General features: G+C 50.6%; 46 protein-coding genes, 4 pseudogenes and 1 other annotated feature (1 of these 51 running past the window's edge). Of the genes and pseudogenes, 47 read left to right on the top strand and 3 right to left on the bottom strand.

The features are described from left to right. A pseudogene (locus DWZ16_RS09290) lies at positions 1–272 on the bottom strand (DUF362 domain-containing protein); it reaches 867 nt to the left of the window's first position. A 306-nt stretch (positions 273–578) separates the two neighbouring features. Between DWZ16_RS09290 and DWZ16_RS09285 the strand changes: the two are divergent. From DWZ16_RS09285 to DWZ16_RS09240, 9 genes and pseudogenes are all read left to right on the top strand, one after another. Then, positions 579–1,670 (top strand): glycosyltransferase family 2 protein, encoded by a 1,092-nt coding sequence (locus DWZ16_RS09285; RefSeq protein ID WP_106999988.1) that lies wholly within the window; start codon positions 579–581, stop codon positions 1,668–1,670. A 425-nt stretch (positions 1,671–2,095) separates the two neighbouring features. Next, on the top strand, positions 2,096–3,109 hold the full coding sequence (locus DWZ16_RS09280) for a methionine ABC transporter ATP-binding protein (protein WP_106999987.1): 1,014 nt from the start codon (positions 2,096–2,098) through the stop codon (positions 3,107–3,109). A 1-nt stretch (position 3,110) separates the two neighbouring features. Next, positions 3,111–3,776 (top strand): methionine ABC transporter permease, encoded by a 666-nt coding sequence (locus tag DWZ16_RS09275; protein ID WP_022358729.1) that lies wholly within the window; start codon positions 3,111–3,113, stop codon positions 3,774–3,776. 111 nt (positions 3,777–3,887) lie between these two features. After that, positions 3,888–4,769 carry a MetQ/NlpA family ABC transporter substrate-binding protein gene (locus DWZ16_RS09265; RefSeq protein WP_106999986.1) on the top strand — a complete coding sequence of 294 codons (882 nt, stop codon included), beginning with the start codon at positions 3,888–3,890 and terminating at the stop codon, positions 4,767–4,769. A gap of 189 nt (positions 4,770–4,958) precedes the next feature. Next, the gene (locus DWZ16_RS09260) at positions 4,959–5,891 is read left to right on the top strand and encodes a type IV pilin protein (protein WP_233430154.1); all 933 of its coding nucleotides are present in this window, start codon (positions 4,959–4,961) and stop codon (positions 5,889–5,891) included. Between the two features lie 167 nt (positions 5,892–6,058). Continuing rightward, positions 6,059–6,355, top strand: a binding site (T-box leader). 186 nt (positions 6,356–6,541) lie between these two features. Next, on the top strand, positions 6,542–6,733 hold the full coding sequence (locus DWZ16_RS09255; protein ID WP_107000412.1) for a DUF6472 family protein: 192 nt from the start codon (positions 6,542–6,544) through the stop codon (positions 6,731–6,733). Between the two features lie 110 nt (positions 6,734–6,843). After that, positions 6,844–9,494 (top strand): annotated as a pseudogene (locus tag DWZ16_RS09250) (valine--tRNA ligase). A gap of 387 nt (positions 9,495–9,881) precedes the next feature. Beyond that, on the top strand, positions 9,882–10,364 hold the full coding sequence (locus DWZ16_RS09245; RefSeq protein ID WP_107000411.1) for a GNAT family N-acetyltransferase: 483 nt from the start codon (positions 9,882–9,884) through the stop codon (positions 10,362–10,364). Positions 10,365–10,656: 292 nt separating this feature from the next. Continuing rightward, a pseudogene (locus DWZ16_RS09240) lies at positions 10,657–12,613 on the top strand (fructose-1,6-bisphosphatase). Between the two features lie 91 nt (positions 12,614–12,704). Here the strand turns inward: DWZ16_RS09240 and upp are convergent. Beyond that, complete coding sequence (upp, locus tag DWZ16_RS09235; protein WP_118472689.1) at positions 12,705–13,334, bottom strand: uracil phosphoribosyltransferase; 630 nt, start codon at positions 13,332–13,334, stop codon at positions 12,705–12,707. A gap of 579 nt (positions 13,335–13,913) precedes the next feature. Between upp and DWZ16_RS09230 the strand changes: the two genes are divergently transcribed. Both DWZ16_RS09230 and DWZ16_RS09225 read left to right on the top strand, forming a co-directional pair. Further along, entirely contained in the window at positions 13,914–14,627 is a 714-nt protein-coding gene (locus DWZ16_RS09230) for an IMP cyclohydrolase (protein ID WP_106999983.1), read from the top strand. Positions 14,628–14,832: 205 nt separating this feature from the next. Next, on the top strand, positions 14,833–16,011 hold the full coding sequence (locus DWZ16_RS09225; RefSeq protein WP_106999982.1) for a phosphoribosylaminoimidazolecarboxamide formyltransferase: 1,179 nt from the start codon (positions 14,833–14,835) through the stop codon (positions 16,009–16,011). A gap of 64 nt (positions 16,012–16,075) precedes the next feature. On the opposite strand, the gene DWZ16_RS09220 is transcribed toward DWZ16_RS09225, so the two are convergent. Next, positions 16,076–17,491 carry an alanine/glycine:cation symporter family protein gene (locus DWZ16_RS09220; RefSeq protein ID WP_118472688.1) on the bottom strand — a complete coding sequence of 472 codons (1,416 nt, stop codon included), beginning with the start codon at positions 17,489–17,491 and terminating at the stop codon, positions 16,076–16,078. Between the two features lie 128 nt (positions 17,492–17,619). Between DWZ16_RS09220 and DWZ16_RS09215 the strand changes: the two genes are divergently transcribed. The 36 genes and pseudogenes from DWZ16_RS09215 to DWZ16_RS09050 all read left to right on the top strand — a co-directional run. Continuing rightward, positions 17,620–17,853, top strand: coding sequence for a hypothetical protein (locus DWZ16_RS09215; protein WP_022358715.1), 234 nt, complete (start codon positions 17,620–17,622; stop codon positions 17,851–17,853). 323 nt (positions 17,854–18,176) lie between these two features. Then, on the top strand, positions 18,177–19,409 hold the full coding sequence (gene cbiD / locus DWZ16_RS09210) for a cobalt-precorrin-5B (C(1))-methyltransferase CbiD (protein ID WP_118468679.1): 1,233 nt from the start codon (positions 18,177–18,179) through the stop codon (positions 19,407–19,409). Between the two features lie 23 nt (positions 19,410–19,432). Then, the gene (cobM, locus tag DWZ16_RS09205) at positions 19,433–20,206 is read left to right on the top strand and encodes a precorrin-4 C(11)-methyltransferase (protein ID WP_022358712.1); all 774 of its coding nucleotides are present in this window, start codon (positions 19,433–19,435) and stop codon (positions 20,204–20,206) included. A 19-nt stretch (positions 20,207–20,225) separates the two neighbouring features. Then, entirely contained in the window at positions 20,226–21,368 is a 1,143-nt protein-coding gene (locus DWZ16_RS09200; protein WP_118522658.1) for a cobalamin biosynthesis protein, read from the top strand. Next, positions 21,284–21,568, top strand: coding sequence for a cobalamin biosynthesis protein (locus DWZ16_RS09195; RefSeq protein WP_182427325.1), 285 nt, complete (start codon positions 21,284–21,286; stop codon positions 21,566–21,568). The genes DWZ16_RS09200 and DWZ16_RS09195 overlap by 85 nt, the downstream gene beginning before the upstream one ends. A 29-nt stretch (positions 21,569–21,597) precedes the next feature. After that, positions 21,598–22,281 (top strand): precorrin-3B C(17)-methyltransferase, encoded by a 684-nt coding sequence (gene cobJ, locus DWZ16_RS09190; RefSeq protein WP_117795792.1) that lies wholly within the window; start codon positions 21,598–21,600, stop codon positions 22,279–22,281. Next, positions 22,274–25,456 carry a cobyrinate a,c-diamide synthase gene (locus tag DWZ16_RS09185; protein ID WP_106999978.1) on the top strand — a complete coding sequence of 1,061 codons (3,183 nt, stop codon included), beginning with the start codon at positions 22,274–22,276 and terminating at the stop codon, positions 25,454–25,456. The genes cobJ and DWZ16_RS09185 overlap by 8 nt, the downstream gene beginning before the upstream one ends. Before the next feature lie 39 nt (positions 25,457–25,495). Continuing rightward, positions 25,496–26,062 (top strand): precorrin-6Y C5,15-methyltransferase (decarboxylating) subunit CbiT, encoded by a 567-nt coding sequence (cbiT, locus tag DWZ16_RS09180; RefSeq protein ID WP_106999977.1) that lies wholly within the window; start codon positions 25,496–25,498, stop codon positions 26,060–26,062. Positions 26,063–26,067: 5 nt separating this feature from the next. Next, the gene (locus tag DWZ16_RS09175; RefSeq protein WP_118522663.1) at positions 26,068–27,168 is read left to right on the top strand and encodes a tRNA dihydrouridine synthase; all 1,101 of its coding nucleotides are present in this window, start codon (positions 26,068–26,070) and stop codon (positions 27,166–27,168) included. Between the two features lie 166 nt (positions 27,169–27,334). After that, positions 27,335–29,008, top strand: a complete 1,674-nt coding sequence (locus tag DWZ16_RS09170) for a Na/Pi cotransporter family protein (RefSeq protein ID WP_022358706.1) — start codon at positions 27,335–27,337, stop codon at positions 29,006–29,008. After that, positions 29,008–29,736: a response regulator transcription factor gene (locus DWZ16_RS09165; protein WP_118472683.1), complete on the top strand. Its 729-nt coding sequence runs from the start codon at positions 29,008–29,010 to the stop codon at positions 29,734–29,736. Before DWZ16_RS09170 ends, DWZ16_RS09165 begins: the two co-directional genes overlap by 1 nt. A 7-nt stretch (positions 29,737–29,743) precedes the next feature. Then, positions 29,744–30,208 (top strand): hypothetical protein, encoded by a 465-nt coding sequence (locus DWZ16_RS16820; RefSeq protein WP_347474941.1) that lies wholly within the window; start codon positions 29,744–29,746, stop codon positions 30,206–30,208. After that, entirely contained in the window at positions 30,208–31,143 is a 936-nt protein-coding gene (locus tag DWZ16_RS09160; protein WP_412694319.1) for an ATP-binding protein, read from the top strand. The genes DWZ16_RS16820 and DWZ16_RS09160 overlap by 1 nt, the downstream gene beginning before the upstream one ends. Positions 31,144–31,325: 182 nt before the next feature. Next, positions 31,326–32,348: an ABC transporter substrate-binding protein gene (locus DWZ16_RS09155; protein WP_106999973.1), complete on the top strand. Its 1,023-nt coding sequence runs from the start codon at positions 31,326–31,328 to the stop codon at positions 32,346–32,348. Between the two features lie 130 nt (positions 32,349–32,478). Continuing rightward, positions 32,479–33,396 (top strand): ABC transporter permease, encoded by a 918-nt coding sequence (locus tag DWZ16_RS09150; RefSeq protein WP_022358702.1) that lies wholly within the window; start codon positions 32,479–32,481, stop codon positions 33,394–33,396. Then, a pseudogene (locus DWZ16_RS09145) lies at positions 33,396–34,192 on the top strand (ABC transporter ATP-binding protein). Before DWZ16_RS09150 ends, DWZ16_RS09145 begins: the two are co-directional and overlap by 1 nt. A 355-nt stretch (positions 34,193–34,547) precedes the next feature. Beyond that, positions 34,548–36,233: a C40 family peptidase gene (locus DWZ16_RS09140; protein WP_118522657.1), complete on the top strand. Its 1,686-nt coding sequence runs from the start codon at positions 34,548–34,550 to the stop codon at positions 36,231–36,233. Between the two features lie 15 nt (positions 36,234–36,248). After that, positions 36,249–37,928 carry an SH3 domain-containing protein gene (locus DWZ16_RS09135; protein ID WP_118482179.1) on the top strand — a complete coding sequence of 560 codons (1,680 nt, stop codon included), beginning with the start codon at positions 36,249–36,251 and terminating at the stop codon, positions 37,926–37,928. A 324-nt stretch (positions 37,929–38,252) separates the two neighbouring features. Continuing rightward, complete coding sequence (locus DWZ16_RS09130) at positions 38,253–39,059, top strand: ClpP family protease (protein ID WP_118482196.1); 807 nt, start codon at positions 38,253–38,255, stop codon at positions 39,057–39,059. A 139-nt stretch (positions 39,060–39,198) separates the two neighbouring features. Continuing rightward, complete coding sequence (locus DWZ16_RS15455) at positions 39,199–39,528, top strand: hypothetical protein (protein WP_182427324.1); 330 nt, start codon at positions 39,199–39,201, stop codon at positions 39,526–39,528. Continuing rightward, positions 39,471–39,974, top strand: a complete 504-nt coding sequence (locus tag DWZ16_RS09120; RefSeq protein ID WP_118522655.1) for a DNA translocase FtsK 4TM domain-containing protein — start codon at positions 39,471–39,473, stop codon at positions 39,972–39,974. Before DWZ16_RS15455 ends, DWZ16_RS09120 begins: the two co-directional genes overlap by 58 nt. Then, the gene (locus DWZ16_RS09115) at positions 39,971–42,496 is read left to right on the top strand and encodes a DNA translocase FtsK (RefSeq protein WP_118522654.1); all 2,526 of its coding nucleotides are present in this window, start codon (positions 39,971–39,973) and stop codon (positions 42,494–42,496) included. Before DWZ16_RS09120 ends, DWZ16_RS09115 begins: the two co-directional genes overlap by 4 nt. 42 nt (positions 42,497–42,538) lie before the next feature. Next, the gene (locus DWZ16_RS09110; protein ID WP_118482178.1) at positions 42,539–44,002 is read left to right on the top strand and encodes a UDP-N-acetylmuramoyl-L-alanyl-D-glutamate--2,6-diaminopimelate ligase; all 1,464 of its coding nucleotides are present in this window, start codon (positions 42,539–42,541) and stop codon (positions 44,000–44,002) included. A gap of 18 nt (positions 44,003–44,020) precedes the next feature. Beyond that, entirely contained in the window at positions 44,021–45,430 is a 1,410-nt protein-coding gene (gene murF, locus DWZ16_RS09105) for a UDP-N-acetylmuramoyl-tripeptide--D-alanyl-D-alanine ligase (protein WP_118482177.1), read from the top strand. 161 nt (positions 45,431–45,591) lie between these two features. Beyond that, positions 45,592–47,808, top strand: a complete 2,217-nt coding sequence (gene priA / locus DWZ16_RS09100) for a primosomal protein N' (protein WP_182427323.1) — start codon at positions 45,592–45,594, stop codon at positions 47,806–47,808. Positions 47,809–47,826: 18 nt separating this feature from the next. After that, positions 47,827–48,300, top strand: a complete 474-nt coding sequence (gene def / locus DWZ16_RS09095) for a peptide deformylase (RefSeq protein ID WP_118293195.1) — start codon at positions 47,827–47,829, stop codon at positions 48,298–48,300. 49 nt (positions 48,301–48,349) lie between these two features. After that, positions 48,350–49,294, top strand: coding sequence for a methionyl-tRNA formyltransferase (fmt, locus tag DWZ16_RS09090; RefSeq protein WP_118482175.1), 945 nt, complete (start codon positions 48,350–48,352; stop codon positions 49,292–49,294). A gap of 66 nt (positions 49,295–49,360) precedes the next feature. Next, a complete protein-coding gene (locus DWZ16_RS09085; RefSeq protein WP_118482174.1) occupies positions 49,361–50,077 on the top strand; it encodes a zinc metallopeptidase in 717 nt (238 codons plus the stop codon). Beyond that, positions 50,070–51,401 carry a 16S rRNA (cytosine(967)-C(5))-methyltransferase RsmB gene (gene rsmB, locus DWZ16_RS09080; RefSeq protein ID WP_118482173.1) on the top strand — a complete coding sequence of 444 codons (1,332 nt, stop codon included), beginning with the start codon at positions 50,070–50,072 and terminating at the stop codon, positions 51,399–51,401. The genes DWZ16_RS09085 and rsmB overlap by 8 nt, the downstream gene beginning before the upstream one ends. Positions 51,402–51,472: 71 nt before the next feature. Continuing rightward, on the top strand, positions 51,473–52,537 hold the full coding sequence (gene rlmN / locus DWZ16_RS09075; RefSeq protein ID WP_022358690.1) for a 23S rRNA (adenine(2503)-C(2))-methyltransferase RlmN: 1,065 nt from the start codon (positions 51,473–51,475) through the stop codon (positions 52,535–52,537). Further along, entirely contained in the window at positions 52,534–53,280 is a 747-nt protein-coding gene (locus tag DWZ16_RS09070; RefSeq protein ID WP_118482172.1) for a Stp1/IreP family PP2C-type Ser/Thr phosphatase, read from the top strand. The genes rlmN and DWZ16_RS09070 overlap by 4 nt, the downstream gene beginning before the upstream one ends. Beyond that, a complete protein-coding gene (locus tag DWZ16_RS16815; RefSeq protein WP_347474943.1) occupies positions 53,277–53,498 on the top strand; it encodes a hypothetical protein in 222 nt (73 codons plus the stop codon). The genes DWZ16_RS09070 and DWZ16_RS16815 overlap by 4 nt, the downstream gene beginning before the upstream one ends. Next, the gene (gene pknB, locus DWZ16_RS09065) at positions 53,453–55,522 is read left to right on the top strand and encodes a Stk1 family PASTA domain-containing Ser/Thr kinase (RefSeq protein ID WP_412694318.1); all 2,070 of its coding nucleotides are present in this window, start codon (positions 53,453–53,455) and stop codon (positions 55,520–55,522) included. The genes DWZ16_RS16815 and pknB overlap by 46 nt, the downstream gene beginning before the upstream one ends. Positions 55,523–55,547: 25 nt before the next feature. Further along, positions 55,548–56,441 carry a ribosome small subunit-dependent GTPase A gene (gene rsgA / locus DWZ16_RS09060; protein WP_106999960.1) on the top strand — a complete coding sequence of 298 codons (894 nt, stop codon included), beginning with the start codon at positions 55,548–55,550 and terminating at the stop codon, positions 56,439–56,441. A 32-nt stretch (positions 56,442–56,473) separates the two neighbouring features. Next, entirely contained in the window at positions 56,474–57,139 is a 666-nt protein-coding gene (gene rpe / locus DWZ16_RS09055) for a ribulose-phosphate 3-epimerase (protein ID WP_022360278.1), read from the top strand. Further along, positions 57,136–57,671, top strand: a 536-nt coding sequence (locus DWZ16_RS09050; RefSeq protein ID WP_243021983.1) for a thiamine diphosphokinase, incomplete at its 3' end; no start/stop codon positions are given. The genes rpe and DWZ16_RS09050, both read left to right, overlap by 4 nt.

Genomic DNA, 57,671 nt, shown 5'->3' with positions numbered 1-57,671 from the left:
GCCTGGATACATCGTATTGCAGTCTGTTAAAAATGGTTTGCCGCCCAGCTCTTTGATGACATCAACAACGGCTTTGGCATAATTCGGACGCAGATAACTGATATTTCCAAGTTCACCAAAGTGCATCTTGATAGCGACAAATTTACCATCCATATCGATGGAACCGATCCCGCTTTACGGATCAGTTTTTTTAATTTGGTAGGGAGACCGTCGCCAAATGCAATGGTGTGGAAATCTGTAAAATATACCTTTGCTTTTTCGTTTTTTGACATATGAATACCTCCTGATAGATGGCTTTTTTTGATTTTTTCTCAGTCGAGAAGACGCCCACCTCTTTAGGTGGCGAGTAATAGTAAAGTGATAAAAATATCAATTCTATTATACCGGAATCGGGTGGATGTGTCAAAAATTTACTTTTCTTTTTAATGTAGTTCCTATATAATAGGAAAATACGGAAAAAGCAGATTTCAGCTGCAGGGGGATTCTGGCAAGATACCTGTATCTGGAAACCTGCTTTTGAAAATACGAGGGGACTTGTCTGCATAGAAGGGACAGTGACCCGGGCAGGAGATGACAGTATGAGAAATGCACCGGTTATCTATATCGTGGTGCCTTGCTACAACGAAGAGGAAGTTCTGCCATTGACGGCAGAATTTTTAGGTAAAAAATTAGATGATTTAACCCGCAGCCGCCGGATTCATCCGGGAAGCCGGGTGCTGATGGTAGACGACGGTTCGAAGGATAGAACATGGAAGCTGATCGAGGAACTCCATGAGAAGGACGAGCGGTTTGCAGGTGTGAAGCTGAGCCGCAACCGCGGTCATCAGAACGCGCTTTTAGCCGGGCTTTTTGAGGCGGCGAGACGGCGGTGTGACGCGGCGATCTCGATGGATGCCGATCTGCAGGATGATGTGGACGCATGCGACGCGATGATCGAGCGGTATATGGCTGGCTGTGACATCGTGTACGGTGTGCGCCGTCACAGGGCGACGGATACATTTTTTAAGCGTACAACTGCGCTGGGATTTTATAAGATTATGAATGCGCTGGGAGCGAACACCGTGTATAATCATGCGGATTACCGCCTGATGAGCCGGAGGGCACTGGAAGGGCTGGCGGAATTTTCGGAGGTCAATCTGTTTCTGCGCGGGATTGTCCCGATGATCGGTTATCCGTCCGATGTGGTATATTATGACCGTAAAGAGCGGGCAGCAGGGGAGAGCAAATATCCGCTGAAAAAGATGCTGGCTTTTGCGATCGAGGGCATCACTTCGCTGAGCACAAAGCCGATCCGGATGATTACGTTCATGGGAATTGCGGCATTTTTTGTCAGTATTGGATTCCTTATCTGGGCGGTGGTTGATTTCTTCCGGGGCAATACGATCACCGGCTGGGCGAGCATGATGGTATCGCTCTGGTTTATCGGCGGACTGCTTCTTCTCTCGGTCGGAATCGTCGGAGAGTATGTCGGAAAGATTTATCTGGAGTCGAAGCACCGCCCGCGCTATATCATTGAGAGCCGCACGCCGGATCGCATCCGCGAGCGTGAGAAAGGGCGCAGCCGGAAACAGGAGATGCCAGGAGAAAATTTGCGCCGCAGCCGTGCAGAAGCACGGGAACTCCAGACATCAAAAAGAAGAGAAGCTGTGCAAAAACCGGAGCAGGAGTGAAATAGCTCTAAAAAATAGCTCTTAAAAATTCAGGAAACACTTGACAAACCCGGAAAATGGGTGTATCTTCATAAACAAATAATTCCTATCAGGAATAAGGGAATATAAGCTGAAAGGGGACAGGTCCGATGCGTCAGAGTAAAGCCATGCAGATGAATATGATGATGAACGGCATGTGTATGATGTGCTGCCATATTTGTGTGCATGAAAGACGGAACGGGCTGGTCGGATAGACCTGTAAGTATAGCATAGGAAGCCGCGATCCGTACTGGATTCGCGGCTTTTTTGTGTCATAGGAAATTCCTTGGAATTCCTTATGACACAAAAAGGCACTAACTGCTTCCTGTGACAGAAAAACAGTAGTGGCATCTTTTATGCGACAGGGTATCAATGCTGTATATTCGAAAAAGAGAGGGGAAAAGACAATGGAGCAGAGAAAGAAAGCGATCATCTGCCTGGAAGGACTGGGAAAGCAATTCCAGACAACGAACGGAACGGTGACCGCGTTAGATGATATTAACCTGGAAATCCTGCAAGGTGAGATTTTTGGAATTATCGGTCTGTCGGGTGCGGGAAAGAGTACGCTGGTCCGGTGTATCAATTATCTGGAGACACCGACGGCGGGACGGGTTATTTTTGAGGGACAGAACCTGTCGATGATGAAGGAGTCGGAGATTCGGAAAGCCAGACAGTCGATGGGGATGATTTTCCAGCAGTTCAATCTTCTGGCACAGAGAAATGTACTCCAGAATGTGTGCTTTCCGATGGAGATTGCCGGTGTCCCGAAAGCAGAGGCGAAGAAACGGGCGGCTGAGCTTTTAAAATTAGTCGGTCTGGAAGAACGGATGAAGGCATATCCGGCACAGCTCTCCGGCGGACAGAAGCAGCGTGTGGCGATTGCACGTGCGATGTCCACGAACCCGAAGGTGCTGCTTTGCGATGAGGCGACGAGTGCGCTCGACCCGAATACGACAAAATCGATTTTGGAGCTTCTCAAGAAGATTAACCGCGAACTCGGCATTACTGTGATCGTGATTACCCATGAGATGGCGGTGATTGAGTCTATCTGTGACCGTGTGGCGATCATCGACCACAGCCACATTGCAGAGTCTGGCAAGGTATCAGAGATTTTCTCCGGTCCGAAGTCGGAGATTGGGCGGCAGCTGATTCTAGGAGAGACGGCAGGGCAGAAGACAAGCTTTGCCAGAGCGCGCCAGATCCGCGTTATTTTCAATGGACAGGAATCTTCGGAGCCAATTATTTCTAATATGGTATTAGCCTGCAAGGTTCCGGTCAATATCCTTCTCGCGGATACCCACGATATTGGGGGCAAGGCGATGGGACAGATGCTTCTGCAGCTCCCGGAGGACGAGGTAGATGCAGGGCGTATCTGCAATTATTTAAAAACGGTCGGTGTGACCTATGAGGAGGTGCGCTAAGATGGTATTTGATGCGAAGACAGTCAGTATGCTGGTAAAAGAGACCTGGAGAACCTTATATATGGTAGGTCTTTCTTCCCTGATTTCTTATTTGATCGGCATCCCGCTCGGCGTGGCGCTGGTTGTAACCGATAAAGACGGCATTCGTCCGGTGCCGCTGTTCAACAAAGTGGCGGGCGTGATTGTCAACCTGCTCCGTTCGGTGCCGTTTATCATCCTGTTAGCGATGGTAATGCCGCTGACCCGCGCGATCGTGGGAAAGACGATCGGAGCAAATGCGGCAGTTGTACCGCTGGTAATCGCGGCGTTCCCGTATATCAGCCGTATGGTAGAGGCATCGTTAAAGGAAATTGATGCAGGCGTGATAGAAGCAGCAAAATCAATGGGCGCTTCGACCTGGCAGATTATTTTCAAGGTGCTGCTTCCGGAGTCCAAGCCGTCCCTGTTAGTTGGCGCGGCGATTTCGATCACGACGATCCTCGGATATTCCGCGATGGCAGGCTGCGTCGGTGCCGGTGGTCTGGGCGATGTGGCGATCCGATATGGATACCACCGTTATCAGGCAGATATGATGCTGGTTACCGTTGTGATTCTGGTTATTATCGCACAGCTGATTCAGGAGATCTTTACGCGGAGTTCGAGAAGAAGTGATAAGAGAATCCGTTAATAAGATATTTACAGAAATGAAATGCAGCCTATCGTCTGTGGCAGATGCAGGACATTTCTGAAATATAAATTTAAAGGAACTGTTTAAACACACAAAGAGGAGGAAATCACTATGAAAAAATCATTCTTAGGAACCACATTCCTGGCACTGCTGGCAGCTGCATCCTTAGCAGGCTGCTCTTCCAGCTCGAATGAGACAACTGCTGAGACCGCTGCAGAGGCAGCAGAGGAGACTACCGCAGAGGCTAAAGAGGCAGACGGCGATCTGGAGAAGCTGGTAGTAGGCGCAAGCCCGGCACCGCATGCTGAGATCCTGGAAGCTGCAAGAGACCTTCTGGCAGACAAGGGCTACGATCTGAAGATCGTAGAGTATACTGATTATGTACAGCCGAACAACGCACTGGAGTCCGGCGATCTGGATGCAAACTACTTCCAGCACAAACCATATCTGGATACCTTCAATGAGGAGAATGGCACTCACCTGGTAAGTGCAGGTGCAATCCATTATGAGCCATTCGGCATCTACGCAGGCAAGAGCGATTCTTTAGATGAGCTGGCTGACGGCGCAGAGGTTCTGGTGCCAAACGATGTAACCAACGAGGCAAGAGCACTTCTGCTTCTTCAGGATCAGGGTCTTCTGACACTGAAAGAGGATGCAGGTCTGACCGCAACTATCAATGATATTACGGAGAACCCGAAGAACCTGGATATCGTAGAACTTGAGGCAGCACAGCTTCCGCGTTCCTTACAGGATGCTGATATTGCAGTTATCAACGGCAACTACGCAATCGAGGCTGGTTTAAAGGTAACCGATGCTCTGGCAGTAGAGGCTTCTGACTCTCTGGCAGCCCAGACATACGGAAATGTTGTAGCAGTCCGTGAGGGTGACGAGGAGAGCAACAAGACAAAAGCTCTGATGGAAGTCCTGACAAGCGATGATATCAAAGAATTTATCGAGACGAAGTACGATGGAGCGGTTGTTCCGCTGTTTTAATTGACGGCAGGGACCTGATTACAGCAACGAAATTGGGAAGAGGCGGATGCTTTGCGGTGAAAACCGCAGGCGGAGGTCTCTTCTTTCAATTTATGGGAATGTGCGTCAGATGAAAAATGTTTTGCGTGAATTTTTTTAAATCATGTGATAGAATAAGAAAAAGATAAAGGTGACAGGCGGGTGATAAGAATGGAAATTCATATACAGAACAGGAAAAAGGGCTTTACGCTGGCGGAGCTTTTGGTAGTCGTTGCGATAGTTTCCATTTTAACTGCAATTTCTATTCCTATTTTTACCAGGCAGCTGGAGACCAGCCGGGAGGCCACGGATCTTGCCAATGTCCGTTCTGCATATGCAGAGGTTATGGCAGCGGTCATGATTGAGGATACAGAGAATGAAGTGAAGGTTGTAAAGCTGAAGCAGAAAAAAGAAAAATGGCAGTCGCATGACCCGGTGACGATAGGTGGAGTGATGCATTATAATGATCAGGGTGATACGGCCAACTGGATTGGTTATCCGGTTCCGGGTGGGGAGTGTGAAGTTTCCTATCGGCCGGATTCGGGAGTGCTTTTTAACTGGAAAAGCGGAAAGGGTACAGGCGGTTCGGAACAGAAATACGCGTTTAATATCAATTGCGATGTACATGCGCCCTTGAATGACAGCGGCATATTGGAAATGCTGGGTGATAACAACAATTTTGAAATTGATTCCAACTGTACAAAATCCAATATGCTTCCCAAGATACAGGCGAAGATTGAGGAGGACAGCCTGTTAAAAAAGGGAACCTGGGCCTATCTGGGAGATGCAAAGGATAAGTCGAAGCGATATTTATTTTGGACATCTGTAGATATATCCTCAGATTCGGTTGGTGCAGGAAAGAAGATACCGGTTATTATCAGTACAGCAGATGGAAGGTTTTATATTTCAGAAACAACTACCGCTATGCGAGTGAATAAAGCTGGTAATTATATAGCAATCGCCGGTCATCTGACTCCAACACAGTATAAGGAATATCTTTCGAAGGATAAAAAGTATGAGAATCTGCAGGAGGCATATGATGCATACGCAAAGCTGGTGACAGATGGGACGTATCCACAGTATAAGGATACGCTGCCGAAGTAGGGGCTGTGCGGCTGTTACAGCGGGGCGTCTTTAAAGTGGGAGAAGCCAGGGCATATGTTACTGTTCACGCATACGTGCCCAGTAACGGGCATATATCATTTACCAACCTGTGCCGAAAACCTTGACATTTTCCTAAAAAACCTCTATGATAACAAGGAACTGAAAAATGAAAGGCAGTGAAGAAGAGGAGTACACATAGAAGCCCTGACAGAGAGAACCGCGCAGGTTGAGAGACGGTTCCGGGAAACGGATGTGGAAGGTAGCTTCGGAGCCGGATTTCTGAAAAACTGCGTTCTGCTATGACTTAGGAATGGTGTGAAAGAGAGTGGTGGATAAGAGATCCCGGGAGTTCCCGTTATAGAATCAAGAGGATTGGGATAAAATCTGGATGTGTGCAAAGAAAACACCGGCAGATGGAAATCCTGATTGAATTAAGGTGGTACCGCGTATATGACGCCCTTTGCAGATGATATGTCTGCAAGGGGCTTTTTCATTTCATAGGAAATTACGTCCTATGAAATGAAAAACGCTCCGCGAGGATGCGCGCTCGCGCGAAGCAGAAACATGTCGCAAGCGACCGCGCTCGGCGCGAGAATGTGCCAAGGCACATTCTTTTTCATAGGAAACGCGCTCCGGAAAGGACAAAACAGATGAAAAAACAAGGTCCGCTGACAAGCTGTGACACGTGCGGCAATTATGTCTATGACGATGATTATGGGTATTATCTGTGCGAGGCAGATCTGGATGAGGACGAGATGGCGGCATTTTTAAGCAGCCAGCGTTTTGTCTGCCCGTACTACCAGACGGATGATGAGTATAAGATTGTCCGGAAACAGATGTAAGAAACTGCATCGGAAATTACACGAAATGAAGGTAAACAAGATGCGGTTCATGATAGAATGCAGGGATAAACAGCATTTGATGAGTTAAAACGCAAAAGGAGAATCGATCAATGAAAGAACTGGAAAAGACATATAATCCGGCGGATATTGAAGATCGCCTGTATCAGAAATGGCTGGACAGCAAATATTTCCACGCCGATGCAGAGCGCGGACGCAGAAACGGTAAGAAGCCGTTCACGATTGTGATGCCGCCGCCAAACATTACCGGACAGCTTCATATGGGACATGCGCTGGATAACACCATGCAGGATATCCTGATCCGTTACAAGAGAATGCAGGGCTATGAGGCACTGTGGCAGCCGGGTACCGACCATGCGCGATCGCAACGGAGGTTAAGGTTATCAACAAGCTGAAAGAGCAGGGCATTGACAAGCATGATCTGGGTCGTGAGGGCTTCCTGGAGAAAGCATGGGAGTGGAAAGAAGAGTACGGCAGCCGCATCGTAAAACAGCTTCACAAGCTGGGTTCCTCCGCTGACTGGGACCGCGAGCGTTTCACGATGGACGAGGGCTGTTCCGAGGCGGTTCTGGAAGTATTTACCAGACTGTATGAAAAAGGTTATATTTACAAGGGATCCCGTATCATCAACTGGTGCCCGGTCTGCCAGACTTCCATTTCGGATGCCGAGGTAGAGCATGAGGAGCAGGACGGCTTTTTCTGGCACATCAATTACCCGATCGTCGGCGAAGAGGGACGTTTCGTCGAGATCGCAACCACCCGTCCGGAGACGCTGTTAGGCGATACTGCGGTAGCTGTCAACCCGGAGGATGAGCGCTACAAGGATATCGTAGGCAAGATGTTAAAACTGCCGCTGACCGACCGAGAGATTCCGGTCATCGCGGATGAGTATGTAGATAAAGAGTTCGGTACCGGCTGCGTAAAGATCACACCGGCACATGACCCGAACGACTTTGAGGTAGGAAAACGCCACAACCTGGAAGAGATCTGCATCATGAATGACGATGCAACCATCAGCGTACCGGGCAAATATCAGGGCATGGACCGCTACGAGGCGAGAAAAGCCATGGTAGAGGATCTGAAGGAAATGGGACTTTTAGTCAAAGTCGTTCCGCATTCCCACAACGTAGGTACCCACGACCGCTGCGGCACAACCGTAGAACCGATGGTAAAACCGCAGTGGTTTGTCAAGATGGAAGAGATGGCGAAACCGGCGGTAGAGGCACTTAAATCCGGCAGACTTAAATTCGTTCCGGAGAGCTTTGGAAAGACCTATCTGCACTGGCTTGAGGGCATCCGTGACTGGTGTATTTCCCGTCAGCTCTGGTGGGGACACCGGATTCCGGCATATTATTGTGATGACTGCGGCGAGATGACCGTTGCCAAGTGTGCACCGGCGGTATGCCCGAAATGCGGCGGCACCCATCTGCATCAGGATGAGGACACGCTGGATACCTGGTTCTCTTCCGCCCTGTGGCCGTTCTCCACGCTCGGCTGGCCGAAGGACACACCGGAATATGAATATTTCTATCCGACCGACGTGCTGGTAACCGGATACGATATCATTTTCTTCTGGGTTATCCGTATGGTATTCTCCGGTCTGGAGCAGACTGGCAAAGAGCCGTTCCACACCGTCCTGATCCACGGTCTGGTACGTGATTCTCAGGGACGTAAGATGAGTAAATCCCTTGGAAATGGTATCGATCCGCTGGAGGTTATCGACAAGTACGGCGCCGATGCACTCCGTATGACCCTGATGACCGGTAACGCACCGGGCAACGATATGCGTTTCTACTGGGAGCGTGTAGAAGCAAGTCGCAACTTTGCAAACAAGGTGTGGAATGCATCCCGTTTCATCATGATGAACATTGAGAAAGCGCCGGTAACGGATGTAAAACTTTCTGACCTGCAGATGGCTGACCGCTGGATCCTCTCCAAGGTCAACACGCTGGCAAAAGATGTCACCGAGAACATGGATAAGTACGAGCTGGGAATCGCCCTCCAGAAGGTTTATGATTTCATCTGGGAGGAATTCTGTGACTGGTACATTGAGATGGTAAAACCGAGACTCTGGTCCGAGGAGGATACCACCAAGGCAGCTGCACTCTGGACCCTGAAAACGGTTCTGATCCAGTCCTTGAAACTGCTGCATCCATATATGCCGTTTATTACCGAGGAAATCTTCTGCAACCTGCAGGATGAGGAACCGTCCATCATGATTTCTTCCTGGCCGGTCTACAAGGATGAGTGGAACTTTGCAGAGGAAGAGAAGGCAGTTGAGACGATCAAGGATGCAGTCCGCGCGATCCGCGGTGTCCGCACATCCATGAACGTACCGCCGAGCAAGAAGGCAAAAGTATACGTTGTATCTGAAGATCCGGAAGTTCTGTCCATCTTCGAGCACAGCCGCGTCTTCTTTGCAACTCTTGGCTATGCGAGCGATGTTATTCTTCAGAAGGACAAGAGCGGAATCGCAGACGATGCTGTATCGGCTGTGACTGCAAAGGCAACCATCTATATGCCGTTTGCAGAGTTAGTTGATCTGGACAAAGAGATCGAACGCCTCAGCAAGGAAGAAGAGAAGCTGAAAAAAGAGCTTGCCCGTTCCGAGGGTATGTTAAGCAATGAAAAGTTCGTCAGCCGCGCACCGGAGGCAAAGATTGCCGAAGAGCGCGAGAAGCTGGAGAAATACCGCCAGATGATGGCACAGGTACAGGAGCGCCTGGCACAGCTGCGGAAATAGTTGAATATGAAGTAAAAGGCAGGATCGAGAGATCCGCCTGATGCGTGAAATAAGCCGATGTGTATGGGGAAAACTATATGCATTGGCTTATTTGCAAAGAAAGAACCGAAATTATTCTGTTTTTTATCTCAGTCGAGAAGACTCCCACCTCTTCAGGTGGTGAGTAATAGCAAATTTATCTCAGTGGGAGTCCATTCTCCGACTGAGATAAACGCTCCGCGAGGATGCGCAGTGATTCTGTAAAGAATATGTCAGCTTCGCTGACCAGAATCACGCGCCAAGTCTCACGGACGTTCGACTTGAATTATATGGGCGAATGCCTTTGAAGAGAGAAAGGAGATTATTTTTTTATCCTCGAACGAGGATAATTGGATTATACGAGATATTATGGAGATAAGAACAGCGACAATAGCAGATCTGGCTCAGATTGCAGCCGTGGAAGCAGAATGCTTTCCGGCAGCGGAAGCCGCAACGAAAGAGGAGTTTGAGGAGAGAATTAAGTATTATGGAAATCATTTCTGGCTCATGTTTGAAGGCGAAAAGCTGATTGCGTTTGTGGACGGCTTCGTCACAGACAAGCCGGATCTGACGGATGAGATGTACGAACGGGCAGAAATGCACGATGAAAACGGCGCATGGCAGATGATTTTTGGTGTCAATACGATCCCGGCATACCGGAAACATGGCTATGCGGGACAGTTGCTCCAGTGCGCCATCGAGGATGCCAGAAAACAGGGGAGGAAGGGACTTGTGTTGACGTGCAAGGAAAAATTGATAGCCTATTATGCCAAGTTTGGATTTGTGAATGAGGGGATCTCGGAATCGGTGCATGGAAACGTGATCTGGTATCAGATGCGGTATAAGTTTTAAATTTAAGAAGAAATACGTGATTGCCCGCAAATACTAATAATACTTATTATAGGAATCGAAATGGCGTTTTTAATAGAAGTGTGATAAGATACAAGTATCAGAATTAAAAATGAGACGCCATTTCGATTTTTTGTAATTGTTTGCAACAAGCATTACAAATTCTTTTCCATCTTTCTGCGTGTATCTTTTGCGTGTGTTTTATATGCATAACGGGCATCGGAAGCAGGCTGCACGGGATTGGGTGAAAAAGGGTCAAAAGGGGCGTCCGCAAACAGGAGGGGTTAGAGAAAACATGAAATCATTGCAGGCGCGTTATCTGGATCGACTGGCAGAGCTTTACCCGACGATTGCAGCGGCATCGACGGAGATCATCAATCTGGAATCGATCTTAAATCTGCCGAAAGGAACGGAACATTTCCTGACCGATATCCATGGGGAATACGAGGCATTTTCTCATGTATTGAAAAATGGTTCCGGTTCCGTCAAGCGAAAGATTGACGATGTATTTGGAAATACCCTGAGCCGTCAGGATAAGCAGTCACTGGCAACCCTTATTTACTATCCGGCGGAGAAAATGAGCCGGATTCTGCAGACGGAGAAGAACCCGGATGACTGGTATAAGATCACACTCTATCGTCTGATTGCGGTCTGCCGCCGGGCAGCGAGCAAGTACACGCGTTCGAAGATCCGCAAGGCGCTTCCGAAGGAATTTGCCTATGTGCTGGAAGAACTTCTGACTGAGCGCGGTGATCTGCAGGACAAGGAATCCTACTACGATGCCATCGTCCAGACGATTGTCCGTGTGGGACGGGCGAAAGCTTTATTATAGCGCTAAGCGAGCTGATTCAGCGCCTGACGGTCGATCATCTTCATATCGTAGGCGATATCTATGACAGGGGTCCGGGACCGCATATCATCATGGACAAGATGATGACCTATCACTCGATTGATGTCCAGTGGGGCAATCACGATGTGCTCTGGATGGGCGCGGCAGCGGGACAGATGGGGTGTATTGCAAACGCAATCCGTATCTGCGCGAGATATGGAAACCTGGATATTTTGGAGGATGGTTACGGCATCAACCTTCTTCCATTGGCAACCTTTGCGATCAATACATATGGGGATGACCCGTGCACCTGCTTCCAGTTAAAGGGCAGTGACTCTTACAGTGCGTCTGAGCGCGAGATGAACCAGAAGATGCACAAGGCGATCTCGATCATCCAGTTCAAGGCGGAAGGCAGATCATCAAGCGCCATCCGGAATTTGGTCTGGAGAAACGAAATCTTCTGCATCATATTGATTTTGAACGCGGCGTTCTGGAAATGGATGGCAGAGAGTACAAGATGCTTGATATGAATTTCCCGACGGTGGATCCGAAGGATCCATATGCATTTACACCGGAAGAAGCGGATATCATGGAACGTCTGGAACGTGCGTTCATGAACTGCGAGAAGCTGCAGCAGCATATGAAGTTTCTGCTGGCGAAGGGAAGTCTCTATAAAGTATACAACAATAACCTTCTCTACCATGGCTGCGTTCCGTTAAATAAGGACGGTACCTTCAAGGAGGTAGAGATCTACGGCAAGCAATATAAGGGAAAGGCGCTGTACGATATTTTGGACAATTATGTCCGCAAGGGGTTTGTCGCGGTCGATAAGGCAGAGCGGGAAAAAGGCAGGGATATGATGTGGTATATCTGGCTGAATGAAAATTCCCCGCTGTTCGGCAAGGACAAGATGGCAACGTTTGAGCGCTATTTTCTGGCAGAAAAAGAGACACATAAAGAAGTAAAAAATCCGTATTACGATATGCTGGAAAATGAGGAAGTGCTTGACCGCATTCTCCGTGAATTCGGTCTGGAGCCGGAGGGCGCGCACATCATCAACGGTCACGTCCCGGTCAAATCCAAAGACGGCGAGAGCCCGCTCAAATGCGGCGGTAAGCTTCTCGTCATCGACGGTGGTTTCTCAAGGGCATATCAGAAAGAAACCGGTATCGCGGGGTATACGCTGATTTACAACTCCTACGGTCTGATTCTGGCCGCGCACGATCCGTTTGAGTCCACCGAGGCGGCGATCGAAAAGGAGAGTGACATCCACTCCGAGAGCCGTATGGTCAAATGGGTGCCGGAGCGCAAGTGTGTCGGAGATACCGATATCGGACGGGAACTGAAAGAGAAGATCAAGGATCTGGAAAAATTGCTGAACGCGTACTATAGCGGTGCTATAGCAGAAAAATTTACGCGATAGCGATTTGAGAACGAAATTTTAAATAAAGATAAAATGGAAAATCGCTCAACCCGGAAGAGGGAAGAGCGATTTTTTGTGAATGCTATAGTATTTATTTCGTACCAAAAATCCGATCCCCTGCATCTCCCAGACCTGGGCAGATGTAAGCGTTTTCATTCAGGCAGCGATCGACATGACCGACATAGATCTGGACATCCGGATGTGCCTCATGCAGTCTCTTTAATCCTTCCGGAGCAGCGATGATTGCCATGAATTTGATGTTCTTTCCGCCGCGTGCTTTGATAAAGTCGATTGCCTCCACTGCGGAACCGCCGGTTGCCAGCATCGGGTCGGTGACAACGATGGTACGCAGTTCGATCGGGGTTGGCAGCTTGCAGTAGTATTCGTGCGGCTCATGGGTTATCTCGTCGCGGTAGAGTCCGATGTGACCAACCTTTGCGGACGGAACGAGCGCCAGAATACCATTTACCATACCGAGACCGGCACGTAAGATCGGGACAACGGCAAGTTTTTTACCAGCCAGCATCGGAGTGCTGCAGGTTTCGATCGGAGTTTCTACTTCCTGATCTTCCAGCGGAAGATCGCGAAGCGCTTCATAGCCCATCAGCATCGCAATCTCATCGGTCAGGGAACGGAATTCGTTGGTTCCGGTGTTCTTGTTGCGGAGGAGCGAGATCTTGTGCTGAATCAACGGGTGATCGAGAATTGTTACATTTTTCATATTCATAACCTGCCTTTTCTTGAATTTTGATGATGAACGTTTTTTCGTAACGGTGCATAGCGCAGACCGCTTTCGAATTTTGTGCTATCTTCATGCCGTCATTTCCCAAAATCTGTATACATATGTGAAATGTATCGCCCTGATGGCATATTTTCTTTAATTATACACCGAATTATACAGATTGAACAGTCTGTTTTATGATGTATTTTGTTAAAAAGCATCGGTAAAGTTACTGTTCCTGGGTAGGCACTTTTGGAACTGAAAGTGCCGTAAGAAAACGTGGTGGCAGCAGGAATTTGCCGTATTTAAATGCGAAGCCACGGCAAATTCCGTTACTGGGCACGTATGCGTGAACAGTAACTCGGTAAAAGAGCGGTTTGTCATGAAGTAGTGCAGAGCATTTGTAAAAGAATGCAGGTGCTTTTATATGTTTATTAGAATAAAAAATAATACCAGTATTATATATAAGCAATACTTCTGAAAACAAATCAATAAATCTAACTGGAAATGAGAATAGAATGTGGTAAAATATAAAGTAGTGAATTATTGCACAACAATGAAGGAGGAAGCTTTGCCATTATGAAGACTGTATCGATAGCAGAGGAACTGAAAAACAATTCTTATCCGGGACGCGGAATTATCATTGGACGGACGCCGGACGGAAAGAAGGCGGTTACGGCATACTTTATTATGGGAAGAAGCGAGAACAGCCGCAACCGTGTGTTTGTAGAAGAAGGTGAGGGCATCCGCACACAGGCATTTGATCCGGCGAAGCTGGAAGATCCGAGTCTGATTATCTATGCACCGGTCCGTGTGCTGGGAAATAAAACGATCGTGACCAACGGCGATCAGACTGATACGATTTATGAGGGAATGGATCGCCAGATGACCTTTGAGCAGTCCCTCAGAAGCCGCGAGTTTGAGCCGGATGCGCCGAACTACACACCTCGTATTTCCGGTATCCTGCATATCGAGGATGGCGGTTACAACTATGCGCTGTCGATTCTGAAATCCAACGACGGCAATCCGGATTCCTGCCATCGTTATACATATGCGTATGAGAAGCCGGTTGCAGGCGAGGGACATTTCATCCACACCTATATGCACGACGGCAATCCGCTTCCGAGCTTCGAGGGTGAGCCGAAAAAGATCGAGATTCCGGACAGCCTGGATGAGTTTGTAGCGACACTCTGGGAGAATCTGAACCCGGATAATAAGGTATCTCTGTTTGTGCGCTATATTGATATTGCGACCAGAGAGACACAGACGAAGATCATTAACAAAAATAAGTAGGAACAGACTGGAAAATAGTTAAAAAAAGTCAAAAACCGTCTGAAAATGAAAACAGGTCAGAGATAAACGCTCCGCGAGGATGCGCAGTGATTCTGTAAAGAATATGTCAGCTCGCTGACCAGAATCACGCGCCAAGTCTCACGGACGTTCGACTTGAAACAGCATTTGAATCATGCGTTTAAATGGGTATACAGGAGGAATGAAGATGAACGAACTTGAGTTAAAATATGGATGCAACCCGAACCAGAAACCGTCCCGCATTTTTATGGCGGACGGCAGTGAGCTTCCGATCAAGGTACTTTGCGGCAAACCGGGATATATCAATTTCCTGGATGCGTTCAATGGCTGGCAGCTGGTAAGAGAACTGAAAGAGGCAACTGGGCTTCCGGCGGCAACTTCTTTTAAACATGTTTCGCCGGCAGGTGCAGCGGTAGGACTTCCGTTAGACGAGACGATGCGTAAGATTTACTGGGTCGATGATATGGGAGACTTATCTCCGCTTGCGTGTGCATATGCCAGAGCACGAGGTGCAGACCGCATGTCTTCCTTCGGCGATTTTATTTCTCTGTCGGATGTCTGCGATGCAGATACGGCGCGCATCATCAAGAGAGAAGTATCGGATGGCGTGATTGCTCCGGGATATACCAAGGAGGCTCTGGAGATTCTGGAATCAAAGAAAAATGGCAAGTACAATGTCATTGAAATCGATCCGGATTATGTACCAGCTCCGGTGGAGCGCAAACAGGTATTTGGCGTGACCTTTGAGCAGGGTAGAAATAATCTGGCAATCAACCGTGAGCTGCTGGAGAATATCGTGACTGAGAATAAAGAGCTGCCGGATAACGCGAAGATCGACATGATCGTATCTTTGATTACCCTGAAATATACACAGTCCAACTCTGTCTGCTACGTGAAGGATGGACAGGCGATCGGTATCGGCGCAGGTCAGCAGTCCCGTGTACATTGTACCCGTCTGGCAGGTCAGAAAGCCGACAACTGGTATCTGCGCCAATCTCCGCAGGTGTTAAATCTTCAGTTTGTGGATGGAATCAAGCGTGCAGACCGCGACAATGCGATCGATGTTTATATCGGAGAAGAATATATGGATGTGCTGGAAGAGGGCGCATGGCAGAAAATTTTCAAGGTAAAACCGCCGGTATTTACCCGTGAGGAAAAACGCGCATGGCTGGACGGCATGAAGGGTGTAACCATTGGTTCTGATGCATTCTTCCCATTTGGCGACAACATTGAGCGCGCGCACAAGAGCGGCGTTCAGTACATCGCACAGCCGGGCGGATCGGTTCGTGATGACAATGTAATCGAGGTTTGCAATAAATATGGCATTGTAATGGCATTTACGGGAATCCGTCTGTTCCATCATTAATGAAAAAGGGCGTGTGAAAAAACTCTCGTTTTTCACACGCCCTTTTTATTTCGAAATAAAGTGGCTATGATTTCTTATATTTTGCCTCATAATCCCGTAGGCTTACAAGCGCTTCTTTCGACATCGGAATCAGCGCGATCAGGTTGAAGACGGTCATCAGACCGACACCGACATCACCGAGATCCCAGACAAAGGTGTAGGCGGTCAGTCCGCCGACAAACATCATGATCAGGGCGAGAATCTTGTACGCCGTCTGGGCGGCCCAGGTGTCTCCGAAGAGGTAGCTCACATTGGAGCGGGCGTAGAAGAGGATGCCGATGAAGGTAGTGAAACTGAACAGCCACAGGATTACGGCTATGAAAATGACGCCTAATTCCCCGAAATGCCAGCTCATTGCCGCCTGCAGCAGATCCATGCCCTCCAGACCGGAGATTTTATCAGCCGGGACCAGCAGCATGATCATGGCTGTACAGGTGCAGAGAAGCGTGTCGATGAAAACGCCCATCGCCTGCATCAGTCCGACTTTGGCAGGATGGGAGGTTTCTGCCGTCGCTGCCGCACACGGGGCGGAACCGCTTCCTGCTTCATTGGAGAAAAGTCCCCGTTTGACACCGTTCATCAATACGGCGCCGAAGCCGCCTGCGATTGCCTGGCGCAGACCGAGTGCTTCCTCAAAAACGCGGGCAAAAACGCCTGGAAGCTGGCGGAAGTTCACGATAATTAAAAACAGGGTCAGGATAATGTAAATGCCTGCCATGATCGGAACCAGCAGATCCAGAACCCTGACGGAGGCATTTTTCCGAAGAACGATGACTGCCGCAAGGAGAACTAAAAACAAGCATGAGTAGATCGGCGGGATGCCGAATGCATTCTTAAAAGAAGAGGTCACGGAATTACTGATGACCTGGCTGATACCGCACCAGCAGATCAGACCGGAGAGCGCAAACAGTACGGAGAGAAGATTTTTCTTCGAAACCGGCGTGCCCTGTTTCTGGCGTTTGCTGTTGATCCAGTCGTGAATGTAGTAAGCAGGACCGCCGCGGTAACCGCCGTAGAGCGGATCCGGCTGTTTGTGAAGCTGGGCTAAGGTCGCCTCGATGAAAGCGGTTGCCGAACCGAGCAGCGCGGTTACCCACATCCAGAACAACGCACCGGCGCCTCCGGCGGAGAGAGCGGCAACGATACCGACAAGATTTCCCATACCGACGCGGGTCGCAGTTGACACGATCAGTGCCTGGAGTGCGGAGAGAGAGCCACCTTTGTGTCCGGTTTCGGCCTTTTCCAGCAGCGCGCGCAGCATATCCGGAAGCATTCGGATCTGCAGGAACCGCGTCCGGATAGTACAGAAGATACCGGTCGGGACGAGCAGAAGAACCAGAAGCGGCAGGTTGATGGTTGTTCCGCCAGGAAGCGGCAGATGAATCCAGTCACCCCAGAGGAAATAGTAGGTTTTTTCGATTAAATTGATAATTGTATTCATGTTTTCACCCCAAAATTTTATATAGTAAAGGTGCGCCCGCAGGTGCTTGACGATTGATTGAAAGATAGTTATAATGAGTGGCAGGGAGTTTTCAGACTCTCAGTATCATAAGGAAAAGGAGAATTCATATGCAGTACGCAATTGCACATTTAGATCCGAATGAGGACAATCCTTCCATGGAAGAGAATCCATGCATTAATGTTGATTTTGAAAACGAAGAGGAATCATGTCTGGAAGCTGCAACCATGATGATGGATGAAGGCTACAAGATGGTAACTCCATTTTTCATTGAGGACGGCGGCAAAGCAGGCACATACTCCTGGGAGTATGTCAATGCCCATCTGGTTGTCCGTACCAAATAATGTTTCACGTTGTTGTTTAAAACTGTATTGTTTTAAAGTGTGTGAGACTTAAAATGCCGGAAAGAGAAGATCTTTCCGGTTTTTTATATTTACATGTTAGCTGTCCTTGCACATTTATAATAACTATTTCTTGAATATGTAATTAAATCTACTTATTTATATTCCGTATTGTACCGCACAGTTGAGGAAAGTGCAAGGGGAAAATGAGGGATTGTTACTGGAATTTTAAATAAAGATAAATAGTAATAAGTTGAAAGTCGGGTGTAAATCTCCTATAATGGACAGAAGAATCCTCAGGCAGAAAATGGCATACAGGGAGGCAGATGGAGACGGAAAAGAAACAGACAGATGAAAAAAAGGAACTTCGAACCGGATTTACGACCGGAACCTGCGCGGCGGCGTGTACGCGAGCGGCGGTGTTGTTTCTCTGCACAGGGGAAGCACCTGCGGCGGCAGAGACAGTGACACCTTCCGGCGTCCGGGCGATTCTGCCGATTGTCCGGGCAGAGCGGGAGGAAGATAGCGCAGTATGCGGTGTACAGAAGGACTCTGGTGACGATCCGGATGTGACGAATGGAACATTGGTTTGTGCACGGGCCGTCCTGGCTTGTCATGATAGCATAACTGAAAGCGGTTACACAGACCCGGCGTATCCGGGAATTGAGGTAACTGGCGGCGAGGGCATCGGCATGGTGACGCGGGACGGTCTTTCGTGTCCGGTGGGGCATTACGCGATCAACCCGGTACCGCGGACGGCTATTTTCCGGGAGGCAGCTCTGGCACGCCGGGAGGCGGGCATGCCGGAGATACCTTTGCGGATTGAGATTTCTATCCCTTCCGGGCGGGAGCTGGCGGAGAAAACGTTTAACCCGCATCTGGGGATCATCGGTGGTATCTCGGTGCTTGGAACAACTGGGATTGTGAACCCGATGAGTGAGGCGGCATTGGTTGAGACGATCCGGCTGGATATCCGGGTGCACGCCCAGGAGGATGTTTCGCTGCTGGCAGTGGCGCCAGGCAATTATGGAGAACGATTTTTAAAAGAAGAAACCGGGCTTTCGATGGAAAATTTTATCAAGTGCAGTAATTTTATCGGGACCAGCTTTAAAATGCTTTCACAGGAAGGAATTCACCAGGCGCTTTTGGCAGGGCATGTTGGAAAACTGGTCAAAGTGGCAGGTGGTGTGATGAATACACATTCCCGGTATGGTGACAGACGGATGGAGATTTTGTCTGCATGCGCGCGGACCGTTGGATTTCCGGAGGCAGATGCCCTGCTGCCGATGAATACGACTGAGGAAGCGGCAGATTTCCTATATGAACATGGATATCTGAAACAGGTCATGGAGCAGGTGGCGAATCAGGTCAAAGCGGTATTGGAAGAAGAGAGCGGCGTTCAGACGGAGGTAATGCTATTTTCGAGCAATTATGGACTGATGGCGCGGACAGCTGGGGCGGATGCGTATGTGCGAGAGCTGCTGGAGATGGAGAGAGGCATGGAAGTAATGATAGATAGAAGAATCATAAATTACGAAAAGTTGAGATTCGAATATTAAATAAAAAAGGAGAAATCACATATATGGTATATTTCGTCGGAGCAGGTTCGGGAGCGCCAGATTTAATCACAGTGCGGGGAGCACGCCTTTTGAATCAGGCAGACCAGATTATTTATGCAGGTTCTCTGGTCAATCCAGAGCTTTTGGATTATAAAAAAGAATCAGCCGTTGTCTATGACAGTGCGAAAATGACGCTGGAAGAAGTGGTCGAAAAGATCCAAGAAGCGGAATCGACGGGTAAGATGACGGTGCGGCTTCACACGGGCGACCCCTGCGTGTATGGTGCGATCCGGGAACAGATGGACGAGCTGGACAAGTTAAATATCTCTTATAAGGTATGCCCGGGCGTCAGCTCTTTCTGCGGCGCGGCATCTGCATTGAATCTGGAATATACCTTGCCGGGCGTTTCGCAGAGCGTGATTATCACCCGGATGGCGGGGCGGACGCCGGTGCCGGAGAGGGAGAGCATCGCGTCGTTTGCAGCGCATCATGCGACTATGGTTATATTTTTAAGCACGGGAATGCTGAAGAAGCTTTCGGAAGAGCTGATAAAGGGCGGATATGAGGCGGACACGCCGGCGGCGATCGTGTACAAAGCGACCTGGCCGGATGAAAAGCGGGTTGTCTGCACGGTTGCCACGCTTGCAGAGGCGGCAGAGCGGGAAAATATCAAAAAAACAGCTCTGATTATCGTCGGGGATGTGACTGCCCAGGCGGGATACGAGCGTTCACGTTTATATGCGCCAGAATTCACAACTGAATTCCGTCAGGGGACGGATGGTTTTGTATATGAGTAATAGAAAGGGATTGTTATAAATGGAGCAGTTGAAACTTCGGGTCAGGAACGGTATCTGCATTTGCTTTACTGCACAGGGAAAAGAGACGGCGACGCGCCTGCTGGAGAAATTAAGCCAGCAGATGGAAGAGGCGTTTGACTTTTTAGATTATACAGGATCCGAACATTCGAAACCGCTGAAACAGGTGGTCAAGGAAGCATTTCAGGAGAAGGAAGCAATTTTGTTTGTCGGGGCGGCGGGGATTGCAGTCCGTTTGATTGCGCCGTGGGTGCAGGATAAGCTGAAAGATCCGGCGGTGCTGGTGATCGATGAGCAGGGACGTTATGCGATCCCGATTTTGTCTGGACATGTGGGCGGATGCAATGAACTGGCAGAGGCAGCGGCGCAGATTCTGGGGGCAGAACCGGTAATTACGACGGCAACGGATCTGCGGCAGGCATTTGCAGTTGATGTATTTGCAGCGGAAAATGAGCTGGTGATTAGTGATCGGGAACTGGCGAAACAAATCTCCGCGGCGGAGCTGCGCGGTGAAAAAATTGGCTTTTTCAGTGATTATCCAGTAGATGGAATCGTTCCGGCAGAGATTACTCCGGGCGTATGGCAGAAGGAAAACATCTATGTGACGCTGAAACAGGGCGGATGCCCGAAAAATGCCCCAGCGTCTCTGGTGCGCCGGGATATGGTGATTGGGCTGCAGGAGAAGAAGGAACAGCGGGATGCAGTCAAAGCAGCGGCGGTAGTGGCAGTGGAAACCGGCGATTCGGCGAAGGCGGCTGAGATAGATATGTCTGTCGGAAAATCCGATATAGGATCGCCTGGGCAGAAAAGTGAGCAGAAGAAAGAGCAAAGTTATGAGTCGGAAAATGAATCAGGTACGCCGGAACTTCTGCGCCTGTATCCGCGAACGGTTGTTCTTGGAATGGGATGCCGCCGGGATTCCTCCCTGAATGCTGTCCGGGAGATGGCAAGAGTGGCACTTTCTCGGGCGATGATTGATAAAAGTGCGGTGCGGGCGATTGCAACGGTAGATCGGAAGAAAAATGAGATGGCATTCTGGCGCTTGCGAAGGAGTGGGATGTGGAACTGTGGAGTTTTACCCCGGAAGAGCTGGAAAGTGCCGGTACGAAGTTTGCAGAATCGCCGTTTGTGCGGAAGACAGTAGGGGTAGGAAATGTTTGTGAGCGTGCAGCCGTCATGGGGGTGCGCCGGATTTACCGGGAACGGGAGATGGATGAGAAAAATCTGCCTGCGATTGATCTGAGAGTACAGAAAATGGCGTTTAACGGTGTGACGGCAGCAGTAGCGGTTCCGGCATCGGAGCAAGTAAGGAGGCAGCAGTGGAAGAAAAAAAATTATACGTGATCGGAATTGGACCGGGGGCGAGAGAACAGATGACGGTCCGGGCAGACCGCATTTTGCGGGAAAGCCAGGTGATCATCGGTTATACGGTATACGTGGACCTGGTAAAAGAATTTTATCCACAGGCGGAATTTCTGACAACGCCGATGCGCCAGGAAAAGGAACGCTGTGAGATGGCATTAAAAGCGGCGCAGGATGGTCGGAAAACAGCAATGATCTGCAGTGGGGACAGCGGCGTCTATGGCATGGCGGGGCTGGTGTTGCAGATGGCAGAGGCGTACCCGGATGTGAACGTGGAAGTAATTCCAGGAGTGACGGCAGCGCTGGGAGGCGGAGCCATTCTCGGTGCACCGTTGGGACATGATTTTGCGGTGATCAGCCTGAGTGACCTTCTGACGCCGATGGAAGTGATCGAAAAAAGGCTGCGTGCAGCGGCGGAAGCGGATTTTATTATCTGCCTCTACAATCCATCCAGCCGGAAACGCCACGATTATCTGGAGCGTGCCTGCCGGATTCTTTTAGAGTATAAAAGTGGTGAGACTGCCTGCGGATATGTACAGAATATTGGCCGCGAGGGCGAGGCGGTGCACCTTCTGACACTGGCAGAACTGGAAAAGACGCCGGTGGATATGTTTACGACCGTATTTATTGGAAATAAGGAAACGCAGATGTTAAATGGATGTCTGGTGACACCGAGGGGATACCGCGATGTGTAAAATATGGATATTTGGAGGAACGACAGAAGGGCGCCTGCTGGCGGAATATTGTAGCCGGGAAAAGATTGAGGCGTGGGTCAGCGTGGCTTCGGAGTATGGAGAGGAGCTTTTGCAGGAGGAGCTGATGGAATCTGGGAATGCAGGGAATCCAGATTTGAACCACAATACTTGCCTTGCAAAGAAAAACTTGAAAACGGTTCAGGCATCCTCAGTGATAAAAGTCTTACGTGGACGGATGGATCGTTACCAGATGGAAGAATTTATCCGAAACCAGGGGATTCATCTTGTGATCGATGCAACACATCCGCATGCCAGACTTGTTTCAGAAGAAATCCAGGAAGCGTGCGGACGGACCGGTGTCCGCCTGGAACGGTGCCTGCGCGCAGAGGGCGAACAAAACAAAGCACGTGATTGGGTCGAGGTTGATTCCATTCAGGAGGCAGTGTCATTTCTTTCTTCTGTTTCCGGCGTGATTTTTGCCACAACCGGCAGTAAAGAACTGGAAGCCCTGTGCCAGATACCAGATTATCAAAAACGGGTGTATGCGAGAGTGCTTCCAACTTCGAATGTTTTGAAGAAATGTGAAAAATTGGGGATAACTGGCAGCCATCTGATTGCGATGCAGGGACCTTTTTCCACCGAAATGAATACGCTATTTCTCCGACAGACAAAAGCGGAGTGGCTATTGACGAAAGATTCCGGGCGTGCGGGCGGATTTCAGGAAAAGGTGGAAGCGGCGCGTGAAAATGGAACCAGAGTGGTTGTGATCCGCAGACCGGAGGAGGATGGTATTTCGCTGGAAGAGGCAATGGAGGTGCTGAAGAAGGCGGATGAGGGGAATGTTGGAGAGTTAAAAACACATTTGATTCTGGCGGGAATTGGCATGGGACAGCCGTCCCAGATGACAGGGGAAGTCCTTCGGGCAATTCGAGAGAGTGACGCCTTGATTGGCGCGGGGCGTATGCTGGAATCCGCGGAGAGAGCGCTGCAGAATGATTTGCTGATTAGCAAGGAAGGAAAAGCTGAAAACAGACAGGAATCAGCGGCTGCGGTGGAAAAAGAAACGAAGTGCTATAAAGCATATCTTCCTGACGATGTGATACAGATTGTATCGAAGCACCCGGAATGGAAGCAGGCGGTCATCCTGTATTCGGGTGATACCGGCTTTTTCAGCGGGGCATCCAGGATGGCAGAGCGGCTGCGGGAAGCTGGTTATCCATTTACCGTCTATCCGGGTACATCCTGTGTCAGTTATCTGGCGGCACGCCTGGGGACGCACTGGGAAGATGCGGCGATTTATTCCGCACATGGAAGAGAATTGTCTGTCGATCGGGTGATGAAACGTCTGTGTGATCCAGAAGAACCGGCTAAGCGTGCGTTTATCCTCATGGGCGGCAAAAATGGAGCTGGACAGTTTTGTGAACGTCTGACACAGGCGGGATATGGAAATGTACAGGTGACGGTTGGTGAAAACTTATCGTACCCGGAAGAGCAGATCCGGAGCGGAACCGCGGAAGAAATGAAAAAATTGGAATTTGCGGATTTGAGCTTGATGCTGCTGGAAGTCACGGATGAAATAAAGCGTGGGCAGAACGAAGAGGAAAAGATTACAGATGGTAACAATACAGAAACAAAAAATGTAGAGAAGTTGATATATGAACAGAAAATGGTGTCAGAAAAAATGCCATCCGATGTTCGAGTAACAGAATCATATAAAAATGATGCAGATAAACTTTTGCCACATGAGGCTTCTGTCAGAGCATGTCCACGCATCATGCTTGCCGCCCCCAAAAGCGGCAGTGGAAAAACTCTTTTGACCTGCGGACTGCTTGAAATCCTTCGCCGCCGCGGTCTGAATCCGATCGCGTGCAAATGTGGACCGGACTATATCGATCCAATGTTTCACCGCTATGTGCTCGGCATTCCCGGGCGAAATCTCGATAGCTTTTTTCTGCCGGCGGAAGGCGTGCGGAAGGTTTTGGTGGATGCAGTGCGGGAAGAACAGGCGGGAATTGCAGTTTTAGAGGGTGTCATGGGCTATTATGACGGCTTGGGCGGAACAGAAACGTCCGCCAGCAGCTGGGAGATTGCAGAGATCACAGACACGCCGGCGATTCTGGTGCTGGACTGTAAGGGCGCATCGTTGTCGGCGGCAGCAATGGCATCTGGATTTTTGCATTTCCGGAAAAAAAGCCATATTGCCGGAGTGATTTTGAACCGGGTTTCTTCGATGTATTATGAGCGGCTGGCAGCAGCCGTGGAAGAGGCGTCGGGGCTTCCGGTGCTTGGTTATCTGCCGGAATCCGAGGAATACCGCATGGAAAGCCGCCATCTGGGACTTTTTCTGCCGGGCGAGATCGATCGGCTGCGCGAGCGGATCGGGCGATTGGCAGATCAGATGGAGAAGTCGATTGCGGTGGATCGGGTGCTGGAAGTGGCAGGGATGCTGCCATTGAGGATAGAAAACAAAGAGAAAGAAAAAGCAGAAAACGAATCAATGGAGGCGGAAAGTATAGCGAAATTCCCAGCATGTCAAGAGCAAAAAGTCACCTCGCGCGTCCGCATCGGTGTTGCTCGTGACGAGGCATTCTGCTTCTACTATCAGGAAAATTTCCGCCTTCTGGAACAGATGGGTGCGGAGCTGGTTTATTTCAGTCCACTGAGGGATAAAAAAATCCCGGACAGAGTGGATGGGCTTTTATTTGGCGGCGGTTATCCGGAGAATTATGCACGGGAGCTGGCAAAGAACGCGGCGATGCGTGAGAGTATCCGGCGGTCGATTGCGGCGGGAATGCCGTTTCTGGCGGAATGCGGTGGATTTTTATATTTACACCGTACTCTTGAAGGAAGCGATGGAAAACACTGGGAAATGGCTGGCGTTTATCCATTTGACGCTTACCGGACGAACCGCCTGCGCCGGTTTGGCTATGTGCGTCTGCTGACCTCATCCGGTCAGGAAATTCACGGGCATGAGTTCCATTACTGGGAGAGCGAAGATCCGGGCACCGACTGGGAGGCAGTCAAACCGACCGGAAACCGAAGTTGGCGCTGCATCCATGAAAAGGGAGGACAGATTGGCGGATTTCCGCATCTCTATTATGCATCCTGTCCAGATTTTTTGCGAAAATGGCTGGATGAATGTGCCAAAGGGAGTCAGCAAAAATATACCAATTGAGTGAATTTATATGAGAATTTAGAAAATGGGGAGTACCAAATGCGAGATGAATGGTTTATCCGGGGCAAGGTCCCGATGACGAAGAGTGAGGTGCGGACCGTGTCATTGTCCAAGCTGGAATTGTATGAGGACTGTGAGTTCTGGGACATTGGCGCGGGAACGGGTTCTGTCAGTGTGGAAGCGGCGGTAAGCTGTCCGGGGATTCATGTGTGTGCGTTTGAATATAAGGAAGAGGCGGTTGATCTGATCCGGGCAAATTGTGAGAAAGCCAGAACAGAGGCGGTCACGATCGTGCCGGGAAAGGCGCCGGAGACATTTGCACAGGTAAGTGTTCACCGACCGGATCGGGCATTTATCGGGGGAACAACCGGACAGATGCGCGAGATTCTGGATGAATTGTTCCGCTTGAACCCAGATATCCGAATTGTGATCAACCTGATTGCGCTGGAGTCTCTGACAGTGCTTATGAGTTACCTGAAAGAGCGCGGGATAGAGGCGGAGATTCTGTCCATGCAGATTGCAAAAGCGGAGAAGATTGGTTCCAGTCATTTGATGAAAGGGCAGAATCCAATCTATATCATATCACTGGGAGGAAATGAAGCGTGAAGAAAATGATTCAGCCAGAGGCATTAAAAGTGGGCGAGAATCGTATAAGCGCGAACGATGCAAGGAGTGTAAAATTAGATTTTGCACCAATGGAGGGAATCACGGGATACGTATTCCGGCAGGCGCATGCAGTCATTTATGGGGGCGTTGACCGGTATTACAGTCCGTTCATTGCACCAGGTTCCAGCCATAAGCTGACATCCAGGGAAAGGAACGATATTCTTCCAGAGCATAATCAGGGATTATGCCTGATCCCGCAGATTCTGACGCATTCGGCGGAAGATTTTCTGTGGGTTTGCGAGGAACTGGCGGAGTATGGATATAGGACGGTTAATCTGAACCTGGGCTGTCCGTCGGGGACGGTGGTTACGAAGAAAAAGGGCGCGGGATTTTTAGCCGAGCCGGAAGATTTGAGCTTGTTTCTGGAGGAAGTCTGCAACGGATTGGAAAAAATCCACGCTGCGGATGGAAAGCCGGTGCGTTTGTCGATCAAAACCCGGATCGGCATGAAAGAAGCGTCTGAATTTCCACGCCTGCTCGCAATCTATAATCATTATCCGCTGGAAGAACTGATTGTACACCCGAGAGTGCGCGAGGACTATTATAAGGGGAAAATACGGATGGAGTCATTTGCGTATGCGCTGGAGCAGAGCCGCTGCCCGGTCAGCTATAATGGAAATCTTTTTTCGGCGGCGGATGCGTCTGCACTTATGAAAGAAATTGTAGGACAAGATGAAGCATCTGATAGCGGTAAAACGCAGAAAAAAATGAAATTAGCCGCACTGATGTTTGGGCGCGGTGCGGTTGCGAGCCCGTGGATTTTTGGAGAGGTGCGGAATCTGCCATCCTCGAATCATCTCCAATCTTTCCAGCAGTTCCACGATCGCCTCCTGACCGGTTATGCAGAAATCATGTCCGGCGACCGGAATACTTTGTTTAAAATGAAGGAACTCTGGTACTATTTCCAGTGCCATTTTCCGGGATGTGAAAAAGAATTGAAGAAGATTAAGAAGGCACAGAAGCTGTCTGACTACCGGGCTGCTGTTCAGGCGATGTTTGCGAGCGGGCGGTTTGTGGAAGATGGCTTTCGCAACCCGGCACTATAGGATTGGTACCGGGCTGTCCTGTAACCATCCTCTCATTCAGGCAGTACAGTGTTGCGAATATCAGATTTTACACAGATTTTACATTTCCTGCTGGTTATTTTTACATTTATTTGATATAGTGAAGACATACTATGTGTAAAGATCAAAAGATGATGGGAGAATATGTATGTCTATTAGTACTTTGGGAACACTCTTTCAGTTCATTGGAGGACTGGGAATGTTCCTGTATGGAATGGAGTCGATGGCGGATGGTCTGCAGAAGTTTGCGGGCAACCGTTTACAACGTGTGCTTGAGATCCTGACTTCGAACCGCTTGCTGGGCGTGCTGGTGGGCGCGGGCGTTACCGCGATCATTCAGAGTAGTTCCGCGACGACGGTTATGGTCGTTGGTTTCGTAAATGCCGGAATTATCAATCTTCTGCAGGCGACCGGCATCATCATGGGTGCCAACATTGGTACGACTGTGACGAGCTGGATTGTGTCGATGAGTGAGTGGGGCGAGGTGTTAAAGCCAGAGTTCTTTGCACCGGTTCTCTTCGGTATCGGCGCATTCATCACGATGTTTGCGAAGAGCCACAAGAAAAAAGAGGGTGCCGAAGTCCTGATCGGTTTTGCACTCCTGTTTATCGGTCTTTCTTTCATGTCCGGTTCGATTGAGCCGTACCGGGATGCGCCGATCTTCTCCGAGTCCTTCCGGGTACTGGGACAGAATCCACTTTTAGGTATTTTAGTCGGTCTGGCAGTTACCGCAATCATCCAGAGTAGTTCCGCGTCCGTCGGTATTTTACAGATGCTGGCGATCAACGGCATGGTAAACTGGCAGTCAGCAGTCTTTATTACATTGGGACAGAACATCGGTACCTGTGCGACCGCGCTGTTATCCTGTATCGGTACGACCCGTACGGCAAAGCGTGCGGCGGTCATTCACCTTCTGTTCAATGTGACGGGTGCAGTTGTATTTGGCGTCGCTTTATACATCGTGTTTATGATGAATCCGGAGCTTGCGATGACGCGTGCGGACAGTGTGGGAATTTCGATTTTCCATACGATATTTAACGTTGTCAACACCTGCATTATGTTCCCGTTTGCTGGTTTCCTGGTAAAGGCATCGGATGTGATTGTTCCGAAGCCGAAGGAGACAGAGAAAGAGTGGTCGGCAAACAGTGTCGAGACCGAGATGATCCGTCACTTAGACGACCGTATCCTCGAAACTCCGTCCTTTGCGATTGAGACGGCGTGCAACGAGGTTGTCAACATGGGTAAGGTAGCGGTTGCCAACTTAAAAATAGCGACAGCAGCCTTAGTAGATGCAGATGATAATTTCTGTGAACAGGTATTTGAAAATGAAGAGACCATCGACCGCATGGAGAAAATGCTGACCGAATATCTCTTAAAGATCAACAACCTCTCCTTAAATGATGAACAGCATCTTCTTGTTAAGAATATGTATTATACAATCGGTGATCTTGAACGTGTCGGTGACCACTGTGAAAACTTAGCAGAGCTTGCCAAGAAACGGATTGAGAATGTGAATATTGATTTCTCGGATCTGGCGCTGAAAGAGCTGCGGACGATTGCAGATGCAACGCTTAAATCGGTCGAGGCGTCCGTGGAGGCGCGTCAGGCGCATGACATGCAGAAAGTACGTCAGACTGCCCGCTGGGAGGAAGAGGTTGACAATATGGAGGAGGAGATGCGCGAGAGCCATATGAACCGTCTTTCCAATGGAGAATGCAAGATTGAGGGCGGTGTTATCTTCCTGGATGCACTGGCAAATTATGAGAGAATCGCGGATCATGCCAAGAATGTAGCTGGCTACGTAAAGGAAGAGATGCAGTAATGAAATATCGGATATATGTGATTGAGGATGATGAAAATATCCGGAATCTGATCTGCGTGGCACTGGAAAACTTCGGTTACTGCGCCAGCGGATTTGAGACGGCAGAGGAAGCGCTTGACAGCCTTTCGGCCCTGCTTCGGAGAGGCAGGGAGGCGCAGCGGGAGTATCCGGCGATGTTTGTATTCGACTGGATGCTGCCGGGGATGGACGGCATGGCGGCGATCCGCAAGATCCGGGAGATGCCGGACTTTTCCGCAGCCCCGGTCCTGATGCTGACGGCAAAGGATCGTGAGATGGATATTGTACAGGGACTTGACAACGGTGCTGACGACTACATGACGAAACCCTTCGGTATTCTGGAGCTTTCGGCGCGCGTCAGAAACCTTTTAAAGCGGGTGGAACCTGCAAAAGAGGAGGTTTCCAGCCTGACGATCGGTGAAGTCAGCATCAACCGGGAGACGCGAGAGGTGATTGCCTGCGGCGACCGGACGGAGCTGACGCTCAAAGAATTTGAACTTTTAACATATCTCATGGAACATATCAACCGGGTGGTGACGCGCGACGAGCTTCTCGACCATATCTGGGGCTATGACTATGATGGGGAGACGAGAACGCTGGATATGCACATCAAGACACTCCGGCAGAAGCTGCATGACGCCGGAGCCCAGATCAAGACAGTGCGCGGCGTGGGCTATCGGTTTTTAAAGGAAAAAGAAGCGGGAAAGTGATGAAACGATGCGAAAAGCGATTTTGACGAAATTTATTCATCTGTTATTCCTGGCGCTGGTTCTGAATACATTTATCGCTCTGGTGGTTACCAGCAGTGTATTGCTCAAACGGTCAAGGGAGGACATGCATTTTGCATTGGAATCCGTTGACCGTATGTTGGATTATACGGGAAATGTGGAAGAACAGCTGATGGATTTGAGCGACCTTACGAACGACAATAATAGCCGTTATACGCTGATCCGGATGGATGGCACGGTGGTGGCTGATACGGAAGTAGCGCAGGTGAATCAGATGGAAAATCATCTGGAGCGCAAGGAAGTGAAGGATGCGCTGGCGACGGGATATGGATATTCGGTGCGGCGCTCCGGAACGTTAGGAATGCAGATGGCGTACGCGGCGATCCGTTCATCGGACGGCAAATACATACTGCGCCTTTCTGCCTGTTCAACCGGTTGGGTGAATATATCCTGATGTTGATTCCGGCCGCTTTTTTGAGCTTTGGAATAGCTTTTTTTGCATCGGCAATGGAGGCGGAACGGTTTTCCCAGTCCATCACGCGTCCTTTGCAGGAAATTTCCAGTGAAATGGTGCGGATGGATGACGACTACACGCGTTTTCAGTTTGAAAAATGCCCGTATGAGGAGATAAATGTCATCGCGGACACGACGACGCGGATGTCCCGAAATATGAAGAAATATCTGGAGCGCATTGAGAAAGAAAAACAGATCCGGCAGGAGTTTTTCAGCAATGCATCGCATGAGCTGAAAACACCGATCACTTCGATCCGCGGTTACGTCGAGCTTTTGGAAAGCGGCATGGCACAGGATCCGGGCACGGCACGTGATTTTCTGGGACGCATAAAAAAAGAGGCAATGCGGATGACGAACCTGGTGGATGATATTTTGATGATCTCCCGTCTGGAATCCCGCGGTGCGAAAGCAGATATTGTGACGATCCGCACGGTGGAACTGCTGGAGGACAGCCTGTCTTCGATTGCCGCGCAGGCGGCGTCGCGCGGCATCACAGTCCATAAAGAGTGCGAGAATTTCACGATTCGTGCCGATCTGCGCCAGATGCAGGAGCTGTTTAACAATCTGTTGACAAACGCGGTCAAGTATAACAACGAGGGCGGCGAAATCTGGGTGCAGGTCAAGCACTGGGGCGCGGATATGATACTGACGGTCCGCGACACCGGCGTCGGCATCCCGGCGGAGAGCCAGAGCCGTATTTTTGAGCGGTTTTACCGGGTGGATAAAGGGCGCAGCCGCAAACAGGGCGGCACCGGGCTTGGTCTTTCGATCGTCAAGCATATCGTGAATTTTTATCATGGAAGCGTGAAGGTAGAGTCGGAAGTCGGAAAAGGTTCAACGTTTACGGTGAAACTGCAGATCGCGGAAGCAAAATAAAAAAGAGTCAACCTAAATTCCCTATAAAATAGCGGAATTTTAGGTTGACTCTTTTTGGAGTTTGTAGTATGATTGCTTTAAAGCGTAACAGTTCAGCTCTTTAAAGCGAAAAATAAATCATGGTTTGATGCATAAGAGGAAAATCTGTTACATACGTTGAAAAGGTTCAGGAGGATGATATTATGAGAAAGACAAAGAAATTAGCAGCCCTGATGCTGGCTGGCGCGATGGCGGCATCCCTAGCAGCCTGCGGAGGACAGACAGCAAGTACGGACACGACAGCAGCGGAGTCCGCAGACGGAGAAGAAAGCAAAGAGGCAGAGCAGACAGCAGACGGCGAGACCTATAAGATTGGCGTATTACAGCTGACCCAGCATGTGGCACTGGATAAGACCAATGAGGGCTTCGTGGCAGCGCTGGACGATGCAGGCATCAAATACGAGATCGACCAGCAGAATGCAGCTGGCGAGCAGTCTGCATGCCAGACGATCGCAGAGAAACTGGTCAACGATAAAGATGATTTGATTTTTGCAATCGCAACCCCGGCAGCACAGGCAGTTGCAGGTGTGACGGATTCGATTCCGATTCTTGTCAGCGCTGTTACCGATCCGGCGGCTTCCGGTCTGGTAGAGAGCAACGAGGTTCCGGGCGGCAACGTATCGGGTACTTCTGATCTGACTCCGGTTAAAGAGCAGATTGATCTGATGCAGCAGATTATTCCAGATGTAAAAAAGGTCGGACTTCTGTATTGCAGCGCGGAGGCAAACTCCGTTCTTCAGATTGACATGGCGAAAGAAGCACTTGATACAGCTGGTATTGAGTATGAAGATTACACCGTTTCCAATTCCAATGAGATTCCTACCGTTGTAGAATCTATGGTTGGCAATGTAGACTGTGTATACACACCAACCGACAACATGATCGCGGCTGGTATGGCAACCGTAACGATGGTAACAAATGAGAATAAACTTCCGGTTATCTGCGGCGAGAAAGGCATGGTAGATGCAGGCGGTCTTGCTACTTACGGTATTGATTACTACCAGTTAGGCTACATGACCGGTGAGCAGGCCGTTAAAATCCTGACTGAGGGCGCCGATATTTCTAAGATGCCGATCGGTTATCTGGACGCTTCCAAGTGCGAGCTGAGTGTCAATGAAGAGACAGCGCAGACGCTGGGAATCGATGTATCTGGACTTGAGAAATAAAGAGTACTAGAAAGACCTAAACTTCAAATGAGATGGACTGTCAGATCAGAAGCATAAAATAAATATGCCGATCTGGCAGTCTTTACAGTTAATCAGATGAAGAAAATACAAAACACAGGGAGGTAAAAGTTTGAGCGGTTTATTAGTATCCCTGCAGGGCGCGGTCGCACAGGGCGTTCTTTGGGGAATCATGGTATTGGGAGTTTATATTACATTCCGCCTGATGGATATTGCGGATATGACGGTAGACGGAAGCTTCGCGTTGGGTGCCTGCGTTTGTGCAGTCCTGGTAGTCAACAAAGGAGTAAATCCGGTGCTGGCACTTTTAGTTGCAGCGGCAGCCGGTGTCGTGGCTGGTGCGGTAACGGGTATTCTTCATACTGTATTTGAGATACCAGCGATTCTGGCAGGAATTCTGACTCAGATTTCCCTCTGGTCGATCAACCTCCGGATCATGGGAGGAAAGAGCAATCTGCCGCTTCTGAAAGTTAAGACACTTATCAGTGGTCTGGCTGCTTCCTTCGGGATGACCCAGGCACAGGCATCGATGATCGTTGGAATTGTGCTGGCTGTGGCGGCTATTCTGTTTCTTTACTGGTTCTTCGGAACCGAGATCGGAAGTGCGATGCGTGCAACCGGTAACAACGAGGATATGGTGCGCGCGCTGGGCGTGGACACCCGTATGACGAAGCTTTTATCCCTGATGGTCAGCAACGGCCTGGTCGGTCTCTCCGGCGCACTTGTCTGCCAGAGCCAGAAATATGGTGATGTTGGAAGTGGTACCGGTGCTATCGTCATCGGTCTGGCGGCGATCGTCATCGGCGAAGTCCTGATGGGACGATTGACCTCTTTCTATTGGAAACTGACCTCCGTGGTCGTCGGTTCGGTCATTTACTTTGTGATCCGTGCGGTTGTACTCCGCATGGGTATGGATGCAAACGACATGAAGCTGCTCTCTGCTGTCATTGTAGCACTGGCACTCTGTATTCCGGTAGCACTCGCTAAATACAGGCTGAGAAAAGATTATTCAGAAGGGGGCGAGGAGTAATGCTGACGATAACAAATGTAAAGAAAACTTTTAATAAAGGAACTGTTAATGAGAAAAAAGCCTTAAACGGTATCAACTTACACCTGGCACCGGGCGATTTCGTGACGATCATCGGCGGAAACGGTGCTGGAAAATCCACCATGTTAAATATGATCGCAGGCGTATATCCGATCGATTCCGGTAAAATCGAGATCGATGGCGTAAACATATCCAGAGAACCAGAATACAAACGCGCTAAATATATCGGCAGAGTCTTCCAGGATCCGATGCGCGGCACCGCCGCCAATATGGAGATACAGGAAAATCTTGCCATGGCGCTGCGCCGCGGCAAATCCAGAGGACTCGGCTGGGGCATCAAAAAGAATGAAAAGGACTTCTACCGTGAGGCATTGGCACAGCTCGACCTGGGGCTTCAGACCCGTATGACCAGCAAAGTGGGCTTACTCTCCGGCGGACAGCGCCAGGCGCTCACCCTTCTGATGGCAACCCTCCAGAAGCCAAAGCTCCTTCTTTTAGACGAACACACCGCCGCCCTCGATCCCAAAACAGCCCGCAAAGTCCTCGATCTCACCGAAAAGATCGTAGATGAACAAAATCTGACCGCGCTTATGGTTACCCATAACATGAAAGATGCGATTCAGATCGGCAACCGTCTGATTATGATGCACGAGGTCGGATCATCTACGATGTAGCAGGGGAAGAGAAGAAGAATCTGCAGGTAGAAGACCTGTTGGAGAGATTTGAAAAGGTAAGCGGAGAAGAATTTGCGAATGACCGTATGATGCTTGCCAAATAAGCAGGGGTTATAAGATTTGAAGGCTTTTATCAAAATCATTAACCGATAACAGACAAAAAATATACGGAATGAAAAGTGGGTCAACAAATTAAAAACCACGACTATAAGTGAGAAAGAATGCCCTCCGGCGGCGCGAGCGGTCGGAGGGCATTCTCCTCTCCCATATTTCCAACTAATTCCCCCTTTCACGACTTAACCGTTTATCTACAACTTAACACTTCTGTAATAATTCATTTATAGAAAATTCATTTTTTCCTCCACATCCTTCCTTGGCAATTCCCTACGAATATGATAAAATAAAAATTACGTTTAATATATTAAGTCATAATTTCAAGAAAAATCAGGAGCGATCCATATGTTAGAAGAAGAAAACAAAAAAGAAACGCAGGAGTCAGAACAGGTGCCAGCGGCGGAGCGGATTCAAGAGCCGGAAGCAGTTCAGAGTCAGGAATCAGAGCCAGCTCAGACCCAGGATCAGACACCAAAGCCGGTCCGGGAATCCGCGGGACATTCGCGCAGGCGCCAGGGCGAAGATAAGAGTCAGAGTCTGCGCTTCGGAGTGATAGCAGCAGGAGTGGTGATTGCTCTTGCAGTTGCAGCGCTTGCAGGCAAGTCTCTGCTCAGCCGTCAGGCGGGAGCCGGAACTGCAAAGAATGGGGCGGCGACAGCATCAGAGCTTTCGAAGGACGAGGCATCCGAAGAGTCCAGAGCGGAGGAGATCAAAGAGAAAGAAGCAGTGGTAGCTTCCTATAAAAATCTGGGTATCGTGCAGGTGTCTGGTTATCTGAATATGCGTGAGACGGCGAGCACGGACGGCAACATCATCGGCAAGCTGATGGGCGACAGTGCGTGTGAGATCGTGGATGATTCAACCGAAGGCTGGTATCAGGTCGAATCTGGCGGTATTTCTGGTTATATCAGCTCGGAGTTTGTTCTGACCGGGGATGAGGCGAAGAAAAAAGCGTTGGAACTGGTTGAAAAGCGGGCGCTCATCACGGCAGATTCCCTGAACATCCGAAAAGAGCCGAACACGGAGTCTGAGGTTGTCGGTCAGGCATTGAAAAATGAGCGCTATGTGGTCGAGGGTGAGCCGGAGAATGGCTGGATTCAGATTTCGAGCGGTTATATTTCTACGGATTATGCGGAGATCAAATACGCACTCAATGAAGCGCGGAAGCTGGATATGCGTGCGATGGTGCTGAATTTATACAAAAATCTGGGTATTTCCAGTGTGGATAATTACTTGAATGTGCGCGATCAGCCAAGTGAGGATGGCAATATCATCGGTAAGATGACGAGCAAGTCTGCCGGAGAGATTCTGGAGACGAGCGAGGACGGCGGCTGGTATAAGATCCAGTCGGGTCCCGTCACTGGATATGTGAAGGCGGAGTATATCCTGACAGGAGATGCGGCGAAGCAGGAGGCGATGGAGGTTGCAGAACTGATGGCGATCGTTTCAACCGACCGCCTGAATGCCCGCACGGAGCCGAGCACGGATGCGCCGATCTGGACGCAGATCTCTAACAATGAGCGTTACGATGTTATAAGCCAGCAGGATGGCTGGGTCGAGATTGCGCTCGATACGACGAGTGCGTATGTGGCGACTGATTTCGTAGATGTGCGTTATGCATTGCCGGAGGCGATCCCATTTACCCCATTAAAAGAAAAGGAATCCTTGCGGACCCAGATTGTCAACTATGCGCTTCAGTTTGTCGGAAACCGTTATGTCTGGGGCGGTAATGACCCGCATTCGGGTGTGGACTGTTCTGGTTTTACAAAGTATGTATACAGCCATGTGGCGGGCGTGTCCCTGCCGCGGGTGTCCCGGGAACAGGCGCGGACGGGTACGAAGATTGATTCTTCGAAGATGCGTCCGGGCGATCTGATTTTCTATACGAATCGCAAGGGAACGGTCAACCATGTGGCGATGTACATTGGCAATGGTCAGATCGTCCATGCGGCGAGCCGGAGAAGCGGCATCAAGATTTCTACCTGGAATTACCGGAATCCGTACCGGATTGTCAATATGCTGGGAGACTGATAGGGAGAGGATAAGATGGAAGAGCAAAAGACAGAAGATTATAAAGAACGCCTGCAGAAAGTACGTCAGAGACGAAATGGCAAAGATCCGATGCACTGGTTCATGATCGGAGGCTGTGCTGTCATTGTGGTGCTGGCTCTGGTTATCATCGTGAAGCTGGCACAGGGCGGCACGTTCGGAGGTTCTGGAAACGCCCGGGTGGCATCGGCATCCGAGGCAGAGGTGCAGGAAACCGTGATCGGAGAGACGCTGCCGGAGGATGAGGAACAGGCAAAAGAGGACGAAGAAAAGAAAAATGTAGTCGAGTCCTACCAGAATCTGGGTATTGTGGATGTATCTGGTTATCTTAATATGCGTGAGAGCGCCAGTACAACCTCCGATGTCATTGGCAAACTGATGGGCGGCAGTGCGTGCGAGATTCTGGACGATTCCCAGGAAGGCTGGTATCAGATATCTTCCGGCGGTCTGGAGGGCTACATCAGTTCAGAATTTGTACAGACCGGCGAGGCGGCAAAAACAGAGGCATTTGAGCTGGTCAAGAAGATGGCGGTCATCACGACTGACAAGCTGAATATCCGGAGTGAGCCGAGTGAGGACGCGCAGGTGCTGGAACAGGCGCTGAAAAATGAGCGTTATTCCATTGTCAGCGAGCAGGACGGCTGGATTCAGATCAGCGGGGGCTATATTTCAGCGGATTATGTGGATGTGCGCTATGCGTTAAATGAAGCGCGTAAGCTGGATCTGCGGACGATGGTTCTCAATATGTATGACAATCTGGGTATTTCCAATGTCAATAACTACTTAAATATCCGCGTGGAGCCGAAGGAGGATGCGAAGATCATCGGTAAGATGACGAGCAAGTCCGGTGGTGAGATTCTGGAAACGACCGAGGATGGCGGCTGGTATAAGATCAAGTCCGGTCCGGTTACCGGCTATGTTAAATCCGAATTTATTCTGACTGGAGATGCGGCGAAGCAGGAGGCACTGCAGGTTGCACAGCTGATGGCGATCGTATCAACTGACCGTCTGAATGCCCGTACGGAGCCGAACACGGACGCGCCGATCTGGACGCAGATTTCCAACAGCGAGCGGTATTCGGTTATGAGCCAGCAGGATGGCTGGGTGCAGATTGCACTGGATGAGACGAGTGCCTATGTAGCGACTGAATTTGTCGATGTCCGGTATGCGTTAAATGAGGCGATCGAGTTTACACCGGTTGAGGAGACCCCGGAGCCTGAGACCAAGGCGGCGAGCAGCAAGGGAGGCTCTGGAAGCAAGAGCAGCAGTAACGGTGGTTCTGGCAGCCAGAAAGCATCTTCAAGCGGCTCCTCCAAGCGTGCGCAGATCGCAAACTACGCGACTCAGTTCCTTGGGAATCCGTATGTATGGGGCGGTACCAGCTTGACAAATGGTACGGATTGTTCTGGATTTACGATGTCGGTTATGGCACACTTCGGCGTCGGTCTGCCGCATCATTCGGGTTCCCAGGCGGGAGCAGGAAGAAGTATCAGTTCTTCCCAGATGCGTCCGGGTGATCTGATCTTCTACACAAACAGCGGTGGAACGATCAACCATGTAGCACTCTATATCGGCGGTGGGCGCGTGTGCCATGCATCGAATGCAAGGGATGGTATCAAGATTTCCACCTGGAATTACCGTACCCCGGCGAAGATCGTCAATGTACTGGGCGATTAATTCCATGGAAAGTCAATAAAAAATATTTGAAAGAGAGCAGGGAGAAAAGGCAGCTTTTCCCAGCTCTCTTTTTCTGTTTCATAGGAAATTGTGTCCTATGAAATAAAAAACGCATCGCGGGGATGCGCACTCGCGCGAAGCAGAAACATGTCGCAAGTGACCGCGCGAGACGCCCGAATGTGCCAAGGCACATCCTTGTTTGTATAAAAAGCGGTTTCAGTGAATAAAGATAATAGGAAGACAGAATACTAAGAATGAATTAGGCAGTTGAGAAAAACATTGAATCCGCGTGTAAGATGGAAAGAGCGCAGAAAAGAGGAAAATATGATTCGGGCAAATCGTGAAAACAGGGAATGGGAAAATGAAGCGTGGGACAAGCAGACAGATAAGGCGGGAGAAAGCCGGGAACAGGCGCAGGAGGATCCGGTTCAGAAGCGTGAAAATGGACAGACGGATATTACGGGAAAGAATGGCAATCACATTGAATTAATCTCGATCATCGGAGAGATAGAGGGACATGAAAATTTGTCCGGCAATACGAAAACGACGAAATATGAGCATATTCTGCCTAAGCTGGCGGAGATCGAGGAGAGCGGTGAGACGGAGGGAGTTTTAGTCCTGATTAACACGGTGGGCGGCGATGTAAGCTGTGGACTGGCGCTCGCGGAGATGATTGCTTCGCTCAGCAAACCGACCGTTTCACTGGTCATCGGGGACAGCCATTCGATCGGTGTGCCGCTCGCGGTGGCGGTCGATCACTCTTTTATTGTCCCGACCGGGACGATGATGGTACATCCGGTACGGATGACGGGGATGGTGATCGGTGCCGTGCAGACGTATGATTATTTTGAAATGATTCAGGATCGTATTTTAAGCTTTGTGTCCGGACACAGTCAGATCTCCTATGAGCGCCTCCGGAGCCTGATGCTCAATACGGAGATGATGACAAAAGATCTGGGAACGGTCCTGGTTGGCGAGGAGGCGGTCCAGGAGGGACTGATCGATGAATGCGGCGGGATCCGGGAAGCGCTTGCATGGCTGAACCGGGCGATCGATGGGAAGAAACAAGAAATAGATGCACACGACCGGATGACGAAGACGGATTTTAGTGAAAATCTGAAAAGAAAGTAGAACATACGTGCGAAAATTTTAGGAAAGCGTTGCTTTTTTCCCTGAATTTGGGTATACTGAATGAGATAATAAGAATGTAAAATGAGAAAAGCAGTCTGCGGGAGGCTGTATTTTGTGAAACAGGAGGAACCGCAGATACATGGGAAATGTTGGAGGCATGAGACAGGTGGCAGATACAAGCAGGAAAAGACAGAGTACAGAGCGTGCCGGGGAGACAGCTGGGACAGAGAAAAAAGCCGGGCGATCCAGAAAGTCCCCTGCGGCGAAGAAAGCGGAGGAGACGCTGAACGAGAAAAAGAGTAGGGGGAAGAAGAAAGCTTCGTCTGGAAAAGGCACCGCGAAAGGAACAGGAAGCCGAAGCCGCGCCAGCCAGGCGCCGGAGCCGGTGGAGAAAAGTGGTACAGGGCATTTATGGGAACGGAAGTGGCGATTATTGTATCATTTGCAATATCGGTACTTTTGTTTTTGAGCAATTTCGGGCTTTGCGGCTTTGTCGGAAGTTTTCTGCGATCGACTCTGCTTGGCGTATTCGGCGTGATGGGGTATCTGGTGCCATTCCTTTTATTTATGGGAACTTGTTTTTATCTTTCAAACCGAGGCAACCAGAAAGCCGTAGCCAAGTTGGTGGCGGTTGGCGAGGTGCTTCTGGCACTTTGCGGACTTTCCCAGCTTCTTATGGGAGGCGGTCAGCATCTGGACTGGAATCTGGGCGATTATTACGCGCAGGCAGGTGGAGGCGGCTTTATCGGTGGCATTCTGATGCTGCTGTTGTGCGGAACAGTGGGAACGATCGGAGCAGTTCTGATTCTGCTGGTGCTTTTGGCACTCGGTGCTGTGTGCATTACGGAGCGTTCCCTGGTAACTTCGTTAAACAGGGCAGCGGAAGGGCGTATGAGTATGCGAAAGAAGATATGAGCCGCCGCCGTGAGATACATGAGGAGAAAAAGGAAGAAAAACGCCGTCTGCGGGAGGAGCAGCGGGTCCGTGGCGTTGATCTCGAGGGCGCCAAGCTGACCGAGCTGCCAGTGATGCGAAATTTCTCGGAAGGAGTCCCGGAGGGAACCGTGCTGGGACCGGAGGATGCACCGGAGGAATTCCGTGAGATGCATGGAAGGCAGGAAAACTTGCAGGATGAGGCCGCGGCTTATGATGATTGGACCGATGTTCCGGCAGAGGGAAAAAATCTGGCACAGGATTCCGGACAGGGAGTAGAGAAGGAGAATCCGGCAGATGTATTTCGCGGGCAGATATTCCACGGTGGCGGAGCGGTAGAACCAGAACCGATGGAGTATGAAGAAGAGCCGGTGGAGTACGAAGAAGAGCCGGTGGAATCGGAGCAGGATACATATGCATACGATGGTTCAGAATCCCAGTTTCAGGAAGAATCGGAGCGCGAGACGGCGCGGACAGTAGAGACTGCAGAGGCAGAGGACAGTGCGAGCGACCAGCTCCTGAAACGCCTGTATGTACGCCGTGATACCCGGACGATGGAAGAATTTGCCGGCGGCGAGAGTCAGAAAGGTCCAGGCTATTATCCGGTAGAGACACGGGAGAGACCGGCTGCGGAGGCGGCCCCCGGTTTGACCGCGGAAGAGACCTCTGGTTTGACCGCAGAGGAGGTTCATACAGATTTAGGGCATCAGGATGTCTTTGAGCCATCGGAAAACGAGTGGGAAACCGTTTCGATGGGGAATGAGGATGAATGGAACGAACCTATATCTGGGGAAACGGATTCCGAACCAATCGATGGCTATTATAAGACGCTGGAATCAGAGCGGGGCGAGACAAAGGGCAGTTTCTTTGTCCCGGAGGATTCCAAAACGGTCGTGACCGCATCCGGAAAGGTGATCGAGACAGATACAGAGGCGATACAGAAAAAACTGGAGCAGAAACGGGAAGAACGAAAAGCACTTCCAGTTGAGGAACTGACGGTTCCAGAGCAGATCGAGCGCAAGGAAGAGGAAGAAAAGAAGATCCAGAAAGAATACATATTCCCGCCATTGACACTTTTAAAACGCGGCACGGGACAGACCGATTTCTCGGATCAGGAGTACCGGGAGACAGCGATCAAGCTGCAGCAGACGCTCCAGAACTTCGGCGTGGGCGTGACGGTTACAAACATCAGCTGTGGACCGACGGTTACCCGCTATGAGCTTCACCCGGAGCAGGGTGTCAAGGTCAGCAAGATTGTAGCGCTGGCGGATGATATCAAGTTAAATCTGGCAGCGGCGGACATCCGTATCGAGGCACCGATTCCTGGCAAGGCGGCGGTCGGTATCGAGGTTCCGAACAAGGAGAACCATGTGGTTCTGCTGCGCGATCTGCTGGAGTCAGAGGCATTTAAGAAATATCCGTCCCGGCTGGCATTCGCGGTCGGAAAAGATATCGCAGGTCAGACGGTTGTCAGCGACATTGCGAAGATGCCGCATCTTCTGATCGCGGGTGCGACCGGATCGGGTAAATCAGTCTGCATCAATACGCTGATCATGAGTGTGATTTATAAAGCAAAGCCGAGCGAGGTCAAGCTCATCATGATCGACCCCAAGGTGGTTGAGTTAAGTGTATACAACGGTATTCCGCATCTTCTGATTCCGGTTGTGACCGACCCGAAAAAGGCGTCCGGCGCCCTCAACTGGGCGGTGGCAGAGATGACCGACCGTTACCAGAAGTTTGCAAAATACGGCGTGCGCGATCTTAAGGGTTTCAATGCCAAGGTTGAGTCGATCGCGGATATCGACGATCCGAAGAAACCGGAGAAACTGCCGCAAATCATCATTATCGTGGATGAGCTTGCCGATCTGATGATGGTAGCGCCGGGCGAAGTAGAAGATTCGATCTGTCGTCTGGCCCAGCTGGCGCGTGCAGCGGGCATTCATCTGGTGATTGCGACGCAGCGACCATCGGTCAATGTCATCACCGGTGTGATCAAGGCAAATATTCCGTCGAGAATTGCTTTTTCCGTCTCTTCCGGAGTGGATTCCCGCACCATTATTGATATGAACGGCGCGGAGAAACTGCTCGGAAAGGGCGATATGCTGTTCTATCCGTCGGGCTATCAGAAACCGCAGCGTGTACAGGGCGCGTTTGTGTCCGACAATGAGGTTTCGGATGTGGTCGGATTTTTGAAACAGGAGGGGCTGACCGCAGAGTACAGCGCCGAGGTTGAGTCCAAGATCCGTTCGACGGCGATGGATGCGGGCTTTGGCGGCGGTGAGCGCGATGCCTATTTTGCACAGGCAGGTAAATTTATCATTGAGAAAGACAAAGCATCCATCGGCATGCTGCAGCGTATGTTTAAGATTGGCTTCAACCGTGCCGCGCGTATCATGGATCAGCTTGCAGATGCAGGCGTGGTCGGTGAGGAAGAAGGCACGAAGCCGCGTAAGGTGCTGATGAGCATGGAGCAGTTTGAAAACATGATGGAAGAAGGATATTAAAAAGCGGAATCATTATAAAATATCAAAATCAGGAGGTATCCTATGAAGCTTAAAAGCTGGCTGAAAGAATTGCCGTATACATTATTGCAGGGCAGCCTGGAGACGGAGGTTGACGAGGTGGTCTACGATTCGAGAAAGGCGGCGCCGGGGACGGTGTTTGTGTGTATGCGCGGGGCAAACGTCGATTCGCATACCTTTATCCCGGATGTGGTTGAAAAGGGCGCGCCGGTTCTGGTGGTCGAGCATCCGGTTGAGGCGCCTGAGAACGTGACGGTCATTCAAGTGGAGAATGGACGGAACGCGCTATCGCTTCTTTCGGCGGCACGTTTTGATTATCCGGCGCGGAAGATGACGGCGATCGGTGTGACCGGCACGAAGGGAAAGACGACTACCACTTATATGATCAAGGCGATTCTGGAGGCGGCCGGACAGAAGACGGGTCTCATCGGAACGAACGGCGCTGTGATCGGTGAGAATCATTATCCGACCAAAAATACGACGCCGGAATCTTATATTTTGCAAGAATATTTTGCAAAAATGGTGGAAGAGGGCTGCCGTTACGTCGTGATGGAGGTTTCTTCCCAAAGCTACCTGATGCACCGGGTAGACGGACTTTTCTTTGATTATGGAATTTTCCTGAATATTTCCAATGATCATATTGGCCCGAATGAACATGCAAGTTTTGAAGAATATCTTTACTACAAAAAGCAGCTTTTGAAAAACTGCCGGACAGCGCTCGTCAACCGCGATGATCCGCACTTTGATGCGATCGTAGAAGGGGCGACAGCAGAGATCCTGACCTTTTCATTGGAACGGGCGGCTGATTTTACAGCGGATGACATTCACTATGTACGCGAACATGATTTCGTGGGCGTCGAATTTCAGACGCATGGACGATATGAGAGCGATCTGCGTGTCGGCATTCCGGGCAAATTTAACGTGGACAATGCGCTGGCGGCAGCGGGCGTGTGCAGCTTCTTTGACCTGCCGAAGGAGAAAGTCTGCCATGCGCTGGAACATATCCAGGTCGATGGACGGATGGAGATTGTATATAAATCAGCAAAGTGCACCGTGATCGTTGACTACGCCCACAATGCGGTCAGCATGGAAAGTCTTCTTCTGACGCTGCGCGACTACAAGCCGAAGCGTCTCGTCTGTGTCTTCGGATGCGGCGGCAACCGGGCGCGCGATCGCCGGTACTCGATGGGAGAGATTGGCGGAAAGCTGGCAGATCTGTCGATCATCACGGCGGATAATTCCCGCTTTGAGAAAGTGGGAGATATTCTGGCAGATATCAAGGTCGGACTTGCAAAAACCGACGGCAAATACGTTGAAATCCCGGATCGCCGCGAAGCGATTGAGTACAGCTTGTCGCATGCGGAAGATGGCGATATCATCGCGATCATCGGAAAAGGGCATGAGGATTATCAGGAGATCGAGGGCGTGCGCTATCATTTCCTTGACCGGGAAGTAGTGCAGGAGACGGTGAAGAAGCTGCATATGTAATCAATTTGGAGGCAAAATATGGACCATATTACAGTCAGACATATCGTGGAAGCAGTGTCGGGAACACTGCTCTGCGGAGATGCAGATACGGAGTTAAAACACATCAGCATTGATTCCCGGAGTATGCGCGGGGCGGATCTGTTTGTTCCGCTGATCGGGGAGAAATCAGACGCGCATCGTTTCCTGGTTCAGGCGATGGACAATGGGGCGGCAGCCGCACTGACTTCGGAGCATGAGGCGGCACCGGAGGGCTTTCACGGCGCCCTGATCCAGGTGAAAGATACGAAACTGGCATTGCAGACGATCGGACGCTGCCTGCGGGCACGCCTTTCTATCCCGTTAGTTGGTATCACCGGCAGCGTGGGAAAGACGACGACGCGCGAAATGGTGGCGGCGGCGCTTTCAGCGAAATATAAGACATTCAAGACACCGGCAAACCACAACAGCCAGATCGGTGTGCCACTCACGATCTCGGAGATTTCTGAGAATGATGAGATCGGCGTGCTGGAACTGGGAATGAGTGAGCCGGGCGAGATGGCGGTGATCGCGGAGATTGCGGCGGTGGATTCGGCAGTCATGACGAATATCGGTGTGACGCATATTGAGAATCTGGGCTCCCGCGAGAATATCTTAAAAGAAAAGCTGCATATCCAGGACGGTATGAAGGCAGGCGGAATCCTGTTTGTAAATGGAGATAATGATATGCTTTCTACCGTGCATGCAAAAGCAGGCTGCCATACCGTCCGTTATGGACTTGGAGCAGATAACGACTACCGCGCCGAGGATCTTTCATATCTGGATGGATTTCCGTCCTTTACGATGGTACACGGCGAGGTGCGCGTCCCGGTGAAGCTGACTGTTATGGGCGAGCACAATGTCATGAATGCGCTGGCTGCCCTGGCGGTTGCGGATGCCTACGATGTGCCGCTTGCCGATGCAGCGGAAAAGCTGCTTGAATTTGGCGGGTTCAAGAACCGTCAGCAGATTTATCATAAAAATGGTTATACGATCGTGGACGATACCTACAATGCAAGCCCGGATTCGATGAAAGCGGCGATAGGTGTGCTTTCTTCCCTGCCGGCAGGACGCAGAATTGCGGTTCTGGCGGATATGAAGGAACTGGGAGAGAATACGATTCAGTTCCACCGTGAAGTTGGTGCGTTTCTGGCGGAAAAACCGGTCGATATCCTGGTTGTATATGGCGAACTGGCGCAGGCGATCGCCGAGGGAGCAAAGAAAGTCAAACCGGATCTGCATGTCGTTTCGTTTGAAGAGGACGAAAAAGAAGATATGCTTGACTGGCTGGATGCACAGATCGGTGAGGGAGATGCAGTCCTGTTCAAGGGTTCCAACAGTATGAAGCTGGGGGAGACGGCAGCGAGGTTTATCTCAGTCGAGAAGACTCCCACCTCTTCAGGTGGTAAGTAATAGCAAGTTTGTCTCAGTAGGAGTCCATTCTCCGACTGAGATAAACGCTCCGCGAGGATGCGCAGTGATTCTGTAGAGAATATGTCAGCTTCGCTGACCAGAATCACGCGCCAAATCTCACGGACGTTCGACTTGAATTAGAAATAGAAAGAGAAGGAATCATGGCGTATCAATACGCGGATATTATTATAGATATATCCCATGAGAAGGTGGATCGCCCGTTTCAGTACCGGATTCCGGCGCAGCTGGCGGAGGAGATTACGGCGGGAACGTGCGTGACGGTACCGTTTGGAAAGGGTAATTCACTTCGGACTGGATATGTGGTGGGAATGGGAAATACGGCGGAGTATGACCCATCCCGCATCAAGGAGATAGCTGGGATCGCACCGGGCAGTATGTCGGTGCAATCTCAGCTTATCCGTCTGGCGTGGTGGATGCGGGAACGTTATGGCGCGACGATGAACCAGACGCTCAAAACCGTACTTCCCGTCAAGGAAAAGATAAAACCGCGCGAGAAAAAGACGCTGCATTGTCTTTTAAAACAGGAAGAGCTGGAAGCGGCAATCCTGGCGGCACAGAAGCGGCATTATAAGGCGCGGGTGCGGCTCCTTGAGGCATTCCGGGACAATCTGGATATTCCGATGGAATTTGCCCGACGGGAGCTTGACCTGACCCTGGCGACGATCCGCCCGATGGAGGAACAGGGACAGCTTTCAGTGAAAGTTTCCCGTGAGGAACGCGGGTTAAACCATGCAAAACTGCCGCGTCCAGCCGGACAGACCGTGCATCTCAATGAAGAGCAGCAGGCGGCGGTTGACCGTTTCTGTGAGGATTATGAGATGGGGAAACGTGAAACGTATCTGATTCACGGCGTTACGGGAAGTGGAAAGACCGAAGTCTACATGGAGCTGATGGCGCGTGTCCTGCGGGATGGAAAGCAGGTGATTCTGCTGATCCCGGAAATTTCGCTGACATATCAGACGGTGATGCGGTTTTACCGGCGATTTGGCGATCAGATCGCGATTCTGAATTCCCGTCTCTCTGCGGGAGAACGCTATGATCAGTGGGAACGGGCGGCGCGGGGCGAGGTTTCCGTGATGATCGGACCGCGGTCGGCGCTGTTTGCCCCATTTTCCAATCTGGGACTGATTCTGATCGACGAGGAACATGAGGGCGCCTATAAGAGCGAGACGATGCCGCGCTATCATGCAAGGGAAGTAGCGGCGGAGCGCGCCCGGCTTTCCGGGGCTTCGCTGGTCTTGGGCTCAGCGACTCCTTCTCTGGAATCGTATCTGCGGGCTCAGAATGGCGAATATGTGCTTCTGCCCCTGCATCACCGGGCAGTGGCGGGAAGTATCCTGCCGAAGGTACAGATCGCTGATATGCGTGCGGAGATGCAGGCAGGCAATAAATCGGTGTTCAGCCGGTCATTGGATGCAATGTTGACAGAGAGACTCGCACGTGGCGAGCAGGCGATGCTTTTTATGAACCGGCGCGGCTATTCCAATTTTGTTTCCTGTCGTTCCTGCGGAAAGGCGGTGACCTGTCCGCATTGTGATGTTTCCCTGACACTACACGGGAAGAACCGTCTGGTCTGTCATTACTGCGGCTATACGATTCCGCTGATGAAGCAGTGTCCGTCCTGCGGATCACCGTATATTGCCGGGTTTGGGGCCGGAACGCAGAAGATGGAAGAATTTACGAAAATTCGGTTTCCGGATGCGAGGATCCTGCGGATGGATGCGGATACAACGGCAAAAAAAGGCGGACATGAAGCGATTCTGGAGGCATTTGCAAATCGTGAGGCAGATATTCTGATCGGCACGCAGATGATTGTAAAAGGGCATGATTTTCCAGGAGTGACGCTGGTCGGAATTCTGGCGGCGGATCTTTCCTTAAATACGCCGGATTACCGCAGCGCGGAGCGGACGTTCCAGCTTCTGACGCAGGCGGCTGGCAGAGCGGGACGCGCCGGGAAGCCCGGCGATGTGGTCATCCAGACGTACCGGCCGGAACACTATGCCGTGCAGGCGGCAGCGGCGCAGAATTATGAGCTGTTTTACAGCCATGAGATCAATTACCGGAGGCTGCTTCGTTATCCACCAGTCTGCCAGATGGCTGCGGTTTATTTTGCCTGCGGCGATGAGGTGGTGCTGGATAAATGTGCGGAAATGGCGGCGCGGCGGCTGCGCGAAAGTGCCGAGTGTATCGGTCCGGTTCCGGCACCAGTATACAAAGTTAATGACATCTACAGAAAAATTTTATATATAAAGTGTGAAAAATGTGCTATACTGGATCAAATCAGGGGTCAGATTGAAACCCTGGCTGCCGCAGATACAAAATGGCAGGCGGTCCAGATTCAATACGATATATCATAGAGAGGAAGAGTGTATAAAATGGCAATCCGGTCAATTAGAACTATTGGCGATGAGGTACTGAAAAAAGAGTGTAAGGCAGTGACGGAGGTAACCGATCACACACTTGAACTGATAGAGGATATGTTTGACACGATGTATTCAGCCGGCGGCGTAGGTCTGGCAGCACCGCAGGTCGGTATCCGCAAACAGATCGTAGTAATCGACGTGGAGGACGGCAACCAGTATGTCCTGATCAATCCGGTCATCGAGGAAATGTCCGGCAGCCAGACTGGTCAGGAAGGCTGTTTAAGCGTTCCGGGCAAGGCTGGTATGGTAACCCGTCCGAGCCACGTAAAGGTACGCGCGCTGAACGAAAAAATGGAAGAGTTTGTCCTGGAAGCAGATGATTTCCTGGCACGTGCGATCTGCCATGAGTGCGATCATCTGCACGGACATCTGTATGTGGAGTTGGTAGAAGGTCCGTTAGAGGATGTAACGGCAGAGGAAGAATAAAGCACATTGGCAGAATGAGAGAAAAACAAGAGTGGGGTGACAGGCAGATATGAAGATCGTATTTATGGGAACACCGGATTTTGCGGTTCCGACACTGGAAGCGCTCTATCAGAGCCGGCATGAAGTAGCGGCGGTGGTGACACAGCCAGATAAGCCGAAGGGACGCGGCAAGGCGATGGCAATGCCGCCTGTCAAGGAAAAAGCGCTGGAATATGGAATCCCGGTGTATCAGCCGGTGCGCGTCCGCAAGGATGAGGCATTTTTTGAGGAATTGACGAAGATTCAGCCGGATGTGATCGTCGTGATTGCATTTGGTCAGATTCTGCCGGAGCGGATTCTGAACCTGCCGAAATACGGCTGTATCAACATCCATGCGTCGCTTCTGCCAAAATACCGTGGGGCAGCCCCGATCCAGTGGGCGGTCATCAATGGCGATGAGGTCAGCGGTGTGACGACGATGCAGATGGATGTCGGTCTGGACACCGGAGATATCCTGGATACCGTGGAAGTACGCCTGGATCCGAAAGAGACAGGCGGCAGCCTGTTTGACCGCTTGAGCCTTGCGGGAGGAAAGCTGATTCTCTCCACGCTTGAAAAAGCGGAGGCGGGAATCCTGCATCCGGTTAAACAAGATGAGGCAGAGGCAACCCATGTGACAATGCTCGATAAGTCGATGGGGCAGATCGACTGGTCGATGGATGCGGCAGTGATTGAGCGCCTGATCCGCGGCTTAAATCCATGGCCGAGCGCTTATACAAAATTTGAAGGAAAAACCCTGAAAATCTGGTCGGCGGATGTCGAGGAAGATGCGGCGGGAAGGCCGTCACCGGAGACATTCGGACAGGTGGTATGTGTCGGTAAAGATGCATTCTCTGTCCAGACCGGCAAAGGGCTTCTCACAATTCGGGAACTTCAGCTGGAAGGCAAGAAGCGGATGGATACGGCGGCATTTTTACGCGGATATCCGGTGGAAACGGGAGTAAAGCTCGGATAAAATGAATGCTTCAGCAGGAACTGAACTGCTACAGGCAGCCAGGCGTTTGAAAGGAGTTGGAGTGATATGTACGGATACGGATATGGATATTACAGTATGTTTGATCCGACGATGATTCTGGTATTAATTGGTGTATTTCTGTCATTAGGGGCATCTGCGAAGGTGAAAAGCACCTACGCGCGGTTTTCAAGAGTCCGGAGCATGACTGGCATGACGGGAGCCGAGGCGGCGAGACAGCTTTTAAATTCACAGGGCATCTATGATGTCCAGATCCGCCAGGTGGCAGGCAGTCTGACCGACCACTATGATCCGCGGACCAAGACTGTGAATTTATCTGAGAGTGTATATGGTTCTACTTCGGTCGCGGCGATCGGTGTTGCGGCGCATGAGTGCGGACATGCGATGCAGGATGCATCTGAGTATGTTCCGCTGCGCCTGCGCGGTTCAATGGTGCCGGTGGTCAACATCGGCGCACAGCTTTCCTGGCCTATGATCCTGATTGGTGTCCTGATCGGCGGCATGGGATCTCCGATCGTTTCACTTGGAATTCTTTTATTTTCCTTGTCGGTGCTGTTCCAGCTGGTGACGCTTCCGGTTGAGTTCAATGCATCCGCGCGTGCGGTACGTCTGCTTGATTCAACAGGGATTCTTCGCGGGGAAGAAGTTGGATATACCAAACAGGTGCTTGGTGCGGCGGCACTGACGTATGTGGCAGCGGCGGCTGGTTCGATTTTACAGCTTCTGCGTCTGATTATATTATTTGGAGGACGACGCGATGACTGATGGAACTGCGCTGCGTGAAATAGCGGCAGAAATTTTGACTGAGATTCTGGAAAAGGGACAGTATACACATCTGGCCCTTTTTCAGGCTCTTTCTAAATATCAGTATCTGGAGAAATCAGACCGCTCGTTTTTAAAACGGATTGTGGACGGGACGGTGGAGTATAAAATCCAGATTGATTATATTATCAACGCATATTCCAAAACAAAAGTTCATAAGATGAAACCGTTTATCCGCACACTTCTGCGGATGAGCGTGTACCAGATTTATTATATGGACCGTGTACCGGATTCGGCGGCGTGCAATGAGGCGGTGCGCCTTGCGAAAAAACGCGGATTTTCCGGACTTTCCGGCTTTGTAAATGGTGTGTTGCGTTCTGTGGTGCGTGGAAAAGGCAAACTGACCTTCCCGGATGATTCAGTGCGGTATTCAATGCCGGACTGGATTTTATCTCTCTGGGAGGAAAACTATGGGGCAGAGACGACGCACAGGATGGCACAGGCTGGTCTGGAGAAACGTCCGTTTATGGTGCGGTTTGCCGAGAGCCGTGCAGGGAAAGAAGAGATTCTTGCCTCCCTGTCCGCCCAGGGCGTGACGGCAGAGGAGACAGCGACGGGAAGCGGCGTTTACCGTCTGACGGGAGTGGACTATCCAGAGAGTCTGGATGCGTTCCGCGAAGGACTAATCCGGATTCAGGACCTGAGTTCGTCGCTGGCAGGTGATGCGGCGGGTATTAAAGAGGGTGATTTTGTACTCGATGTCTGTGGGGCACCGGGTGGAAAAGGGCTTCATGCGGCGGATCTGCTGTACGGAACTGGACAGGTTGAGATCCGGGATGTGAGTGATTACAAGGTATCTTTGATCAAGGAGAATATTGCCTGCAGCGGCTGTACAAACGTCTCTGCCTGCGCCTGGAATGCGTGTGAATTCGATGCTTCGATGGAGCAGAAAGCGGATGTGGTCATTGCCGATCTGCCGTGTTCAGGACTTGGCATTATCGGACGCAAGCCGGATATCAAATACAACGCTTCAATGGACGGAATCCGGGACCTGGCTGCATTGCAGCGGCAGATGCTGTCGGTGGTCTGGCAGTACGTGAAGCCGGGTGGAGTGCTGGTTTACAGCACCTGCACGGTCAACCGTCTGGAAAATGATGAAAACCGGGCATGGTTTTTAAACGAATATCCATTTGAGCCGGTTGATATCAGTGGTCGTCTGGGGATTGATTTTCAGGAAGACAGCCTGAAAGAGGGATACATCCAGCTCTATCCGGGCGTTCATCCGTGTGATGGATTTTTCATCTCTGTGATGAAAAGAAAAGGATAACTGGACGGAACAGCGTATGAATACAGGAAAGACTCCGAGAGTGCATATAGGAGAGAGGGAGGCAGTCCGATATGGAAAAGCAGGATATAAAATCAATGACGCAGGAGGAACTGCGTGCCTTTTTGGTGAGTCTGGGTGAAAAACCATTCCGGACCGCCCAGATCTATCAGTGGATGCATGAAAAACTGGCATCTTCCTTTGACGATATGACAAACCTTTCCAAGGTACTCCGGCAGAAGCTGCAGGACGCGTGCGAGTATGTATCGCTGGAAAAGGTACGGGTGCAGATTTCGCAGATCGATGGAACCCGCAAGTACCTGTTCCGCCTCGCGGACGGCAATGTCATCGAGAGTGTCCTGATGCGTTATAAGCATGGAAATTCCGTTTGTATTTCCTCGCAGGTGGGGTGTCGGATGGGCTGCCGTTTCTGTGCTTCGACCCTGGACGGCCTGGAACGGAACCTGCGCCCGTCGGAGATGCTGGACCAGATTTATCAGATTCAGCGCGATACAGGCGAACGCGTTTCCAACGTGGTTGTGATGGGATCGGGTGAACCGCTGGACAATTACGATAACCTGATCCGCTTTATCCATCTTTTGACGGAGGAAGGCGGACTGCATATCAGTCAGCGGAATGTGACGGTTTCCACCTGTGGGCTGGTTCCGAAGATCCGGGAGCTGGCAGATCAGGGACTGACCATCACGCTGGCACTTTCTCTGCATGCGCCGAATGACGAGGTGCGGAAGAGCCTGATGCCGATCGCGCGTACATATGCGTTAAAGGATGTATTGGCGGCCTGTCATTACTATTTTGAAAAAACGGGACGCCGCATGACGTTTGAGTACAGCCTGGTGCAGGGAGTCAACGACAATCTGGACGAGGCGCGCGAGCTGGCGGCGCTGATTCAGGATCAGCACGGGCATGTGAATCTGATTCCGGTCAATCCGATCAAGGAGCGCTCTTATGTACAGTCGGGACGGAAAGCGATCGAAGCATTTAAGGGATGTCTGGAATCCAAGGGAATCAATGTGACAATCCGGCGCGAGATGGGGCGCGACATAGACGGTGCCTGCGGACAGCTCCGGAAGAGCTATATGGATAAAGAGCAGGAGAAAGAAGGTGCGGCAGTCAAATGAAAGCATACGCACTGACGGATATCGGAAAAACGCGTAAGGTCAATCAGGATGCTCAGTTTGCCAGCACGGAGCCGGTGGGAGAACTTTCCAACCTGTTTGTTGTGGCGGACGGAATGGGCGGTCATCAGGCGGGAGATTTTGCTTCGCGCTATCTGATCGAGCATATGCCGGAATATATCAAAGAGAGTGGTGAGAATGAGCCGGTCGCGGCGCTTCGAAAGGGGATCGAGGCAGTCAATCAGGAACTTTATACCCTTTCCTGTGAGCGCGAGGAGCTTGCCGGCATGGGAACAACGCTGGTAGCGGCTTCAATTCAGGGAAATACACTCTATGTGGCAAACGTGGGGGACAGCCGTCTCTACCGGATTGAGCGCTCCGGCATTCATCAGATTACCCGGGATCATTCCTACGTGGAGGCGATGGTCTCGCTGGGACAGATGAGCCGCGGCAGCCGGGAATATGAGACGAAGAAAAATATCATTACCCGCGCAGTCGGGATCGGTGGGCATGTGGAGCCGGATTTCTTTGAGGTTTCACTGAACCCGGGCGATTACGTACTGCTGTGTTCGGACGGGTTAACCAATATGGTGGATAATTCAGCAATTTACCGGATGGTGCTTCTGCCGGGAACCCTGGACACCAAGGCAAGGGCGCTCACGGCGCTCGCAAACCAGAACGGCGGGAAAGATAATATCGCGGTCATATTGATTGACCCGCAGATCAAGGAGGTGAGAGAATCATGATGCTGAAACCGGGAACCTATCTGCAGGATCGCTATGAGATCCTCTCACTGATTGGTACGGGCGGCATGTCAGAGGTGTATCAGGCAAAATGCCACACTCTGAACCGTCTGGTGGCGATCAAGGTTTTAAAGGATGAGTACAGCAGGATGCGAATTTCGTCAGCAAATTCAAGATGGAGGCGCAGGCGGCGGCAGGGCTTTCCCATCCAAATATTGTGAGTGTTTATGACGTTGTGGATGAGGGCAGTCTTCATTATATCGTCATGGAACTCATCGAGGGAATCACGCTGAAAAGCTACATTCTCAAGAAAGGTCATCTGGGCGTTAAAGAAACGATTGGAATTGCCATCCAGGTAGCGCAGGGGCTGGCAGCGGCACATGACCAGCATATTGTGCACCGGGACATCAAACCGCAGAATATGATTATCTCGCGTGACGGCAAGGTGAAGGTGGCGGATTTCGGTATTGCCAGAGCTGTATCGTCCCAGACGATCGGGGTCAATGCGGTCGGTTCCGTGCATTATATCTCGCCGGAGCAGGCAAAAGGAAATTATAGCGACGGACGAAGCGATCTGTATTCACTGGGAATCACGATGTATGAGATGCTAACAGGAAAACTTCCGTTTGACGGGGATAACCCGGTTTCAGTGGCACTGGCGCATTTGGAAGAACCGGTGCAGCCGCCGAGCCGCATCAACCCGGAGGTGTCGGCAAGCCTGGACCGCATTATTTTAAAATGTACCCAAAAAAAGCCGGAACGCCGTTACCAGAATGCGTATGAGCTGATCGCGGATCTGCGCCATGCGCTGGTGGATCCAAACGATGATTTCCTGAAAAAAGAACCGGAATTTGATGAAAATTCCCCGACAGTCGTGCGCGGGGCAGAGGAACTGAACCGCCAGATGGAGGCACAGAGAAATCGAAATCTGGAACAGACGATGGAACATCCGGCAGTGAGTGAAAAGACCGGACCGGTTCCGACAGAAAATGAACGTGGTGAGGTAGTCTGGAAAGAGCCGGAACCGTCGGAGAACGAGATAGAAGGTTGGCAGGAAGAAGAGACGGATGTCTATGAGGAAGAAACCTCAAGGCGCCCAGACCGTAGACGGAAGGGACGCCGTATAGAAGAAGACAGCGAGGATGTCAATCCGCAGATGGAGCGCCTGCTTACGATGATTGGAATCGGTGCAGCCGTATTGATTGTGGTGGTTGTGATTGTCATTGCTGCGAAGTTGACAGGCATCTTTAATCTGGGATCTGGTAGTCAGAAGCATCCGAAGACGACCGTTGAAGCTTCTTCGGAGGCGTCTGAGAGCGAGAGTCTGGAATCAACGGAGTGCAGGGTTCCGCCTCTGGACGGCATGACGGAGGATGAGGCGAAGACAGCATTGGAAAAGCAGTCGTTGAAAATCCGTTATGAATATGAAAAGTCGGAAACCTCTGAAAAGGGGAAGGTCATCGGTCAGAGTATTGCCAGCGGCACGGTTGTCTCGAAACAGACGGAAGTTATCGTCACGATCGGAGAAGGCAATGAGGCAATAGATTTGACGAAACTTGGACTGGAAGAGATGTCCAGCGAGGATGCAGAGACGCTTCTGGCAGAAGAAAATAAACTGACCGTAGTAGTGCAGAAAGAGAGCAGCGATACGGTTGCCTCCGGTATAGTGATCCGATACAGTCCGTCCAGCGTGGATCCAGGCGGTACGGTGACGCTGTATGTCAGCACAGGTCCGAACGTACCGACGGTACCGATGCCGAGGATTACAGGGCTTTCAGAGGAAAATGCAAAAGTTGTTCTGGAAGCGGTCGGATTAGGGCTTGGCGAGCGCAAGGAAGCGAAGAGTTCAGAAGTGGCAAAGGGCAAGATCATCAGTCAGGATGTCCTGGAGAAAACAGATACACCGGAGGGAAGTGCCATTGGCTATACAGTCAGTCTGGGAAAAGGAACCCGCTATGTGGCGGCGATCAACGATGAATTCCAGATGAGTGAACTGTTTGGACCAAGTTCCGGAGATACGCATATCCGCGTCAGTATTGTGATGAAGCAGACGATTGCCGGCAATACTGTGACTAAGACGGTCATGGAACCGAGGGAGATCGGCGGCGATATCACGCTTCCGATTCATTATAATATCGAGGGAGCGGACGGTGTGCAGACAGGTGAGCTGCAGATCCTCGATCTGACGAACGATCGGGTTCTAAAAACGTATCAGCTTGAATTTGTGGAAGTTTCAGATAATTAATAAGAGGTAGTTGTAAGGTACAGATATGCAGGGAAAGATAATTAAAGGGATCGGCGGTTTCTATTATGTACACGACGGTATTGGAAAGGTATATGAATGCCGTGCAAAGGGAATTTTCCGAAATCGCGGCATCAAGCCGCTGGTAGGCGATGACGTGGAGATCAGTGTTCTCGATGAGGAGAAGGCGACAGGCAATCTCGATGAGATCCTTCCTCGTAAAAACCGTCTGATCCGCCCGGCGGTTTCAAATGTTGATCAGGCGGTGGTGGTTTTTGCCATCACCGATCCGATGCCAAATTTAAACCTTCTCGACCGCTTCCTCGTCATGATGGAACGGCAGGAAGTTCCGGTCAGCATCTGTTTCAACAAGATCGATCTGGTTGATGCAGCCGAGCAGGAGAAGCTGCGTGCGATCTATGAACCGGCGGGCTATCCGGTGCATTTTATCAGCACCTACGAAAAATCAGGGCTGGAGGAGTTTCATCGGTTGATCATTGGGAAAACAACGGTCTTAGCAGGACCTTCGGGTGTCGGAAAATCGTCGATCACGAACTTTATCCAGCCGGAGGCACAGATGGAAACGGGCGGTATCAGTGAGAAGATCCGCCGGGGCAAACATACGACGCGCCATTCAGAACTGTTTTTCGTGGAAGAGAGCACCTATATGATGGATACGCCGGGATTCAGTTCTCTCTATATCGAGGATTTGGAGCCGGAGGCGCTCAAGGACTTTTTCCCGGAATTTGAGGCATATGAGGATGAATGCCGTTTCTTAGGCTGTGTCCACATTGGCGAGCGCGAATGCGGCGTCAAGACGGCGGTGCAGGAGCATAAGATCGGGCAGAGCCGGTATGACAATTACCGTTTGATGTATCAGGAATTAAAAGAGAAAAAGAAATACGGCAGAAGCAGCCGTTGAGGATATTATACAAAAAATGGGAGGAAAGAACCATGATTATATTATCACCTTCGATTCTGGGGGCAGATTTTACGAAGCTGGGAGAGCAGGTCGCTGAGGTGGACAAGGCAGGTGCACAGTACATCCATCTGGATGTGATGGATGGCGCGTTTGTGCCGAGTATCTCCTTTGGAATGCCGGTAATTAAGAGCCTGCGCCCGGTGACGGATCGTGTGTTTGACGTACACATGATGGTGGAAGAACCGGGACGTTACGTAGAGGATATCAAAAAAGCGGGGGCGGATCTGATCTGTGTGCATCAGGAAGCCTGTCTTCATCTGGACCGCACGATCGCGCAGATCCGTGAGGCAGGGCTGCAAACAGGTGTAGCGTTAAATCCGGCGACCCCGGTCGAGACACTGGATGTTATTTTGCCGGAGGTGGACATGGTTCTTCTGATGACGGTCAACCCGGGATTTGGCGGTCAGAAATTTATTCCATATACGGTAGAAAAAATCAAGAAGCTGCGCGCAATGTGCAGCGAGAGGGGACTTTCCACCCGCATTGAGGTGGACGGAGGAATCACGCCGGACAATGTGCGGACGGTATTAGAGGCAGGAGCCGATGTGATCGTGGCGGGAAGCGCCGTATTTAAGGGAAACCCGGCTGGGAATGTAAAAACATTTTTAAATATTTTTCAGGAATTTGAACAGGGATGATGAAGATGAAGCGTTGTTTGATTGTGACAGGCGGAACGATTGATATTGCGTTTGCGAAAGATTTTCTCTCACAGCGCTCGTATGACTATGTAATTGCGGCAGATGCGGGGCTGGAGGTTCTGCGCCCGCTGCATATTTCTCCGAATGCGGTGGTCGGCGATCTGGACACGGTGGATAAAAAGGTTCTGGAAGAATATCAGAACCAGCCGGACATCGAATTTGAGATCCATAAACCGGAGAAGGATGAGACGGATACGGAGCTGGCGCTTTTGACGGCGGCGCGCCAGGGCTGTGAGGCAGTTGATATCCTGGGGGCGCTGGGCGGCCGTATGGATCACGCCATCGGCAATATCCAGCTGATGTATCAGTTTTTCTGCCAGGGAATGGAAGTGAATATTTATGATGCCCGCAACCGCCTGTATCTTCTGGGCGGGCATAAGGTATTTCACCGGGAAAAGGTGTATGGAAAATACATTTCGTTCCTGCCGATGACTGAGACTGCCAAGGGCACTGAGACTGCCAAGGGCACACA

The organism is Clostridium sp. AF29-8BH, from assembly GCF_003478145.1.
GTDB lineage: Bacteria > Bacillota > Clostridia > Lachnospirales > Lachnospiraceae > Otoolea > Otoolea fessa.
This window is presented reverse-complemented; position numbering and strand designations above follow the sequence as displayed.

What these genes read in the sequence shown, in the direction of transcription:
- DWZ16_RS09285 (WP_106999988.1), top strand. Translation starts at nt 579, where the DNA reads ATGAGAAATGCACCGGTTATCTATATCGTGGTGCCTTGCTACAACGAA.
- DWZ16_RS09280 (WP_106999987.1), top strand. Translation starts at nt 2,096, where the DNA reads ATGGAGCAGAGAAAGAAAGCGATCATCTGCCTGGAAGGACTGGGAAAG.
- DWZ16_RS09275 (WP_022358729.1), top strand. Translation starts at nt 3,111, where the DNA reads ATGGTATTTGATGCGAAGACAGTCAGTATGCTGGTAAAAGAGACCTGG.
- DWZ16_RS09265 (WP_106999986.1), top strand. Translation starts at nt 3,888, where the DNA reads ATGAAAAAATCATTCTTAGGAACCACATTCCTGGCACTGCTGGCAGCT.
- DWZ16_RS09260 (WP_233430154.1), top strand. Translation starts at nt 4,959, where the DNA reads ATGGAAATTCATATACAGAACAGGAAAAAGGGCTTTACGCTGGCGGAG.
- DWZ16_RS09255 (WP_107000412.1), top strand. Translation starts at nt 6,542, where the DNA reads ATGAAAAAACAAGGTCCGCTGACAAGCTGTGACACGTGCGGCAATTAT.
- DWZ16_RS09245 (WP_107000411.1), top strand. Translation starts at nt 9,882, where the DNA reads ATGGAGATAAGAACAGCGACAATAGCAGATCTGGCTCAGATTGCAGCC.
- upp (WP_118472689.1), bottom strand. Translation starts at nt 13,334, where the DNA reads ATGAAAAATGTAACAATTCTCGATCACCCGTTGATTCAGCACAAGATC.
- DWZ16_RS09230 (WP_106999983.1), top strand. Translation starts at nt 13,914, where the DNA reads ATGAAGACTGTATCGATAGCAGAGGAACTGAAAAACAATTCTTATCCG.
- DWZ16_RS09225 (WP_106999982.1), top strand. Translation starts at nt 14,833, where the DNA reads ATGAACGAACTTGAGTTAAAATATGGATGCAACCCGAACCAGAAACCG.
- DWZ16_RS09220 (WP_118472688.1), bottom strand. Translation starts at nt 17,491, where the DNA reads ATGAATACAATTATCAATTTAATCGAAAAAACCTACTATTTCCTCTGG.
- DWZ16_RS09215 (WP_022358715.1), top strand. Translation starts at nt 17,620, where the DNA reads ATGCAGTACGCAATTGCACATTTAGATCCGAATGAGGACAATCCTTCC.
- cbiD (WP_118468679.1), top strand. Translation starts at nt 18,177, where the DNA reads ATGGAGACGGAAAAGAAACAGACAGATGAAAAAAAGGAACTTCGAACC.
- cobM (WP_022358712.1), top strand. Translation starts at nt 19,433, where the DNA reads ATGGTATATTTCGTCGGAGCAGGTTCGGGAGCGCCAGATTTAATCACA.
- DWZ16_RS09200 (WP_118522658.1), top strand. Translation starts at nt 20,226, where the DNA reads ATGGAGCAGTTGAAACTTCGGGTCAGGAACGGTATCTGCATTTGCTTT.
- cobJ (WP_117795792.1), top strand. Translation starts at nt 21,598, where the DNA reads ATGACGGTCCGGGCAGACCGCATTTTGCGGGAAAGCCAGGTGATCATC.
- DWZ16_RS09185 (WP_106999978.1), top strand. Translation starts at nt 22,274, where the DNA reads ATGTGTAAAATATGGATATTTGGAGGAACGACAGAAGGGCGCCTGCTG.
- cbiT (WP_106999977.1), top strand. Translation starts at nt 25,496, where the DNA reads ATGCGAGATGAATGGTTTATCCGGGGCAAGGTCCCGATGACGAAGAGT.
- DWZ16_RS09175 (WP_118522663.1), top strand. Translation starts at nt 26,068, where the DNA reads ATGATTCAGCCAGAGGCATTAAAAGTGGGCGAGAATCGTATAAGCGCG.
- DWZ16_RS09170 (WP_022358706.1), top strand. Translation starts at nt 27,335, where the DNA reads ATGTCTATTAGTACTTTGGGAACACTCTTTCAGTTCATTGGAGGACTG.
- DWZ16_RS09165 (WP_118472683.1), top strand. Translation starts at nt 29,008, where the DNA reads ATGAAATATCGGATATATGTGATTGAGGATGATGAAAATATCCGGAAT.
- DWZ16_RS16820 (WP_347474941.1), top strand. Translation starts at nt 29,744, where the DNA reads ATGCGAAAAGCGATTTTGACGAAATTTATTCATCTGTTATTCCTGGCG.
- DWZ16_RS09160 (WP_412694319.1), top strand. Translation starts at nt 30,208, where the DNA reads ATGTTGATTCCGGCCGCTTTTTTGAGCTTTGGAATAGCTTTTTTTGCA.
- DWZ16_RS09155 (WP_106999973.1), top strand. Translation starts at nt 31,326, where the DNA reads ATGAGAAAGACAAAGAAATTAGCAGCCCTGATGCTGGCTGGCGCGATG.
- DWZ16_RS09140 (WP_118522657.1), top strand. Translation starts at nt 34,548, where the DNA reads ATGTTAGAAGAAGAAAACAAAAAAGAAACGCAGGAGTCAGAACAGGTG.
- DWZ16_RS09135 (WP_118482179.1), top strand. Translation starts at nt 36,249, where the DNA reads ATGGAAGAGCAAAAGACAGAAGATTATAAAGAACGCCTGCAGAAAGTA.
- DWZ16_RS09130 (WP_118482196.1), top strand. Translation starts at nt 38,253, where the DNA reads ATGATTCGGGCAAATCGTGAAAACAGGGAATGGGAAAATGAAGCGTGG.
- DWZ16_RS15455 (WP_182427324.1), top strand. Translation starts at nt 39,199, where the DNA reads ATGGGAAATGTTGGAGGCATGAGACAGGTGGCAGATACAAGCAGGAAA.
- DWZ16_RS09120 (WP_118522655.1), top strand. Translation starts at nt 39,471, where the DNA reads ATGGGAACGGAAGTGGCGATTATTGTATCATTTGCAATATCGGTACTT.
- DWZ16_RS09115 (WP_118522654.1), top strand. Translation starts at nt 39,971, where the DNA reads ATGAGCCGCCGCCGTGAGATACATGAGGAGAAAAAGGAAGAAAAACGC.
- DWZ16_RS09110 (WP_118482178.1), top strand. Translation starts at nt 42,539, where the DNA reads ATGAAGCTTAAAAGCTGGCTGAAAGAATTGCCGTATACATTATTGCAG.
- murF (WP_118482177.1), top strand. Translation starts at nt 44,021, where the DNA reads ATGGACCATATTACAGTCAGACATATCGTGGAAGCAGTGTCGGGAACA.
- priA (WP_182427323.1), top strand. Translation starts at nt 45,592, where the DNA reads ATGGCGTATCAATACGCGGATATTATTATAGATATATCCCATGAGAAG.
- def (WP_118293195.1), top strand. Translation starts at nt 47,827, where the DNA reads ATGGCAATCCGGTCAATTAGAACTATTGGCGATGAGGTACTGAAAAAA.
- fmt (WP_118482175.1), top strand. Translation starts at nt 48,350, where the DNA reads ATGAAGATCGTATTTATGGGAACACCGGATTTTGCGGTTCCGACACTG.
- DWZ16_RS09085 (WP_118482174.1), top strand. Translation starts at nt 49,361, where the DNA reads ATGTACGGATACGGATATGGATATTACAGTATGTTTGATCCGACGATG.
- rsmB (WP_118482173.1), top strand. Translation starts at nt 50,070, where the DNA reads ATGACTGATGGAACTGCGCTGCGTGAAATAGCGGCAGAAATTTTGACT.
- rlmN (WP_022358690.1), top strand. Translation starts at nt 51,473, where the DNA reads ATGGAAAAGCAGGATATAAAATCAATGACGCAGGAGGAACTGCGTGCC.
- DWZ16_RS09070 (WP_118482172.1), top strand. Translation starts at nt 52,534, where the DNA reads ATGAAAGCATACGCACTGACGGATATCGGAAAAACGCGTAAGGTCAAT.
- DWZ16_RS16815 (WP_347474943.1), top strand. Translation starts at nt 53,277, where the DNA reads ATGATGCTGAAACCGGGAACCTATCTGCAGGATCGCTATGAGATCCTC.
- pknB (WP_412694318.1), top strand. Translation starts at nt 53,453, where the DNA reads ATGGAGGCGCAGGCGGCGGCAGGGCTTTCCCATCCAAATATTGTGAGT.
- rsgA (WP_106999960.1), top strand. Translation starts at nt 55,548, where the DNA reads ATGCAGGGAAAGATAATTAAAGGGATCGGCGGTTTCTATTATGTACAC.
- rpe (WP_022360278.1), top strand. Translation starts at nt 56,474, where the DNA reads ATGATTATATTATCACCTTCGATTCTGGGGGCAGATTTTACGAAGCTG.